This is a genomic window from Pseudomonas sp. NPDC089428, assembly GCF_044749325.1.
Classification (GTDB): domain Bacteria; phylum Pseudomonadota; class Gammaproteobacteria; order Pseudomonadales; family Pseudomonadaceae; genus Aquipseudomonas.
Map to the genome: position 1 here is coordinate 1 of NZ_JBIVHT010000009.1, position 56,107 is coordinate 56,107.

Below are 56,107 nucleotides of genomic sequence, written 5' to 3' on the forward strand. Positions count from 1 at the left end.
AAACTGCCGGTCGACATGGACCCGGCCAAGGCCGCGCAACTGAAGGCCGACGAGAAGGAACTGGCCCAGCGCCTGCAGCGCGAGGGCACCTGGCGCCACCTGTGGCGCATTGCCGGGCACTACGCCAACTACAGCGTGTTCGACGTGCCCAGCGTCGAGGCGCTGCACGACACGCTGATGCAGCTGCCGCTGTTCCCGTACATGGACATCGAGGTCGACGGCCTGTGCCGCCACCCCTCGTCGATCCACAGCGATGACCGCTGACCCCAGCCTTTTGCACAAGAACAAGATGAGGTAACCATCATGACCGTGAAGATTTCCCATACTGCCGATATCCAGAAGTTCTTCGAAGAAGCCGCCGGCTTTGGCAATGACCAAGGCAGCCCGCGCCTGAAGCGCATCATCCAGCGTGTGCTGCAAGACACCGCGCGTCTGATCGAAGACCTGGAGGTCAGCGAAGACGAATTCTGGCATGCCGTTGACTACCTGAACCGTCTCGGCGGGCGCGGTGAAGCCGGGCTGCTGGTGGCGGGCCTGGGCATCGAGCATTTCCTCGACCTGCTGCAGGATGCCAAGGATGCCGAAGTCGGTTTGACCGGCGGCACCCCGCGCACCATCGAAGGCCCGCTGTACGTGGCGGGCGCGCCGCTCGCCCACGGTGAAGTGCGCATGGACGACGGCAGCGAGGACGGCGTGGCTACTGTCATGTTCCTCGAGGGCCAGGTGCTCGACCCACAGGGGCAGCCGCTGGCCGGCGCCATCGTTGACCTGTGGCATGCCAACACGCGTGGCACTTACTCGTTCTTCGATCAAAGCCAGTCCGATTACAACCTGCGTCGGCGCATCGTCACCGATGCCGAAGGCCGCTACCGTGCGCGATCCATCGTGCCGTCAGGCTATGGCTGTGATCCCCAGGGCCCGACCCAGGAATGCCTGGACCTGCTCGGCCGCCATGGTCAGCGCCCGGCCCATGTGCACTTCTTCATTTCGGCGCCGGGGCACCGCCACCTGACCACGCAGATCAACCTGGCCGGGGACAAGTACCTGTGGGATGACTTTGCCTATGCCACCCGTGACGGGCTGGTGGGTGAAGTGGTGTTCCATGAAGGGGCTGATGGCCGCCATGCCGAGTTGAAGTTCGACTTCCAGTTGCAGAAGGCCAAGGCCAATGCCGATGAGCAGCGCAGCGGGCGGCCGCGAGCACTGCAGGAGGCCTGATACACCGCGCTGGTTTCTTCGCGGGACAAGCCCGCTCCCACAGGGACCGCGTCAATTTCGGACCTGGGGTGATCCTGTGGGAGCGGGTTTACCCGCGAAGAAGGCAACACAGAACAAGAGCCAGCCACCAAGGCCGGCCGCTGCCTTGCGAGAAATCACATGAAAACCCTTATCAAGGACTGCTCCCTGTCAGCCCTGGTCGCCGGCTGCATCGCGACCCTGATCTCCTACGCCGGCCCGCTGGTGATCATCTTCCACGCCGCCGAAGCTGCCGGCCTGTCCCACGGCATGCTGTCGTCCTGGGTCTGGGCTGTTTCCATGGGCAGTGCCGTGCTCGGCGCCTTGCTCAGCCTGCATTACCGGGTTCCGGTGGTCATCGCCTGGTCGATACCCGGGTCGGCACTGCTGGTCACTGCGTTGCCCCAACTCGGCCTGGAGCAGGCCGTGGGTGCGTATCTGGTCGCCAACCTGGTCCTGCTGCTGATCGGCATCAGCGGGGCCTTTGACCGTATCATCGCGCGTTTGCCAGGCTCCATCGCCGCCGGCATGCAGGCTGGCATTCTGTTCAGCTTCGGCACCGAGGTTTTCCGGGCACTCCCGGCGCAGCCCGTGCTGGTCTTGGCCATGTTCACCACCTACGTACTGATGCGCAGGCTGCAACCACGCTACGCCGTGGCCGCGGTACTGTGCGCAGGTGCGGTGGTGACCCTGGCCAGCGGTGCCTTGCGCAGCGAGGCGCTGGTGCTGGAGCTGGCTTCGCCACAGTGGATCACCCCGCAATTCAGCCTGGCGGCGACCTTCAGCCTGGCATTGCCGATGGTGCTGGTGGCGCTGACCGGGCAGTTCATGCCGGGCATGGCAGTGCTGCGCAACGCCGGTTACGACACCCCGGCCAGCCCGCTGATCAGCGCCAGTGCGCTGGCCGGTACGCTGCTTGCGCCGTTCGGTTGCCATGGGCTGAACCTCGCGGCCGTCACCGCCAGCCTGTGTACCGGCCATGAAGCCCATGAGAACCCGCGCCGGCGCTATGTCGCGGCCGTCGCTGGCAGCGTGTTGTACCTGCTGCTGGGCATTGCCGGGGCCACCTTGATGTCGCTGTTTGCCGCGTTCCCGGCGGCATTGATCGCGGCACTGGCCGGCCTTGCCTTGTACGGCGCCATCAGTGAGGCCCTGGCGCGCAGCCTGGCCGAACCCAGCGAACGTGATGCCGGGCTGTTCACTTTCATGGTTACCGCTTCGGGGGTGTCCTTCCTTGGCCTGTCGGCGGCGTTCTGGGGGCTGCTGTTCGGCCTGCTGGCCCATGCACTGCTGCGCCTGCGCCGCCCGCAACCTCAGGAGGTGCTGCGCCGCAACCCCTGAATATCCGTGTTCCCCGCGCTTAATCCATAACAACAAGATCAAGAGAGCTTCGGAATGAACCACACCCCTTGTGTCGCCATCGGGCTGACCTTGCTCAGCCCCACCTTGCTCGCCGCCGAAGGTGGCTTCTTCGCGGATGCCAAAGCCAGCCTCAGCGCCCGCAATTACTACTTCAGCCGTGATTTCTCCGACATCGTCGGGGCCAACCGGCAGTCCAAGGCCGAGGAGTGGGCCCAAGGCTTCATCCTCGACTTCAAGTCCGGCTACACGCCGGGCCCGGTCGGCTTTGGCGTCGATGCCCTGGGCCTGCTCGGCATCAAGCTCGACAGCAGCCCCGACCGGGTCAACACCGGCCTGCTGCCAGTGCACGGCGATGGCCGCGCAGCCAACGAGTACAGCCGCATCGCGCCCACCTTCAAGGCCAGGCTGTCGAAGACCGAGCTGCGCGTGGGCGAACTGCAGCCGAACCTGCCAGTGCTGACCTTCAGCGATATCCGCCTGCTGCCGCCGACCTACCAGGGCACCAGCATCAGCTCGGCGGAAATCGACGGGCTGACTGTGCAGGCCGGGCACCTGACCAGCACGCACCTGCGCAACGAGGGCGGCGACGGCAAGATGAACGCCATGCTCGGCCATGTGCCTCAGCGCCAGGCCGAAAGCGATGCCTTCAACTACATGGGCGGTGACTATGCGTTCAATGCCAACCAGAGCAGCGTCAGCCTCTGGTACGGGCAGCTTGAGGATATCTACCACCAAGGTTTCCTCGGCCTGAAGCACAGCAAGCCGGTGGGGGATTGGGTGCTGAGCGCCAACCTTGGCTACTTCACTGCACATGAGGATGGCGATGCGTTGCTGGGCAAGATCGACAACCAGGCGTTCTTCTCGATGTTCACCGCCCGGCATGGCGGCCACAGCTTCCACGTTGGCTACCAGGGCATCTACGGCGACAGCCCGTTTCCCCGGGTGTTCGCCAATATCTCGCCGCTGGGCAACGAAGTGCCGACCTATGAGTTCGCCTACACCGACGAGCGCTCGTACCAGGTGCGTTACGACTACAACTTTGCCGCGATGGGGATCCCTGGATTGACCACCACGGTGCGCTACATCACCGGCAACAATGTCGACACGGGCCGGGGATACGAAGGCAAGGACCGCGAGCGCGATCTGGACATCGGCTATGCCGTACAGAGCGGGATGCTCAAGGGGCTGGGCATCAGGGTCCGCAATGCCATGGCGCGGTCGAACTACCGCAGTGACATCGATGAGAATCGGCTGACCCTGGTGTACACCTGGCAGCTGTTCTGAGGCATTACCGGCCATTTGTTGTCACACAGCAGCGATTGCGCCACCCAGGTATCAGGGGTTAGGTTTCCTCGATTGCCATTGAGGAAGCCTGACTTTGGACTCCATCACCCAAGCCGTGCTCGGTGCTGCGCTGCAAGGTACGGTGCTCGGCCGCATCCAGGGCCGCCGCTCGCTCATCTACGGCGCGGCACTGGGCACCGTGCCGGACCTCGACGTGGTCATCCGCTACGCCGACCCGGTGTCGCAGATGACCTATCATCGCGGCTTCTCCCATTCGATCTTCGTCCTCACCGGGCTGGCCTTGCTGCTGGCGTGGCTAGTCAACCGGCTCGCCCGAAGGCGATGGCCCGACAAGGGCTACACGCTGCCCCGGCTGTTCCTGGCGTTCTGGCTGGTGCTGGTGACCCACCCCATCCTCGATGCATTCACGGTTTACGGCACCCAGCTGTTCTGGCCGCTGCCGTTCACCCCGCTGAGTTGGGCGGCGGTGTTCATCATCGATCCCGTCTATACCTTGCCGCTGTTGCTGGCGGTTCTATATGCCGGCTTCAAAGGGCTGAAGGGCAGGGCTGTGCGGGTGTTGAGCCTGGCACTGGTATTCAGCACGGCCTACCTGGGCTTGGGGCTGGCCGGGCGCATCGCCGCCGAGCAGCGTTTTCAGCTGGCGCTCGAGCAGCAAGGCATCCAGGCAAGCGAGCTGCGCGCCGTGCCCATCGCGTTCAATAGCCTGGTCTGGCGGGTACTGGCCAAGACCCCGGAGGGTTTCTACTACGAAGGCATCAGCAGCACGTTTGACCGCGAACCACCCGAAATGCAGCGTCTGCCTCTGAACCTGGAGGCAGGCAATGCCCTGCACGGTGCGCCTTTGCTCGAACGTCTGCGCTGGTTTACCGGGGGCTGGCTGCGCTATGACGTGGTCGGCGATCAACTGGTGGTCACCGACCTGCGCATGGGCATCCCCGGTAACTACACCTTCCGTTTCAACATGGGCCATCGCGACAGCCAGGGGCAGTGGGTGGCCGATACGCCAAGCCGCTGGGCCGGTTCCGGGGTCGGTGCGATGTTCAGCAACGGTGACCTGGCATTGATCTGGCGGCGCATACTCGACCAGCAACCGCCATTGCCGTTGGCCTCGTGGAGCGAGCGCTGAGCGCATGCCTTTGCAATACTGCAAAGTGATCCCATTTAAGCCGGCCTTCAGTATGCCCAGGAACCTGCCATGGAACCCAACCGCTTCGGCGACATCGCTGCCTTCGTCAGTGCCGTCAAGGCCGGCAGCTTCACCGCTGCGGCCGCCAGCCTGGGATTGACCCGTTCGGCGGTGGGCAAGAGCATCGCCCGGCTGGAGGCGCGCATGGCGGTGCGCCTGCTCAACCGCACCACGCGCAAGCTGAGCCTGACCGACGAAGGCCTGGTGGCCTTCGAGCGCTGGCGACAGATCCTCGATGACCTGGACGAGGTGGAAAGCACCATGGCCCAGCGCCGTGGCAAGCCCACCGGCACCCTGCGCCTGACGGCGCCGCTTTCGTTGGGCCAACGCCATGTACTGCCGATCCTGGATGACTATCTCAAGCAGTGGCCGCAGCTGCGTGCCGACATCCGTTTCACCGACCGTTTTGTCGACCTGGTGGAAGAGGGCGTCGACGTCGCCGTGCGTATCGGTGCGCCCAAGGAAGACTCGCAACTGCTGACCCGCACCGTCGCCTGGCAGCAGTTCGTCACCTGCGCCTCACCTGAATACCTGAGCCAGCACGGCGTGCCGCAGGTTCCGGCGGACTTGTACGGCCATGACAAGATCGCCTTCCTGGCCGGGGAAAAGTCGATGCCCTGGCGCTTCCACACCGCCGAGGGGCTGCACCTGTGCGAAGAGCCCGGGCGGCTCAACATCGACAGCTCCGAAGCGATGCTCGATGGCGCGCGGGCCGGTTTCGGCCTGATTCATCTGCCGACCTACATCACTGGCGACGACTTGCGGGCCGGTACCCTGGTGGAGGTGCTACGCGATTATCGGCCGCCAGCAGACCCTATCCGTGTGGTCTACCCGAGCAAGCGGCACCTGTCGCCACGGGTACGTGGGTTCATCGACCTGCTGGTGGCGACCTGGGCGCAAGGCGTGCCCTGGGAACGCTGATTGGGGACTGCCAGGCCCGTATATGGGGCCTGACTTCGGGTTTATCCCAAGCGTGGCAGCGCAGACACTGGTGTGACTGATAATCCCTGTGGAGACCCCATGACTGCCTTGTCCGTACTGGATCTGGTCATGATCGGCGAAGGCAAGACTTTCGCCGACGCGATCGAAGAATCCCGCCAGCTGGCTCGCCACGTCGAGCAGCATGATTACCGCCGCTACTGGATTGCCGAGCATCACGACATGCCCGGCATCGGTTCGGCTGCCACCTCGCTGGTGATCAACGAGATCGCCAATGCCACGCAGCACATTCGCGTCGGTGCCGGCGGCATCATGCTGCCCAACCATGCACCGCTGGTAGTCGCCGAGCAGTTCGGCACCCTCGACACCCTGCACCCGGGGCGTATCGACCTCGGCCTGGGGCGTGCACCCGGCACCTCCGGGCCGACCGTGCGGGCCCTGCGTGGTGCCGCGCCTGAGCGCGACTTCAACCAGGACATCGCCGAACTGCGCGACTATCTGGCCGACAATGGCAAGCGCCAGGTCCGCGGTGTGCCGGGCGCGCACGCGGTGCCGGTGTGGATCCTCGGCTCCAGCCTGTTTGGCGCCGACCTGGCCGCGAAGCTGGGGCTGCCGTATGCCTTCGCCTCGCACTTTGCACCGCGTTACCTGCTGCAGGCGATTGCGCATTATCGGGCGAACTTCCAGCCTTCCGCGCAACTGGCCAAGCCGTATGTGATGGTGGGCGTGAACCTGTTTGCTGCTGACAGCGATGCCGAAGCGGATTACCAGGCCAGCTCGCACCGCAAGTGGATGCTCGACCTGCACGTCGGGCGCTTCGGCTTGCTGCCCAAGCCGCAGGAAGGGTATGTGCAGAGCCTGCCCGGGCATGAGCGGGCGGTATTGGAGCAGGTGATGGCCTGCTCTATTGCCGGTGGGCCTGAGCGGGTGCGGGAAGGGCTGCGCTCGCTGATCGAGCAGACCGGGGCGGATGAGCTGATGATCGATTGTCGGATCCATGACCCGTTGGCGCGGCTGCGCTCGCATGCCTATGCGGCGCGGGCTTTGGCTGAATTGAGTTAAACCTCACCGGCCTCTTCGCCGGCAAGTCGGGGCGCCGAACCGCCGCTCCGACTTGCCGGCGAAGAGGCCGGTGCAGGAGAACGCTCAGCGACGAGCCAACCGCCCGCTGACAAAATGCGCCACATCGTTGAACCCCGGCGTCGACGCATGCCCTGGCGTCACCAGCGAATCGACGAATGCTTCATCTTCCGCCGTGATCTTCACGTCCAGCGCCCCGCCATAGGTATCCCACTGCGCCTCGGTGCGCGGCCCGACGATGGCCGAACTGACCAGCTGGCTGTTGAGCACCCAGGCAATCGCGAACTCGACCAGCCCCACGCCCTTGGCCTGCACGTAGTCCTGCAGTTGCCGGGCAATGGCCAGCGATTCCTGGCGCCATTCCACCTCCATGATGCGCTTGTCCTGGCGCGCTGCGCGGCTACCGGCTTCAGGCTCTGCGCCCGGCGCATACTTGCCGCTGAGCACGCCGCGGGCCAGCGGGCTGAACGGCACCACGCCCAGGCCGTGATACGCGGCGGCGGTCATCTGCTCCGGCTCGGCCTGGCGATTGACGATGTTGTACAACGGCTGGCTCACCACCGGCTTGGCCACACCCAGGCGCTCGGCAATGTTGCAGATCTCGGCAATGCGCCAGCCGCGGTAGTTGGACACGCCCCAGTAACGGATCTTGCCCTGCTGCAGCAGGTCGCCGATGGCCCGCACGGTTTCTTCCAGCGGCACCTTGTGGTCTTCACGGTGCAGGTAGTAGATGTCCAGGTAATCCAGGTGCATGCGTGTCAGCGTGGCATCGATGCCATTGAAGATGTGCTTGCGCGACAGCCCGCTGCGGTTGGGCAGGCCATCGGTGGGCCCCATGCCGACCTTGGACGCGACCACCCAGTCCTGGCGATGGCGCGCCACCGCTTCACCGACGATCTCTTCGGAGCGGCCGGCGTTGTACACGTCGGCGGTGTCGATGAAGTTGATGCCCTGGTCCCAGGCCTTGTCGATGATCCGCAACGCGTCCTCGGTGCTGGTCTGCTCGCCGAACATCATGCTGCCCAGGGTCAGGGCGGAGACTTGCAGGCCGGAGTGGCCAAGGGGACGGTAGAGCATGCCGGGTGTCCTTTGCGGGGAATGATCCGCTTGTTTTACACATAACCGGCCGGGTTTTAAAGGGCGCACGGGCGGCGAGATCAGCCAATCACCTCGAGGGCCTGATCCAGGCTCAAAGGTCGTTTCATGCGTTGTGACAGCGTTGCCATGGCATCCGAATAGCCCTTGGCTACCACTGCCTCCACCTGATCCCCGACACACTGCAAGGCAATGAAATCGCCTTTCTCCGGTTCCCCGACAAACTCGATGCGGTTCCAGTCCTGGGCATGCCCCAGCACCTCGTAGGTGCGCCCGTGCTGGTAGGTCCAGAAGAACGGCACATCGTTGTAGCGGCGTTGTTCACCCAACATGTTGGCCGCTGCGATCACCCCATGCTGCTGGGCCAGCCGCCAGTGCTCGATGCGTACCGGCCGGCCTGCATGGGGGAAGGTGGCGATGTCGCCGGCAGCCCATAGACCCTCAGCGGCATGCAGTTCGGCATCGACCGGCAACGACTGATCCTTGGCCAACGGCACGCCCTGCAGGAAGGCAGTGGCGGGCTTGACCCCGGTGCCCAGCAGCACCAGCCCTGCGAGCAGTTTTTCGCCATTGGCCAGTTGCACGGCCTCGACCTTGCCTTCGCCCAGGAAGCGTTCGACCTCGGTCGGGCCATGAAAGACCACGCCCTTGCGTTCATGCAGTTCGCGAATGCAGCGACCGATACGCTCACCGAGCTGTTTGGCCAACGGTACTTCGTGACGGGTGACCACATGCACCTGTGCGCCGTACTTGCGCAGAGCCGAGGCGGCTTCCAGGCCGATGAAACCGTCGCCGACGATCACCACCGGCTGGCCAGGTTCGGCGGCATCGAGCAGGCGAGCGGCATCCTCGCGTGAGCGCAAGGTCATGATGCCAGGCAGGTCGACCCCAGGCAGTGCCGGGCGCAGCGGTTTGCCGCCGGTGGCCAGCAGGGCGGCGTCATAGTCGATGTGCTGGCCGTCGGCGAGAGTTATCTGGCGCTTTTTCGCATCCAGTACGCGTACCTTGCCCAAGCGCCGATCCAGATGACCTTTGCGCAGTTGATCGGGCTCCAGCAATGCTGATACTTCGTCAGGCGCCATCTCCCCGGCGATGACGAATTTGCTCAAGGCGGTGCGGTCGTATGCCGGCTGCCGCTCCTGGTCGAGCCAGATCAGGTGCCCGCCAAAGCCGTGGTCAAGCAGCGTGGCAACCGCTGCCGAGCCGGCGGCACCGGCACCGATCACCACGAAGGTGCGGGCGTCGCTGTGTCGAGGTGGCTCGTTCTTCGGCAACGGCTGGTCATCGACCCACACTTCACCATCCTTGACCCAAGCGCGGTACCGGCGCAGGTCGGTCAGCGCTGGCGGTTCACACACCGCACCTTCATCGACGGCAAACGCGGCCTTGTGCCAGGGGCAGACCAGCAGGCCGCCGCAGATCATGCCTTCTTCCAGCGGCGCGCCTTCGTGCGGGCAGTTGCCCTGGTAGGCATGGACCTGATCGCCCTGGCGGATGAGGATCATTTCTTCGTTGCCGGCCTGGACGCGCAAGGGGCGCTTGGGATCGAGCTGTTCGAGGCGGGCCACGGCGTGCTGGGTCATGGGGCATCTCCAAAGGAGCCATCTGCAAAGAGCTTTGCACCATTTGACGCCGGTGGTGGGAGGGGGATGCGTTGATCTGACGATCGGTGTTCTTGTGTTCGCCTTGGGATTTTCGGCGCCTGAGAGATCGAGCGCCGCACGCGCGGCGCTCGATCTCATGGGCGCTGCAAACCTTCCGGCGAACCTACCAACAACCTCAGTGGCTGCGCGCTGCCGTCAGCGCACCGGCCCGGGTAACCCGCAGGGCCACGAGGCTACCCAGCACGATCAACGCCGCCAGCGAATACAGCGCAGCATCGGTCGAGCCGGTCTGGTCCTTGATGAAACCGACCAGGTACGGGCTGAGGAAACCGGCCATCTGGCCCACCGAGTTGATGATCGCCAGGCCCGCCACCGCCGCACTGGCGCTGAGCAGCGCGGTCGGCATCGGCCAGAACATCGGCAGGCCGGTGAGGGCGCCCATGGTGGCGATCGACAGGCCGAGGATGGCGATGCTCGGGTTGCCGGCGAAGTTGACCGCGATGAGCAGGCCGATGGCGCCCATCAGCATCGGCACTACAAGGTGCCAGCGGCGCTCGTTGCGCAGGTCTGCCGAGCGGCCGCAGAGGATCATGAACACGCCGGCCAGCAGGTACGGAATGGCGCTCAGCCAGCCGATCAGCAACGGGTTGTCGAAGCCCATGTTCTTGATGATCGATGGCAGCCAGAAGTTGATCGCGTACACGCCGCTCTGGATGCAGAAGTAGACGAAGCCGAAGGTCCAGATCAGCGGGTTGGTCAGCACGGCCAGCACGCTGTCGCCGGTGGTGTTCGGCTTGCTGGCGGCGTCGGCTTCGAGGTCGGCGGCAATCAGCTGGCGTTCGGCCGGGCTCAGCCAGGCGGCTTTCTGGTAGCCATCGCTGAGCAGCTTGATGGCCAGCACGCCGAGGGCCACGGTCGGCAGGCCCTGGATCAGGAACATCCACTGCCAGCCGGCCAAGCCATGCTGGCCAGCGGCGAAGTGTTCGAGGATCCAGCCGGAGAACGGCCCGCCGAGCAGGCCCGACACCGGGATTGCCGACATGAACAGGGCCATGATGCGGCCACGGCGGTCAGCCGGGAACCAGCGTGAGAGGTACAGCACCACGCCCGGGAAGAAGCCAGCCTCGGCGGCGCCGGTCAGCAGGCGCAGGCCGTAGAACTCGGCGGGGGTGGTGACGAACAGCAAGCAGGTAGGTCGGATTATACCCCTACGGGAATCCTCCCTTGGCTGCCCCATGCTAACATCGCCTCTCAGTAAGGAATCTCCATGCCGCAAGCCATTAGCTACGTTCGATTCTCCAGCCTACGCCAGAGCAAAGGCACCTCAGTTGAGCGACAGGAACAGATGATTGGCCAGTGGCTCAGCCATCACCCTGATTACGATCTTTCGGCACTCCAATTTAAAGACCTTGGCAAATCTGGCTACAAGGGTGAGCACGTAAAGGGGGGCGGGTTTGGGAAGCTGCTCCTGGCCATTGAGGCAGGAGCCATCAAACCTGAGGACGTTGTGCTGGTTGAGGCTATCGACCGTACAGGCCGCCTTGATGCCGTAGACATGCTGGGCATCCTGCACCCTATCCTCAGTGCTGGGGTTTCCATTGTCACCCTGGACGATGGCCAGACGTACAACCGAGAAAGCTTGAACGGGGCTGGGCTGTTCATCTTGTCTGCCAAGATTCAGAGTGCACACCAATACTCTGCTGCTCTGTCTCGCCGTATCAAGGCATCGTATGAAAGTCGTAGGAAGGCAGCGAAAGAAAAGGGGATCACACCAGAGCGGTACACCCCGGTATGGCTCACTTCAAAAGGTGAGCTGATTGAGCCTGTTGCTGAGCAAGTCCGTGTGGCTTTCGACCTGTACATATCGGGTGTGGGCACATCGGCCATTGCCAAGCGTCTGCGTGAGTCTGGTGTATCTGAGCTGGCTAAGGTGGCTGGTGCCTCTGTTCGCCGTTGGATCAACAACCGTGCAGCGATAGGGGAGTGGGATGGTGTGGAGGTGTACCCGCCTGTGGTGAGCCTGAGCACGTTCCAGAAAGCTCAACTGCACAAGGAGAAGGTGAAGACTGTTCCAGTCAAGAAGACAGCGAAGCATTTCCTTGTTGGCCTGATGAAATGTGGTGTGTGCGGTAAGAACTACATTGTTCAACATCGCAAAGGCAAAACGTCCTCTGTCCGTTGCCGCTTGAATCAGATGGCAGGGGATTGCACCAACACTGCTCAGCTTCCATTGCCGATCATTCAAGCCTTGATGGCTTACTGTGCAGATGATTGGAAGCATAAGGCTGTTGCCAGTCTGAACACTGGGGTGAATGAGGCTGAGATAGCTTCTCTCCGTGTAGAGGTGGAGCAGGCAACAACCAAGATAAAAGGGCTTACTGACTCTGTGATGGCCCTTGGGGCGCTCCCTGAGCTTGTAGCAGCGATGAAAGAGAACAATCAGGCCAGGGAGAAGGCTATAGCTTCAATCGCCATCCTAGAGCGTACTGTGATTGGTGGTGAATATTGGGCGGCTACCACTGATGTGTGGAAACTGGAACAGGAAGACCCCCAGCGGCTATCGAGTTTGCTTGAGCAGGTTGGATTTTCTATCACCATCAATCCTGATAAGACGTTGGCAATTGCTAACGGGCCAGCAGTGTGGAAGTACAAGGGCAAGGATCGGTCTTCTAATCGGTTTGTGCTTGATAACGGGCACAAGCTTTTCATGATCGCCCGTTATGACTACTGTGATACTGGGATTGTCCGTAACGATGAGTTTGAAGAGTTCGAGAACGACCTAGCTAACGGATGCAGGCCAGAAGACGAAGAGTAACTTACGCAAGGCTATGGAAGGCCCTGTAATCTTAATAAGAAGTTGAAGAAAAAGTTGTGCTGACTATGGCGTTATTACAGTTTTCGTGGTACAATAGAGTACGAATTAATAAGTGTGCTGGCTTGGGTATTAATTCATTTGATTCCTTGTGTTGAGTCATCGTTGTTGTTCATTTGAGGCTGCCACGAAATTGGTGGCCTTTCTCTTGTCTGTGATTTGATATCGTCAAGACAACTATCGGAAACCCCGCACCAAGCTCCCCGCATTAGCCACTCACCAATACCGAATAAACAAAAAGGAAACCAAACATGGCAACGACTATCCGTGCGTGTAAACATTGTGGCTCGCCAATGGTGTGCGTCACCTCCCGTAAGACCTTCTGTGATGGTAATTGCAGAAATAATCACTTCAATCAGAATGCTCTCATGAACACAGTGCAGGGCATTGCACCAAAACTAGAACAAACACTAAAAGGAAAACATCCGTATGGCGACAACAAAGAACCCAGCACTCAGTAACAACCAGAAGTATGATAGGTGCTACATCCTCACCGTAGGAAACTACAGCACTGGTCGTGGCCTAAGATTGGCCAGCAATGAAACTCCAGACCCGCTACAGCTGACATTCTCCGTAGATAAGAATAGCGACCATAAGCACAATAGAGGCAACTCTGCCAGTATTGAAGTCTACAACCTCTCTGCTGACCAACAGCTGCTCCTTGATGATGACTTCCTTGAGCTTGAGCTTTACGTTGGTTACAACAACGGTGAAGGTGCAAAGCTTCTGGTCAAGGGCAATGTAACCGACCGCTCCACAATCAAGCGTGGAACTGACTCCATCACTCAACTGATTGTAGGGGAGGGGTACACCAACCTTACTACATCGCGTATCAGTCAAATCGTAGCTCCAGGGCAAACCGTAGCCGATGTGTTCAACACTATCGTTGATAACATGCCGGGTGTTGCCCGTGGTTCGATTGTAGGGACGAATCTGAACAGTCCTATCATTCATGGTTGGCGTTTGTCTGGAACTCCAAAAGAAGAGTTGGATAAGCTTGCCCGTGCGTACAACCTTGAATACCACATCACGAACGACACACTCACTGTAACTGACCTCAATCAGCCAAATTCCAAGAGTACAGTTAACGTCCCCATCATTTCACAAGACACAGGAATGATTGAACAGCCATTCCGTATTACAGACAAAGCCCGTATCTCGAAAAAGGACAAGCGTCGTCGTCCAGGGGTGCAGGTTAAGTGGTTGCTGGATGCGGCTGTTCTTCCAAGCTCCTTGGTACGGATTGAGCATGGAACATACTCGGGTTTCTACCGTGTAAGCAGTGTTCGCTTCAGTGGTGAGTTCCGTGGTGGACGTTGGGACTGTGAACTTCAATGCCACATTATGCAGGATGAAGATTTGGTCGTACTAAATTAAGAGGAACCACAATGGCAATTCAGTCTAAGAAAATTAACGTTGAGGGTAAGACGTACAAGATTACCCAACATCCAGCAACAGAAGGTTGCTCCCTGCTTGAGAAGTATGGCAATGCTATTGTAGCGTTCAGTGTGTCTCAGGAAACAATCGTTGCTCATAACAAGCATCTGATCCCATTCACTGTAGCCATTGATGGTAGGGTGCTGGGGCTGCTCCAGTTCATTGACAAGATTGCTGCTCCTGATACCACTTACGAAATGTTTGAACAGCCCAAGACACAGCAAGCTAAATTGACAGTGCGTGAAGTGTTGGCAGGGGCAAAGCTTGAAGACAGGGAAGAGCCTGAACGTGTTCCAACGCCCCTGAGCTACCCAATCACCTACAAGGCCAGTAATAAGCAACTCGCAGAAGTTGACATTGAGTCTGTATTTAACGAGTTTCTGCGGTACATTACACTTGATGGTGAGCAGGTAGATTACGACACTGTCAGTCATGCTGAGCTGTCCCAGCTGCTCGCTCACGTGATTGAGTTCAATTTCCTAAATATCTGGACTAAGAAGCGTTGGCAGCTACCAGAGAATTACAGTAGTGGTGTTGGTGTTCCACGATCTTTGGAAAGGGTGAATGAACAGTACAGCCAACCTAACGTCATTTACAACATTCTCAAATGTGCACAACCCTTGGCAACCCTTACCGACCTTTCTCTACATTTGAGCGTGAGTGATGCTTACGATGCCAACGAGACAGCACTACGGATTTATTACGAGCAAGTTGAAATGCAGCGAGAAGCTGAACGACAAGCCAAAAACAACGGAGGGCATTAATGGCAAGACCCAACAAATTTGCTGTATCCCGATTTGAAAGACACATTGAAGTGCTCCAGGCCACCGGCCTGCACTGTGCAATCTACACTCTCAGAGGTTACCAAGGTCGGGGCAAGCGTAAGCCCAACGATGTTAACCTCGCCAAATTTACGTCCTACTTCAATGATGTGGTAAGGCGTACTCATCCAGAGGTGTACAACAACTACCATTTCTTCTGGTTTCGTACTGGTGATGAAATCACGGTGTGTTTCTCTGGCAACATGTTCTTGCTCGATGCTGTAGAACGGTTTATGTCCAACACTGTGGTTAATGTCAGCATTGCCCATCGTGTGACTGAGCTTTGTTCTGGCAGAGACAAGAGCAGATTCAACGGCGTATTGGCACAACGTCTTACACTCTACAGCCCAACTCCCCGAAAACGTTCCTACGGGGGATGCCACCTGCTGGGCTAACAGCACAAGGAACATTCTAATGTCCGAACAACAACGGCTGATGTGGAACAAGTACGTGACTTACCTGCAAGGGTTTGTTGCGTGCGTTCTACTATCACTGGCCATACTCGCAACACCGATCTACATCAACTGGAAGGTTGATGAGTATCAGTACAACAATCTACAGGCACAGAAGAATCTTGTTGATAAGCAGATGAACTCTATTGATGCCAGAGTGCGAAAGATTGAAGATCGCGTTACTGACTCTGAAACAAAAATTAACACCCAGCTCCACGACACTGAACGGATGACGAACAAGCTTGAAGACCTCCTGTTTGCTGTTGATCCTAAGGTGTTGCAGAAACTACAAAAGCAAGAGAGATCGAATGACAAGCCATCTGGTGTACATCAGGATGCCTCTCCGACAATCACCGTGTCCCCAATCATCAACAATGGAGAGTGAATGCTACAGACAACAATCAAAACAAAACTCGACATGAGAGGATTAGACAATCTTGCAAAACGACTTGTGACACTGGCACGTACCAAAACTGAAATTGGTTTCTTTGATGGTGCGTATGATGATGGAATGCCAGTAGCTCAGGTAGCAGCCATGAACGAATTTGGTACAAGGTTTCACCCTGACCGACCTTTCATGCAAGAGACCCTTCAAGAGAAACGCCATGCCATCGTGGCGATGCTGATTCAAGCTGCAAGGGCAACGGTCCTCAATAGAGGTGGTGCGCGTTCCATCATGCAGCTACTTGGTAAGATGCTGACTGATGAAATCAAGATCACCATCAGTAACTACCCAGGGCACAACAGCCCGTCCACCATCGCACGGAAAGGCTTTGATCGGCCATTGTACGATACTGGCAAGATGCTTGAATCTGTCAAATTCCGCCTCTCTGGCTCCCTCGTTTAAACACGCTCTGTAACTTCCAAGGAAGCCCGTACAGGCGTTATCTCAATCACCACACCTAAACGTGCAGCCTACATCGTAGGACGCTGTAATGCGCTCCTGTGGGCTGCTATGTACACTTACTATAAGGAATCAAATTATGTCCCAAGGTTTCGCCATCCTAAGAGCGAGCGGTGATGTGCTGTTCTTCGACACCATCACCCAACTGACTGAAAAATACGCTGCCGCTGTCAGTAAACATCCATTGGCCAATGGCGCCTATGTCGTTGACCACAGCACGAAGCAAAATCCAAGGTTTAGCATTAGCGGTGTTCTGTCTGATGCTGACTTCAATGTCACACGGCCTACTATCCAAGTTGCTGATATCAGCACAACCAAGCAGTACATCAACAGCACTCAAACTGTATACCCCGTTCAGATTGCTGAAACATCCAGCATCAACAAGTTTTTTCCAGAGGTGGTTGCACAGTTTACCAAGGACAACATTCCTGACGTCTATGTCACCCCGCAGGCCAAGGCCAAGACAGCCCAGGCTGTAAAGCAGAACCTCATTGAAATGTGGGACGCACGAGAGGTGTTCAAGTTCTTTGAGTATGATGATGGAACAATCCCCAATGTGTACGCCAACTGCGTTATCACTAACCTTGACTTCAAGGAAGATGTGAACACGGGTGAGGGGGTTTTCCCTGTCCTTGAGTTTGAACAAGTGAAGTTTGCTGTTGTTCAAGATGTTCAGGTTGTACTCAAGAACAAAGGGCGACAAAACCCAACGAGTTCAGGCACCAAGAGTGGTACTGACAGCGTGGCCAACGCACCATCCAGCTACTCTGGCCAGAGTGTTACCGACTTCCGTGGGGCTGGTAGTAACACGGAGTGAACGTTGTGAACGATCCCCAAGCCCGGCCCTTGCAGCTGGGCTTTCTCCGCCTGAACCAATTGTGTCGCACCTCTATAAGAAGCATCTGCACCATGAGGAATGGCCAGAGCGGCAAGCTCTGAATGGGATTGCACCAATAGCGTAGCTATGAGCTGATTCTACTTGGAGGTTTGGTAATGTTGGTTGTTGGTTTGATTGTGTAGCAATCAAGGTGATCGGCTCCCAAGAGTACGCACAGACCGTAGGTCTAGAGGTTATGCACCATCAATGCGAGAGCATTGGATCAGTTCTCACGGTAAAGTTACTCAACTGAAAAAGGCGAAGCGTTAGCGTAGCCAAGTTACAAACACAACACCACAAAGATCAGTAACCATTTAGAGCTACGGGCTAAAGCCCCGCTCTTGATTCGATCGTGCGAAAAGAAAAGCGTAGCTTTTAGTGTGGGTATTGTTGGTTTTGTTTTTGTTGGTGTAACTCAACGTTAGTGTAACCCTGACAGTGGGCAACCACTGATGGTAAGGATAATGTCCCAGTGTCCTACTTAATATTATGGTTCTCGCGGCTGGGACAGCCAGTGCTGGTTAACTTGGAGGGTGACGATGTTGGGGCTTGTCCCAACGTCCTACCTATAAGAATGGTTCGCGTGAGTGGGACATTATGTCATGACTGTGAGAATGTGTGAGAAATGTCCTAAAAATGTGTCCTGATTGTGAGAAATGACTTGACAGAGGACACAATAATGGTACAATTACATACAGAACAGGGAAATGTACACACAACAATTTTACAGGAGAAATCGCACGATGACAACACAGATCACAACAGAAGAAAAAGTAGCCAAGGTGAAGGAGCTACGTAAGCAGGGACTGAGCCGTAACAAGATTGTAGCGGCTACCGGATTTCCTGAAAGGTTCGTCCGCACCCACATGGAAGGCGTAGAGGTTGAGAAAGCCCCAGCTACCTCATTTGAACTGGCGGTGAGCCGAGCTTACCCGCTGGCTGTACGACCACAAGGCATCAAAGACTACGAGCTTCGCAACATCTGCTTTGAGGTGTACGGGAGCAAGTGGGACGAAGAGAAAGGCGTCTACACCGTCGCCTACAACAAGGACACGCTCTACAGAATCAAGCAACGCTGTGCAGAGCTGGCCAAGGACACAGACAGCACCCCGGTTTTCGTGATGGACTGGGTTTGTGACGAAGCCCCAGCAGCAAGCCGTGTGGCTCTGGAACAGGCGGCACTAATCCTTGAGGCAAAGCTAGTAGAGCTGGTGGAAGGGTTCATGTGCGAATTCGCCACAGGTGTTGATGCCGATCAGCTGGAATCCACAGAAGCCCAGCAGAAGCAACAGTATGCAGCCCGTCGCCACATCCTCAAGCTGGCCATTAAGGAGTACACACCTGAGAACACAGAAGGGTTGCTGGCACGCTCGCTGAGCCTCACAGACGCGCTTGACGACACAAGTGATATGGCAGCACCAACAGTTGTAGAACGTCGCACAGGACGCACTACAGAAGCCCCTGTGAAGGACAACGGCAGTATCGATGCCTTCTACGACGCTTGGGCAACAGACGTTGTAATCGCTGAGCAAGCTGTAGCTAAACCAGCTGCTCCAATCGTTGTAGCTATGCCAGTAGCACAAATTGAACAGCTTGCCGATGATGATGGCGATTTGTTCGATAGAGTAGCTAAGTACATTCCACAATACGAAGGAGGACGAATTGCAGAACATCACCAATTCCAATGAAGTACAGACGTTCAAGCCGTATGCCATCCAAGCCGATGTTATACGAGTTGAACGACAAAGATACGACCTCACAACAGCTGTAAACCAACGTGCAAAACACGTAGTAGGGCAGATTGTGCATAGCACTCAGATTGGAGCCATAATGCGGCTCCATCGCTCCAAGAATGAGTTGAGGACTCTAGTAGGCCAGTATGGGAAAAACATTCTGTCTGAGCCATGCCGAGCCTACGGGGTTGAAGTGAACAACATTATGAGTTGATGGGTAATATTGGAGAAATTAAAACAGAGGTTGAAAAATAATTACAAAAACTTGAACTTTTTTGACGCTAAGGGGTTGTAATCTACAGTTTTAATGGTACAATTAGATACCAAGAAAGGAAATCTCTTTTCCTTGAGCCTCTTTTGACTTCTCCTGTCAAATGCCCCAAAGCTTAAAGCATGTCTCGTTGTCATGCTGCCTCTGTAACACCTCCTTACTTGAACCTCCAGCCAGTTGAGTTAAGCATTCTGGCACGATTTATTTTGTCCGGTTGGTCATGATCGGCTTGGGCTGAATCGTAAGGGAAGGGTTCCCTTATTGCTAATCCTTCGTCGTCCTGCCTGTACGATGCCCAATACAGGCTACCTCTTTCGATGTTCCAAGCGTTCCACTTGGACTCCTGCCCGCAAGGCTACTGGCCTGATTCAATGTCTAGCAGTACATTGGCGGAAATACTGTGAAGCGCAGGGACTTGTTATCCCAATAGCAGCTTTGCCTGTAGCTGGCGTGTACAGGCTCTAATTCAAATCTTCCATATCACTGGCCCTCCATTCTCTTGGGTTGATGATGTGTAAGCAACGTTGATCGGTGATCACGCGAAGGGGCCGATGCAACTACCCACAGGGACAATAATGTCCTGTTTGCTCAGTGGCAGCTGAGGTGGGGAGCCTGCCAACAAATTCCAAGTTCCTTATGCACCATCAGAGGCTTCGGCCTCTTTTGTTGTGTCTGGATTTAATCATGTAACTAAATCTGGTGACGCAATGTCGCCTTTGCAACATTCACACCTACAACATAAGGAAAACAAATGACAACGCTAGTACAAAGGGCGTGTGAGTGCTGCAATAGCCAGTTCACAGCCGGTCGCTCTGACCATAAATACTGTTCCGGTAAGTGCCGTATGCGAGTTCTGAGAGCTAAGCGAAAAGAAGAGCAGATGATTGCTCAGACAGTCGATTACATGGCTAATGCCATCAAGAGTTTGAAAATGAATGAGATCGTTGGTGCTCTAGCCCACCTGCTCACTGAAACCAAAGAAGAAAGAGCAGGGCGTAAAGAGTCGCTGCTGTACGCACTACTCAAGAGCAAGGAGGTGGTATGACAGCAATCATCGCCCTGGGCATTGCAACAATCTACTTTGGGGCTACAGCAATTTACCAACTGATTCAGAGGCACAATGCATGACGTACATTGAGACTCAATTTGAGATTGGAACACTAACAACACTATCTGATGAGGCTTGGAGAAAAGGATTCCTAGCCACTCTTGATGATGGTTCTATGACTCATGACTCTTACTGTTTCATTCGTGATAACAGATATCCCAACGATTGTGAAGACGCCATGCTTGAAAAGTATGAGCAGCTTTGCTTTGAAAATAACATTGATTTTTAAGTAATAAGGAGCCCGTAACATGGCCTATACCCAAGAAGAAGTACAAGCGATTAAAGACGCTGCTACAGCGAAGTACAACACACAAGACAAATTCACCATCATTCAAACCAACTACTTTGTAGACATGTGGGCACAGTATGACGCTCTGTTGGCCCAAGGCTACAAGCGTGCACCTGACAGCTATTTGATCGCTGTGAACAGCAATCTCAGTGCTACACAAATCATCTACATGGAGCCTTCTGATGAAGCCCAAGCCGCAGCATTGCAAGCAATCTACGATGCCATTGATGCAGAGTACCCAGTAGAAGATTCTGGCGAATAATAAGGAAAAATTAAAATGACACAGTACACAAAAGTAGACGTAAAAGACGCACAAGGTAATATTATCTGCACAGAAGTTGTAGACAGCCGTGGTGCTGTTGTTGAGCGTATTTTCAAGAAAATGACAAGCGTTAAAGGCGGTGATGATGTAGCCATTGCAGAAGCCAAGAAAGAAGGGCGAGTAGAACTACACAAAGTTGAGACGGTGAGCACAGTGCGTAAGGTTGATAAGACTGAGCTGCAATCTAAGGTTGATGCTGAAGTCGCATTGTACAAAGCTCGCACTACAGGATTTCATGATGATCTTAATGCAGCATGGCTACCACACCTGAACTCTCAACCACGTAAACACTATGTTGGTGCTATTGAAGAAGTGCTAGAGCAGTCTACATCTGTTGCTGTTGCTAAAGTGGCAGCGATGTTGGATCAGGGCTACAAGTTCTGTACATCTGGTTACCTGCCGTCTATCGAAAAAGCCATGACAAAGTTTTATGTTGTCAAGCCAGAGAGCCTACAGGCGGAAGATATCAAGCTGATTGCCGCTCAAGTAGAGGCTGATTACAAAGCTGAAATTGATGCCTACAACGAGAAAGTTTTTGAACAGGAAGCACAAGCTCTACGTGAAGAAGAAGCCCGCGTAGCAGCTCAACTCAAAGCAGAAGACGAAGCAAAGTCCGAAGCAGAATTTGAGAAGCGTGTACGTGCTCGCATGAAAGGAGCTAAGTGATGATTGATCAATCAATTAATCCAGTAACGGGGAAGAAAGCTAAGCGCCAACTAACAGACATTACTTTTGAGCATGACGGGGCACACGTTGCCCTTGTTCATGTAGATCAAGGTGGCCCGGCCAATGGTGTTCCTACACTGATTACTAAAGCCAAGTACTCACCAGAGATTGATGAGAAACTAGCTCGCCTGAAACAGCTTGAGCTTTCCCAGGATGCTGAGCATACAGCTGTAAGTAATCTAATTGATATCAATGATTTGGTTATGGCAATTCTAGAAAAGCAATACGGAAAACCAGCAACGCCTGTTGTTGAAAAAGTGTATGCCAACACGCTTAACAAGAGTTTTGATAATGGCTCTCACCTTGATCGTGCAGCAATTCTAGCCTCTGTTGGTGTTCCTCAAGACTTGATTGCTCAGGGTGTCTCAGCTCTGGCAACCCTAGATGATAGTGCATTTGCATCCTATGCAAGCACCCTAGACGTTATGGGTAAAAATGGTAGAGCACAACGAGACATTGATGCCACAACACGTATCTTGCAGGTGAAATACCAGAAGAAATGAAACGAAGATACGACGATTGGGAGCCTGTAGAGAAGAGTAAGCCCAAGCACAAGAATAAACATCGTCATGGCCGTGATGCCAAACGACAACATACGGAGGATGATTGATGGCGTACATGCGTACTGCAAAACAAGAACTGAATTATGCCTCAAAGGTGTACAAGAAACTCGTTGCTCCACTTGAAGATGCTCTTGCTGTTGCCAATGTCTGTGGGTTTCCAGATGAGCACATTCACATGCTTGAGTACATGATTGAACTGGCTAGGAGTGTCGAGGCTTTCAAAGAGCTGAACATCCCGCCAAGAAAGGTTGGCAGACGTTCGATTGAAGAGGGCACATTGCAAGATCAGTGTAGAGAAATCTTTCGTGCACTCACTCCAAGATACATCCAAGCAAGAAAGCGTGCCAAAGATGGGACAGACGTTCACGGTAATGTGCTGCCACAGCAAGGACTGATCTTCAACTTTGACAAATGAATGAGGATGCATAGGGAGGCTACCATAGTCGGTGCTCTGCCTATGTCTCTTCCAATAACATTGAAGGGGCTCACTCAATCAGGTGCAGTCCCTTTTCCATTTATGGGAGAACAAAAACTATGACAATGACAAGAACACACGTAGCCTACTTTGCAGACTATGTAGAAAATCTGTTTCGACAAGCTTTGACAGAAGTGGCCGGCAATGATGTTGATGTGAATGCAACCCTGGCATTCATCGACTTCAAAGAATACGGCAAGCGTTTTGGTGAGGAAGTTTTCAAGCACTGTTCTTACGCTGACCTCAAGTATGCTGACAAGGTGCTGAGTGATGAGCGTGTTCTACGTGCAATGTTCGCACTGGATCAAGCAATCATCAATGTCACTCCATCCATTGAGGATGCCAAGAACGTTGAAGTGAATGCCCGCCTGCTTACATCTGGTGCTTTCAACACAACTGCAATGGTTGATGCCCTGGCTGATGCTTCTGATGATGTACAACGCCGTGCTGCTGAGCTGATTGTAGAAAAGGCTCAGGGGTGATGTTCTATGAATGAACACATGATTGCTGAGCTGTTCGCCAGTATCGGCTTCAAGGTTGATCCTGCTGGACTTCTACAGGCAAAAGCGCTGTTTAAGGGATTGGAGAAGCAAGCCACCGCCACCGGCAAGGCAATGCAGGACGCTTTTAAGGGTATTGGGGTTGGTGCTGGTAAGAACATTGCCCAAGCCCAGCAAGCCCTGAGCAAAGCTGAGGCTAACGCACACATGCAGGGCGCCAAGCTCGCGAAGGTGCAACATCAGGGGCAGCATGCTGGTGTCAGGACACAACGGGAAATGGTGAGACTACAGCAGGAGCAGGCCAAGCTTGCTGGTATCCAAGCTGCTACCCAAGGTCGGATCAACAGAGACAGTCTACATGCCGCTGGTCAGGCCCTGGGCAACCAACTCAAGCAACTGAACATTGCCGATCGTATAGCCGCCAGCCAACGTAAGGCACAGGCTGATGCCATCAGACACCATCTCCTACAACACAAACTCAACCGTGCCCAGTCTGGCAACACTGGACGACATATCACAGGCCGTCATGGCTCTGGACTGCTGGGGCATGGTGTAGGCGCTGTCCATCGCTTTGGGGGTGTAGGCAACCTCGCTGGTAGGGTTGCTGCTGGTGGTGCTGTAGATGGCCTGGGGGCGCTATCTGGTGGCCTTGCTGGGGCTGCTGGCGGGTTGGGTGCCGTTGCTGGCTCTGCTGTTCTGGTGGTTGCTGCATTCGCTGCTGTAACAGCCGCTGCTGCTGGGTTTGCCCGAGAAGCTGAGCGAGCTGCCAACACACGTAATGAACGTCTCGCACAATTCAAGACTGTTGGTGATAAGACTGACGCCAACTCTCAGAGAATGAATGATCGGTTTGAAAACTTCGCTCAACAAGAAGGGTTCAGTACAAAGGCACTTGGTGGTGACTACTCCAAAGTTGTTGGCGCCCTTGCTGGTAAAGTAGGGGTAGATCAAGCAGCTGATACCGCAGAAGGTATTTTCCGTTATGGCCGTGCTCAACACTTGTCTAACGAAAACCTGGCCAAGATTTCTCTTGGTATGCGGCAAGCCTTGGGTAAAGGACAGCTGTACAGTGAAGAATGGACGGGCCAGATTTCCGAGCACCTTGGAGCGCACGCCAATGAACTTGGTGCTGAAGCTTGGCAACGTGCAATTGGCGGAAAACTAACTGGTGATGCAGCCCTTCAAGCTTTCGTGAAAGATCGAGGCGATAAGAAGATTAGGGGTAGTGATCTTACTCAGTTCTTCGTTGAGCTTGGTAAGGTGATGAACAAGCATGCCAACGATGGAGGATTGCTGACAACAGCCCGCAACACTCAAGCTGCATGGGATAACCGAATCTCCAACCAGTATCAAGCCAACATGGCCCGCACTTACGATGAGTCTGGCCTGAAAGAGACGATGCCAGATTTCTACCAGAGCTTGGTTAAAGCCCTTAATGAACTACAACCTGAATTCGTTGCCTTGGGCAGTGCTGCTAATGCCGTGATGCAGGGCTTCACTGGACTGATTCAAAGCTTCACCAAAATGATGGCTTGGTTTAACGATGGCAGCAGCTATCTTGATCCTAAATTCATGAAAGATTTTGGAGCTGCATTCAGTGAACTTGGAGTAAGTTTCAAAGCTCTGTTCCATACGTTGTTTGACAATGGCGGTATCACTGGTGGTTTCGATATCCTCAAGGCAACTCTTGAAACTGTCGTTGGTGTTGTGTCTACAGCAGCAAGAGTACTGGCCACCCTGGTTGATGTGTTTACGGCCATCTTCCGTACCATCCAAGATGGGGAACATGCTATCGGCATCATCAGTGATAGTAAGTATGAAAAGATTCTTGAGCAGCGTGCAGCTGATGACAAGCAGCGTGCTGACATTCAAGGGCAAGATCAAGAGAAGGCAAACACACCACCTGTCATGCCAGCAGTGGGGCCGGATGATAAAGATCATCGTCAACCAGACGCACCATGGAGACTGACTGACAACAGTGATATCCCGACTGTTCCAGCAGCGGTAAATAAACTGGCACCAATGGCAAGTCCTCCAATCACGGCGCCACAACAACCAGCGGTGAATGGTCAGGCTGTAAACAATGTCTCCAACAACGTCACTATCACTATTGGCGAGACCCACATTACTGCCACTGGCACTGATGACTTGCAGGCACAGCTTGATGCTCACCTAAACGATGCATTGAACAAGATGCAACAGGTGATCGCTCCATTGTCTCCAGCAAAAGCACTGGCGACACAAACCAGAGCCAGAGGGAATTGATGAATAAGCCAACGTCTCTTTGGTGTTGGCTGTTCGGTTTTTGTCTCATTGTTCTGATTGGGTGTTCCATTCTTGCAGTGGACGCCCATTCCACTTTGAATGAGTACAAGATGATGCGTGCTGCTGATATTTCCATGATGAGAAGGGAGATTGCCACAGCGACACTCAATCAGTCTGAACAATGCCGAGCACTCATCACGTCCGATATCCAGCAACTCAAACAATACGTTGATGTGCAGATTCCAAGGGAAGTGCTGTACAACATCAGCAGCATCAACCCAATGATAATTAATCAGACAGCAAACCCAGCTGTTGAGGTAAACCCAACAATGAACAACAGGAGATAACATGTTCCCAGTAGAAATCGACGGTATCGTCTATCCATGCTTTTTTAAAACTCAAGGGCAAGCTATGGTAGCCGCTCAAGAGTATTTTGATTCCATCAATCGTGGCAGCTACGGCTTCAACATTGTACGAGCCAAAACCAACCATGGAAATGTGTACTACGTGGTCAAAGGTAAGGACGGCCAGGCACTGCCATTGACCCTAGAAGCTGAGGTGTTCTGATGCAAGAACTTGGCGGATGGGAAGACTACATTTCAGGAGAACTCCACAACCACAACGAAGCCACACGTACAGCATTCCCGGCAAAGGTGATCGGTACTACAGGGCGCTTCACAGCTACCATTGAGGTGAGCGTATGGCGTAAGGATGACGAAGGGGAGAGCATGGATGATACGTACATCATTAATGTTCCCATTGCTCCACATCGTACAGCCAACAGCCTCATCTACATGCCAGTTAAGGTGGGAGATACTGGATACTGCGTCGTCATGGATAACAACATTGACAACTACAAGATCATGAACAACACCCAATCAATCAACACGGCGAATAACCGTATGAAAGATGCTATGGACAGTGTGTTTGTTCCCGGCCTTGCTCCATTCGCTGTCCTCAATGAACAGATGAATAATCTGGTGCTGGGTAACGATGCCAATGATTTGTTGATCGTGCATAACGCTGGTAGTGCCCAGGAAGCACAGCTTGTCCTGAAGGCTGATGGCAACGTTGAGGTGCATTCTCAATTTACGGTAAAGGTGATTGGCAAGGACATTGAGTTGTCTGCTACTGATAGCATCACCATCAGCGCCCAACAGATGAATGTTAACGTTGCTCAGACAAACTGGACCGGCCAAGGCTACGTCACTGGTGAATGGACGGTTAACGGTATTCCAATGAGTACGCACGTTCATACCGGCGTTACTCCAGGCACAGGTTCCACTGGCATCCCTACGGCTTAGCACAAGCCCGTTACAGACGCTTTCAGAATGATTGTACACCAACGCATGCAGTCATCCTCAAAGCGTCTCCTACGGCTTGCTACAGCCTTTAAGCAACGTACAATAGGAGACTTCAAACAATGTCTAGCAACACGGAGGCAGATGAACAAGCTGCCTACTACCAGAAAGAACAAATCAGGATTCTCAGGGTAAAGCTCCAGGCATTCCATGATTGTCTTGCTGTCTGCACAATCCCCAAAAGACGTAAATGGCTAGAAGCTCAGATTGAAAACTTGGCTACAGCCTTGTACGAAAGGACAGGGATGAGATTTTGATATAGCCCGCCATGAGCGGGCTTTTATGTGCCTAGTAATCACCAGTGATAGCAGCAGAAGGGCTATAACCGCCCGGATATCTGCTGTAATCGTAATTGCCGTAGTAATCCTTTGGCACTCTTGGGCCGAATTTCAACTCGAATTCTCGTAGAGTACCCTGTACCTCTGGCTTGTGATGTACATGGTGAATGTACTTTCTTAGCCTGTGTTCTGTATTTAGAATTACCGCTGTATAGCCTTGGTCGATACTAGGCATGAAAACAGGGGATTGATCGGGCAAGAAGTCTTCACGTTTTAAGGGTGTGTGCGTGGTGTAGCCGTGAAGGTTGTACTCAGCCCAGCAAAACCCAAATCTTACAACAAGACTAGTATAGCAACCCTCTTTCAAATACCCGGAGAGTTCTGCAATCCGAGCTTTGGCTTTGATCGAATCGCTGTCTAGAAATTCGTAGCTAATGGTGCCTTCGAATAGTTCATACTCAGCATATCTGATTTTGTAATTTTCAGACGTTTCCGTATAGAGAATCTTAATCGTCATAACTAGCTGCCCGAGCATCGTCTAGGAATGCGGGCGATGGCCTTATGCCAAGCTCAAGATTGACCCAATCTCTAACGTGTTTAGCCACGCCATGAAAACCTGGGAACATAGTGGAGCCATCAACACCCAGCTTGGAGCACATCACAAGTAGTTCAGGTGCTTCTTGTACGGGCAGGGTGATTTTCAGTAGTGACCTTGCTGTAGCACCCTCACCATAAATTTCCTGTACGTCTTCCAATGCTTCTGGCACATAAGGCTCAAAGCCGTAGTCTTTCACTTTGTGCGTGGTGAACAGGCCAGACTGGGCAGCTTGATTCTGGCTTGTACCGCCCGGTGTTCTGATGATGGATACCGTTTCCCAGTCATCAGAATTGCTTGTGTCCAGTGCCCATATGGCTAAACGCTCGTTACCATCCTCCAACTCAAAATTGGCTGATGAAGCTGCAAAGTAGCAGGCAACAAAGCTTCGAGTTGTCCAATCAAGCAGCCGTGTTGGCACGTCGTAATGTTGAGCTACAGCCAAGATTTCATACATGTTCTGCTGGGGCCAAGGATCACCAGCACTGAGGAACATGCCGCGTTCTCGACTGTCAAGCTTCCTCTTGATCTGCTGTGTGTATCCGGGGACGGTGAGGCCAGACCGATCACAGCCATTCAAGAATCTGCTGAGAACGTCAAGCTCGTACTGAACCTGATTCCATGCCGTGTAAGCGAATGCCTTTCTCGCAGACCCATGAGCGAAGGACCCGGGGCCACGCCTACAGATGGACGGAGTGAGCTTGTACTGGTCGCTAGCCTGGCCCCTGAAAATGAATGTGCCAGCTTCCCACATCTCATCATTGAGAGGACTCACCAGCTCGATCAGCTCCCGTGCTGTCTCGCACTGAATCTCGTAAGGGCTTCCCATCACATCCTCCGCGTCCCAGTTGGCAATGTGCCAGTGTACCGCGAGCAGTGTACTTTGCTTCTCAAGGGCCAGCAATCGAGGGGAAGCCCAACGCTCGGATAGAGAAAAGGGCAGCTGTCCCAGCCGCGAGAACCATTCTTATAGGTAGGACGTTGGGACAAGCCCAACTGAATAACGACGGATGTGAGGGGAAGCCTTTTCAGGTTGTCCTATTAACGACGGATAATAGTAAGGGATTACCCTCTATGGCTTTGCCATAGGCTCGTACATCACTGAGGCGTTGCCTCAAGTCTTCACGCACTCATGATGCAATCTCAATGTTGAGTGTACAGGGAACCAAACCAATAACAAATTGGTTCCCAAAGAAAGCTCGTTAGCTACTCCTTGCGGAGTAATCAGGATTACCACTAAAAAGCTACGCTTTGTGTCTTGCACGATCAAGTCAAGAGCGGTAGCTCTGGTTGTTATGTAATGTTGGTTTGTTTTGTTTGGAGTAACTGACTCCGTTTACACTCCGTCTAGCTAAGTGTGTTAGCTTTCTCCTGCGGAGTAGGGGTGTACCTATCGTTAGCTGTGTACTCTCCATAGCGTCCGCTATGAGAATCATCCTGTGTCGTCTACGACACAATAACATCACCTTCAAAACTCTGAATAACAAGCCCTGGAGTGCTCATAAACTCTTTGGTGAAATACTCAAGATTCTGAAATTGTTGTGCCTCTGCTAGCTCAAGTTGTCCTCTTACACTGGGGTAATCACCACTGAAATCATGGAGCACCGTAGAAGGGTAAACCGCTTGGAAGGGTTATCCCTGTTGATGTTCTGGCTCTTGCAAATGTTCAGTTTTGGGTGAAATGCGATTAATGTACCAGTTTGGACATTTGGTGTTTGGTTAAGCAGGACAATTTCTCTCTGTCAAACTATTTCAAGGATGAACTTTTTCTTAGCAGAATCAACTTCAAGCTCGCAATCCGAAGCGAATGTCAACCAACTTCACGCTGACTCTTGGAATAATTAACTAGCGCTGTTGATGCGTGTTCTCATCACCGAATTTCAAGTGTTTCGGCCAAAGTGTTGAAATTGCACCCGCCAGCAGAACACTCCCAACATTTCATTTGACCTTGCACCTAGATCGTAGTAAGCGATTCTGTGTGCTCACAGTTTACATTTGGAAGACGTCCGTCATTGTGAGTTGTTATGGTGTTTTCTGTGATGTAAAATGACTTCACACACAGATTGTGAGGTGGTGAATGAACGTTGTTGCTTACATCCGAGTATCGACCAAAGGGCAGGGCGACTCTGGTTTGGGGCTTGAAGCTCAACAGGAGTACATCACCCGTGCTGCCCAACAGAATGGATGGAACATCCTCAGCACCTATGTAGATGTAGCGTCAGGCAAGCTAGCCCCCTCAGATCGTCCTGAGTGCTCCAAGGCTTTGGCTGAATGCAAGGCGAGGGGTGCCGTACTAGTAGTGGCTAAGCTCGACCGTCTGAGCCGCTCTGTGCTTCACATCGCACAGTTGATGGAAGTGATGGATTTCAAGGTGGCCACAATGCCCCAGGCCAACACATTCCAACTCCATCTGTTTGCTGCCTTGGCTCAACAGGAACGTGAGTTCATCAGCCAACGCACCAAGGAAGCTCTGGCAGCCTTACAGAAGCGTGCTGATGATGGAGACGTTGTAGCCATGCAGAAGGTGGCCAATCGTGCTCAGGCTCAACGTAAGGGCCGTACAGAAGTACCATCCGATAATCTGAGTCAAGCTAACGTTGTTCGTGTGTCCAGAGCAAAGATGTTCAATGAATCCATCCGTATCCACATCGAGTCCTGCCTGTACAACGGTGTTACCAAGCTGGTTGACATTGCCGGTAGTCTCAATGCCAAGGGTGTTACCACAAGTCGTGGTGGTGTATGGCAACCCACACAAGTAAAACGTGTTGTAGACGCTCTGTGTATGACGCTGTAGGAGGCGCTCTGAGAGGGGCAGACTCCTGAACGTAGTTCAGGCATCAACTGAAAGAGAACGTGCTTGTGTAAGCTTCGTTGGAGCTTCAATAGGTGAGGGTACGGCACCCGCTGACGGATGATGGGCTAACTTATTATGGAATTACGAAGAATTCTCATTAGCGGGCTTGCGTGTGGCTCAATCGCTCTAGCTTAAATTCCAGATTTGAAAACCCAAACACTCAAACATGAGGCCATTATTTTCGGCGGGAAATTGGTAGCTCCATGACCTTTTGTCTACTTGCTCCAGCGGGCGGGGGATTCTCCACCAGAACTCAACACACAAATCACATCACACTATTGCTGACTTTATGAAGTAATGGCACAATGCCGCTTTCTTTATCAGGGATGTGACATGGCACTCATCGCGTGCAACGAATGCTCCAGAGAAATCAGCAATACGGCCCATTCGTGTCCTGGCTGTGGCGCTCCCGTGACCCCAAGTAGTCGAGCAAGTAGCAAGAGCCAGTATAAGGAGCTAAGCCGACTGGTTAGTCTACCTCTCTTCCTAGGGATTGTTGTTTTCCCAATCGTCTTTGTTTGGTTCCTGCTTAGGAAAGGATACTCTGTTCAATCCCGAGTAATGGCCTTCGTGTGGATGGTTGTTCACTTCTTCTTTATCCCTATTCCAGATGCTGTTGTGCCCAGCTCTACTACTCACACGGCATCACCGGCAAGCACCTACTCAGCTGCACCTGCTGTGAAGCAGTATCCTGACAGCACTGCTAGCTATGCTCAGGTTAATGCAGAGGTGGGTTGCAAGAGTACGTACAGCGATCAGAAGAAAGACGACATTTTCAACGCCAAGTATAAAGATCACTGGATGACCTGGAGCGGTGAGGTTGTGTTGCTTGATTCTGATGAGGCTTCTCTGAACGTAGACGGCATCGGTACTCAAGACTTGAGAGTCACTTTCGCTGATAAGAAAGCTGGGTACGATCTATCCAAAGGCAGCCCACTCAAGGTCCGCTTCCTGATGAAGAGTGCAGGGGGATGTTTCCTGCCGTTCGGCGGGAAAGAGGCTACCATCGTTCGTTAATCTACCTGCGTCACTAAGAAGCCCGCTCTAGGCGGGCTTTGTCTTTTTAGAAGATTGTCCAGCCTCTGACATTGTGAAAGCTAAGGTACCTTTTTAACTGTTCTTCTAAAGCTAAGAGATCGTCCGTCAAGTTAGTGTAGGCATCAAAAGCTGAACCCTGAAACTTCTCAAGCATGGCATCTGCGGACTTAGGATCAGTTTTCGCATTATGGTGAACTAAGATTGCCCAGCCCGCTTTTTGAATCTTTTCCATAGTTTCACGAATCCCATCCTTGGCATCAAACAGGAAAAGTGATTCTCGGTACGCTTGTACCAGCTTTTCAAACTTCTCCTGAATACCATCCCGCGTCATAGTTCCTGCACACCGTTTGAATTCGAGTGCTGCCAGGTACACACTGAATCTCTTGTTGTACAAGTCAAGCTTTGTCTTAGCGCTGGCAATCCTCATCTGTGCATATGCAACAGACAGAGCAATAATGCCAACAACACCACCAACCAGACTCACGATGGTTGTAACCTGCACGCCGTCCATGTCTAAGTCCTTTAGTACGATTCACGTCCTACCAGAATTTCGCGGTAGAACATTTCCCCAAACGATGTTGTGTCAACGGCAAAAGGCATAGTAGAAGTGTCGCCGCTTCTGTTTAGTTGGTAGCCAAACTTAAGCAGGCCGTAGTTTGCCAGCAGCTGGCCTGCTGGAGCATCAACACCTATCATTCCTTTTGCTTGATAGCATTGCCGTAGCTGCTGCTGTAGGTATGGATTCATAGCCTTGATTACGTGTGCATAAATATCAAAAGTGTATTTGGTGATTGTCCCAAGGGTAAGAAGGGCAAATGCACGGCCAAGCATAGTGGCCTGCTTAGGATGATCAAGTTTGTCCAAGATCATCAAGGCCACTTCGCCCACATTCTCTACACTCGCTTCATCAGCACAGTTCTCATCCAGGAACTCAATGCGCTTTTTACTAGGTACCTTGTCTACTTCCACTAGGAATGCAAGAATTTTCTTAGCGAAGAAGTAAGCTGAAACCTTGTTGCCCATTTTGTACAGGCTGACAGCGATGCTGAGAATCGGAATGTCTTTCAATACCCCATCAACTCCAAAGTCTTTTTCCAAGACACTATCAATGGCCACCTCTCCACCGTCTTTGAAGAGGTCTAGTGCTTGGTCGCTGTTCTTAACTGACTTAATGAAATTACTGATAGTGCCCATGCCGTCCTCAAGGTGTGCAATCTATGATTTTGCTCGTAGGTTATCGAATGCTTTTATGGTAGTCCACAAACTTTTTCATTTCTTCATAGGGTACTTGAATCTGTCCATGGAAGAATGATCGACATAAGTCGTTATAAAAATTCTGCGGATTGGCCAGGTGCTTCTTCGCTCTTGCTCTACTGGCTCTTACTAACTGACGATTGTGGTATCCTGCATTCCTTACCTCATTGTCTACCATTTCCTCAACCATTGATGCTCTGGCTTTGGCACCGTAGTTATTGGTAAAGAATGAGGCCACCATTGTGTAAAACCATTCTCCGGCGATGAATCTCTTAAACTTGCTGTCCAGGTGGCCTAGTGCAGTGTTCAACTCGCCGGTAGAGATTACCTCTTTGTAAAAGGGTAGTACTGAATCATAGATTAGCCCTGCACTGATCTCTTCATTAGGTGCTATCATGAAGTGGAAAGGGCAAGGGGTTTTCACGTTTACGCCTTTGGCCAGTTTGTAACCATGGCAGGTTGCGAGCATTACAGAAAGGTTGTTTCTAGAGGCTGCATTGAGTGGGGCTATGAGTGATGCTAGCTCAGGCCAAGGGATGAATTCACCGCTGCCTGCAAGCCATAGTCCTTTATCCTCATCACCATGACACTCGAAGTGGAGGGCGGGCATTAGAACACCTGCCTTGCACTCAGTCTCCATTGCTTTCAAATAAGCTACAAGAGCAGTCTTGCTTTTTATCTTGAAGTGGGAGCAGTGGTTAAGCCTGCCGATAGTCCTGCCATAATCGACAATATCTTCATGCAGCTTACGTCCTGTTTGATACTCATCTGTCGATAAACCATCCAGTATGAATATCTGGTTGTTTCTGCAAATGGCTACATAATTCAACTCAACTGCCATCTGCAATTTCATCCAAGCGTGTGCGGGCATTGGCCTCAACCATGACGTACAGACGTTCTAGCGCGTCATTGGGTATAGCCTTTAGAATCTCTAGGGTTTCGATGATGCTTTCTGCCCTAGCTTGAGCAATCCGGCAGTTGACCACCGTATCACTCACCTGGATTTCAGTAAGCCGCTTCCTTAGCATCCCATGGATGGCTGGGGGCAAGGTGATGCCCGGTAGGAATTCGCCTGTACTCATTTGCTGCCGTTCCTTGAGTGTTCCTAGTGTCGAGAGGGCGAGTATAGCCTCTAGCTATGTCAGATTTCTTCTGTGCCTCAAATGTTTCTACATTCAGTGAGAATCTGGCTCACGCTGCCACATGGTGTGCTGTGGTACACTGTGTCCATTAGATAAAGGAGGGCACACAATGAGCCGTGCTAGCTACACAGAAAACCAGAAGAAAGCCTTTGTGCTGGAGTGGATGCAATCCAACAAGCCTAAGAGCCGTTGGTTTCAGGATGCTAAGGACGCTGGTCACATCCAAGGTCACTACAACTCCTTTGATGCTTGGATCAAGCTTTATCAACATGAATTAGAAATCAACCCCAACTTCGCTAACACTCTTGGCGATATTTACGCTACTGAGCGGCAACGCGAAGCCCTGGCCGCTACTCTGCAATCTGTGAAGGTGAAGCCTGCAAATATCCATAGCATTGGCACGAGCAAGAATCTGCTGGATGAATTCCAACAAACGTTGCTGCCAGATGACGTGCAGAAGAAGTACATTGAGTTTCTGGAAACCAAAGTAAATTTATTGGTTATTGATATTAATGCTATTCGCTCGGAAAATGAGCAATTGAAAGCTGAGCTTGAAGGACTCAAGAAATCAAACAGTGAGTGAATGGCGGTGATCATGATGACCTTGCCATAAACTTGAAGCCTGTAGCTGTTGAGTTGGTGAGAAGTCTTTAGACTTTTACGAGAGTACCATTAAGGAGGATGAGAAATGAGCAAGCAAGACCAACAGAACAACCAAGAGAGGCTGGCCAAGGCATACGTAGATTCGGTAGACCTGATGCGTGAGCAGGGTTACAACAAAGGCAAGTGGGTGGTGATGAGCATCGAAACTTGGCCGGCATTCATCGGTGCTCGTTACGTAAATCAGCAGCTAGAGCATGTTCCCTGCGACCTTACCGGCGCCATCATCTGTGACAGTGAAGAGTCTGCTAGGGCGCTCGCCAATGCGTTCGTGAGTGAGGCTAAATACGAAGGCAATTGCTACCCGATGCCTTGGTCTGATGCATCGATGATCGTCGCCCCAATCGGCTAAACGGCCAGCACACCAAACAGCCCAGCTTAGACGCTGGGCTTATCAGCTTTTAGATAAATTTCTTGTAGAAGAACACACCCAGGGCACCAACGGCTGCCAAGTATGGGGTAACTATGTCCAGTGTTTCCCTGTGTGAAATCCAAGCGTCGATTCGAAACTTCATTTCAAACCACAGTAAAAGCAGGAAATCTTTACGCGTCCATTTGTCGCTAAAACTCATAAGGTCTACATATTTTGTGTAGTAGACTTCTCCGATTTCCGGGTGCTGATCCTTCGCTGGGTAGGCGATTACTCTCTTGAATAATCCTGCCATTGTGTACTCCGGCTCAGCTAGTCCCGGTTCATCGCCACCCCAAACTAGCACAGCCTTGCCTAGCAAGCCTTCAACTTCCTCATCATGGTAGTTGTAGTAGTAAATTTTGTAGTCGTTAATCAGCTTGCTTGCCCATTGTTTGTAGAGCTGTACGCGGTACACCTCCGAATACGCGTAATAACGCAACATTCCGTAGACAATGCCCGCAATGAGAAACCATTGCAGACGCTCATGGTTTGTAAACTCAATTTTGAAGATAAGGCCGCTGGCTTCTGTGACTTTAGCCCCGGTAACTTCAATCACTAGAAGGACCAAGGAGAGGAAAAGCAAATTTCTCCTTTTCTTCTTGAAGCCTTCGTCATCGTCCATCGCCTTTCTGAATTCTTCTACTTTCATTGCATCCTTCGCCCAGTGTCCGTGTCGACAGGCACAAAGCCATCAGTATCTCACATGGCAGCACAGGTGTAGCTGGGATGATTTACGCAGGTGATGGGAGACGCGAGAGGGGGAGACAGTCTTTCGTGCAGATGCCCAAAGCGCAGTGTTACGAGCCTTTTCTTGGTGGTATTCTGGTAACGAACAGCAAGCAGGTCGACAGGCTGCCCCAGGCGATCATCATCGCCGCAATCCAGCGCCGCGGGCCGAAGCGGTTGAGGGCCAGGTTGCTCGGCAGGCCGCAGAGCACGTAGCCGATGAAGAAGATGCCGGCGCCGAGGCCATACACGGTTTCGCTGAACTTCAGTGCATCGAGCATCTGCAGCTTGGCGAAGCCGACGTTGACGCGGTCCAGGTAGTTGAACAGGTAGCAGATGAAAATGAACGGAATCAGCCGCAGGGTGATGCGCCGGTACAGCGCGTTGCGGGTGATATCGGTGCCTTGGTCAGGGGCAGGGCTGTGTGCCATGATCGTGGTCTCTGTTGTTATGGTTGTCGCCGCGTCGCCTGTGCCGGCGCTCGCCCTGACGAGTCTCGGGGAGTGCGACGCGCCTGTCTTTGTGCTTTTGCACAGTGTATCGTGCAGGGCGCTGTGCCGCTGTACAAAAGCTGACACGATTAAGGACCGCTGAATGTTCGAACTGGACCATGATCTGGCGCAGGATATCGTCGATCGGGCAATGGCCATTCTGCCCTGCAACGTCAACGTCATGGACAGCCAGGGGCTGATCCTCGGCAGTGGCGAACCGGAGCGCATCAACACCCGCCATGAGGGTGCGCAGCTGGTTCTGGCCAACGGACGGGTGGTCGAACTGGATGTCGACGCGGCCAAGTGCCTCAAGGGCGTGCAGCCTGGGGTCAACCTGCCGTTGATGCTCGATGGGCGCCTGATCGGGGTGCTCGGCCTGACCGGCGACCCGCAGCAACTGCGCACCTACGGCGAACTGGTGCGCATGACTGCCGAGATGCTCCTGGCGCAACGGCACCTGCAAGTCGAGCAGCAGTGGCGGCGCCAGCGGTGCGACGACTTGCTGGCGTTGTTGCTCGGCGGCAGCGGTGATTCGCCACGGCTGTTGGACGAGGCGCAGCAATTGGGCCTGAAACCTCAGCTGCCACGGGTGCCATGCCTGTTCGAGCTGCAATCCGGGCCGCCTGCCGAAACGCTGTCGTCCTGGTTGATGAGCCGCTACCCGGAGAGCTGGTGCGTGAGCCCATCGCGCGAGTCGCTGCTGTGGTGCCGGCCGGCGGGGCTGGTGCTGGATGAAGCCCGCCTGATCGAACGCCTGCAGCGCCACGGCTGGGAGGTCGAACGCCTGGCGCTGGGCAACCCGGCGCAGAGCGTGGAGCAATTGCGCCGGGGTTACCGACGGGTGCGTGACTTGCTGGCCTACGGCCGTGAGGTACTGCCGAAAGAACAACTGCTGAGCCTTGGCCGCTACCGCTTGCCGGCCTTGCTCTGGCGCCATCGCAACGAAGATGCGCTGGACGAACTGCTGGAGCCGCTGCAGCGCATTCGCGCCCGGGATGCCAGCGGCCAGCTGCTGGCCACGCTACGCGCCTGGTGCGCGCACGATGGCCAGAGCCAGGCCTGTGCCGATGCCCTGGGCATCCACCGCAACAGCCTGCGCTACCGCCTGGAGCGCATCGCCGAACTGGGCGAAGTAGACCCGCTGCGCCTGGAGGGCATGCTGAGCCTTTACCTGGGGCTGCAACTGCTGCCGGCCGATTGAACGCTGGCAAAGGCATTTGCCCAAACAACGGCGCTGGCCTTTTGTGCATCCGACCGAGGCCGCCGCGCCAGTCAGCTGTCAGCATGCCAGTCATCAGGACAGGAGAATCCCCATGAAAATCGTCATCGCCCCCGACTCGTTCAAGGACAGCCTCGACGCTGCCGGTGTCGCCCGCGCCATCGCCCTTGGCCTGAGCGAGGCGTTGCCCGCTGCCGAACTGGTCGAGTGCCCGATGGCCGATGGTGGCGAAGGCACCATGCAAGCGATCGTGGCGGCCAGCCATGGCGAACTGCGCCGGCTGGCCGTACGCGGGCCGCTGGGGCAGCAGGTGGAAGCCGGTTGGGGCTGGCTGGCAGAGAGCCGCACCGCGGTCATCGAGATGGCCCAGGCCAGCGGTATCCAGCTAGTACCCAGCTGCCAGCGCGATGCCTGCCGCAGCAGCACCTGGGGCACCGGTGAGCTGATTGCTGCTGCGCTGGCGGCTGGGGCGCAGCGTATTGTCCTGGCCATTGGCGGCAGTGCCACCAACGACGGCGGCAGCGGCATGCTGCGCGCCTTGGGCCTGCGCTTGCTGGACGCCGATGGGCAAGCGCTGGAGGAGGGTGGCCTGGCCCTGGCCCGGCTGGCCCGCATCGACGCCAGTGACCTGGACCCGCGCCTGGCCGAGGTGCAGGTCGAAGTGGCGGCCGATGTCGACAACCCGCTGTGTGGCGCCAATGGCGCCTCGGCGATCTTCGGCCCGCAGAAGGGCGCCAACCCCGAGCAAGTGCAGGCGCTGGACCATGCCCTTGGCCATTTTGCCGACCATTGTGCGCAATTGCTGGGTGAAGACGTGCGCGACTTCCCGGGTTGTGGTGCTGCGGGGGGCATGGGCTTTGCCGCCAAGGCCTTCATGGGCGCGCGCTTCCGCCCAGGCGTGGAGGTGGTCGCCGAGCTGGCCGGCCTGGACGCGCTGGTGCAAGGCGCCGACCTGGTGATTACCGGTGAAGGGCGCTTCGACGCCCAGACCCTGCGCGGCAAGACCCCCATGGGTGTCGCCCGGGTGGCCAAGCGTCACGGGGTGCCGGTGGTGGTACTGGCCGGGACCTTGGGCGAAGGCTACCAACAGCTGTATGCCCACGGTATCGACGCAGCCTTTGCCCTGGCCAACGGGCCGATGACGCTGGAACAGGCGTGCGCGGATGCCGCGCAGCTTTTGCAGGCCCGTGCCGGCGATATCGCCCGTGTCTGGCACAGCGCCAGGCAGCATCGCTGAGAGGCTGCAACCCTTCTGCATCAGGCGTCTGCTGTCCGCCGTGACGCCAGCGGAACTGGGGCAACCGGTCGGCATTGCAGTGGATCTGCCAGTTCAATGTCAGCTGTCTTCTGTATCACGACCGTCATGGCCACCTGACCGATCAGGTGGTGATGACGGTACCGTGCATGACCCGTTCATCAGTGCCCGGTAGCACGGCCAGTTCGCCAAAGCGTTGGGTGGCATCGATGTAGCGCAGTGCTGACTTGGCGTCCTTCCAGCCCACGTAGCTCATCATCGCCTTCAGTTCCCAGCCATTGGCCGTTGCCCAGGTGGCGAAGCCGCGGCGCAGGGAATGACCGGTGTAGAGGGCGGCAGGTATGCCGGCACGTGCCAGCATGCGCCGCAGCAGGCCGATCAGGCTGTTGCTGTTGAGCGGCGTGTCGCTGAGGTTGCCCCAACGGTCGAGCTTGCGGAAAACCGGGCCGTGGGCGATGCCCGCCACCTCGATCCATTGCAGATAGGCATTGACCGGGCACAGCGTTTTCAGCGCCGGGGTGCGGTGCTGCACGCCAAGTGCTTCGCGGTCGCCCTTGCTGCGCGGCAGGAACAGGGTGATGCCGACGCCGGCTTCGGCCTGGATGTGCTCCACCCGCAGGCGCGCCAGTTCATCACCGCGAAAGCCGCGCCAGAAGCCCAGCAACAGCAGGGCGGTGTCGCGACGAGCGCGACGCAGGCTCTGCAGGTCATGGCATTGCTGGGCCTGGGTGGCTTCTGCTTCGAAATGTTCGACGGCCGTTTGCAGGTGTTGCAGCAACAAGGGTGCGGCCTGCCTGGGAGGCGTCGGGTGCAGGGTGCGGATGCCGCGCAGCACCTGGCGCACCAGCGGCGCCTTGGTCGGGTCGGGGAAGCCCTGGCTGATGTGCCACTGGCTAAGTGCTGCCAGGCGCTGGCGCAAGGTGCTGACCGCGTGCTGTTCGGCGTGGTCGGCCAGGTAACGGGCGATGCTGTCGGCGGTGGCCGGCAGGAATCCGCCCCAATGGGTCTCGAAGTGTTCGATCGCGGCCTGGTAGCTGCGCCGGGTGTTGTCACGGGTGGCGGCGCGGACGTAGCGCTCGATGTCGGTCATGGTGGTGGTGCCAGTTGCTGATGCCGACACCATACCCCTAAGTGGCTTTGCCTGTCCCGGCCTCTTCGCGGCTGAAGCCGCTCCAACAGGGATGGACTGCCCCCAAGAAGTTGCACAGCAATCCAACCCTTGGGGGCAGTCCACGATGTGGGAGCCGCGCTTGCCGGCGATGGGCCGCGAAGCGGCCCCGGTATATAAGTGATCGCTATCGACCCATGTCAAACGCAAGAATGTTGGGGCCGCTTCGCGGCCCATCGCCGGCAAGCGCGGCTCCCACAAGTACGGCGCACGCCTGGAAGCTGGCGACAATCGTGTGCGGCTTCAGCCGCGAAGAGGCCGGGGCAGGATGCCCCGGGATAAGTTGGGCAATGAGGCATCCATCAATTGTGCGGCCAGGCGCTTCACAGCACGCATGGCTTTTCCTCGATACCGTTGAACGGCGGGTAGTCACGCAGCTGCGCCGATGACAGCGGCCGGCTGAAGTGATAGCCCTGGGCGATATCGCAGCCGGCGAGCTTCAGGCACACCACCTGCTCGCGGGTCTCGACGCCTTCGGCCACCACTTCCAGGCCCAGGCGCTTGGCCAGGATGATGGTCGAAGAGACAATCGGGCTGTCATCATGGCTGTTCGACAGCGGTGCGATCAACGAGCGGTCGATCTTCAGCTTGCTCAGCGGCAGTGACTGCAGGTGGGCGAAGCCTGCGTAGCCGCGGCCGAAGTCGTCCAGGCTGATGCCCAGGCCAGCTGCACGCAAGCACTGCAGGTGGTCGACGGCGGTGCCTTCCGGGTCGAGGATGGTGGTTTCGGTGATCTCCAGTTCCAGGCGCTGCGGGTTGATGCCGTACCGCTGCAGTTTGGCCAGCAGGCGGCTGCTGAAGTCGGCCTGGCGCAACTGCATGGCCGAAACGTTCACGGCCAGGCGTGCGTCACGGCCCTGAGCGCCCCAGCGGGCCAATTCTTCGCAGGCCAGGCGCAATACCTCCCAACCCAGCTCGATGATGAAACCGCTGCGTTCGGCCAGACCGATGAAACGGTCCGGGTACAGCAGACCGAATTCAGGGTGGGCCCACCGTACCAAGGCTTCATAGCCCATTACACGGTGGCTATCCAGGCGGATCTGCGGCTGGTAGTGCAGCACGAACTGGCGCTCGGTCAGGGCCGTGCCAAAGGCTTGTTCGAGGGTGAAGGCCTGGATATCAGAAAGGTTGAGCGAAGGGTCGAAGAAACGGTACTGGGCCCGACCGGCCTGCTTTGCCGAGTACATGGCGGCATCGGCGCAGCGGATCAGGCTGTCGATGTCCTGGCCATCGCGCGGGCAGATGCTGACCCCGACACTGGGGCTGGTGTTGACCTCCTGGCCGTCGAGGGCATAGGTGGCTGACAGTTTCTGTACCAGCATACGCACCCAGCTGTTGATCTGTTGTTCGCTGCGCTCGCCCGCCAGCAGCACGACGAACTCGTCGCCGCCAAAGCGCGAAGCCTCGTCGCCAGGTTCGAGCAGGCGCTGGATGCGCCCGGCCACTGCCTGCAGCAGCAGGTCGCCGATCTTGTGCCCGAGCGAGTCGTTGATCGATTTGAAACGGTCCATGTCGATGAACAGGATTGCCATCAAGCGGCGCTTGCCGCGCTGCCGGGTCAGCGCCTGCCCGGCGACTGCGACGAACTGGCGGCGGTTGTGCAGGCCGCTGAGGTGGTCGGTAGCCGCGGCGTGGCTGCTGCGCCGGTGTTCGTCTTCCAGGCGGCCGATCAATTGCTGGTTGACCTGTTGCGCTTGCTCCAGAGCGCTGAACGCTTCTTGGCGCTTGCGTAGCAGGCGCAAGGTCCAGGCCAGGCTGGCGAGGATCATCAGGGTCATGCTCAGGTTCAGCCAGAACTGGCGCGAATAGGCCAGCGCGGAAGGGGCGAGAATCTCGTCATAGCGCTGGCTGACCACCACGCTGAAGCCACGCTCGGGCACCCGCCGGTACAGGCTCTGGTAAGGCACGCCGGCAGCGTACTGGGTCAATTGCCCGGCCGCATCGTCGGCATCTGCCAGGTCCGGTTCGAAGCGCTCGCCTGTCGCCACCACGCCGCGGGTATCGATGCGCAGGCGCTCCTGGCCATCGTCCTGGACCAGGCGCATCACGCCGCTGTCACCCAGGTCGATGTGCTGGAACAGCACCGCCAGGTAGCCGATGTCGAGCTGCACCACGAGCATGTTGTCGATCTGCCGGCCCGGCAGGTCGGTCAACGGCAGCAGAAATGGCAGGCGCCAGTTGGGCAGGGTTGGCGTTGAGGTGTCTGGGGGGATCTGCGCCAGGAAGGGTTTGAAACCGTAGTGGGCGACATGCACCTGCAATTGCTTCAGCCAGTCGCTCGGCAGTGCCGCGGCTTCATCGCTGTGGCTGGCGGAAAGCAGCCGACCCTGGCGGTCGTAAAGGCTCATGCGTTTGAACACCGGGTCCTCGGCCAGCAGCCTGGCCAGGCTCAGGTTGCCCTGGCGCAGCGTCTTCATGTCGTCCTGGGTTACCCGGCCCACGGCCTGGGCGCGGTCGACCAGCTGGCGCAGGTTCTCGGCAACGATACTGGCCAGGTTCAGATGCTCGGCCGCCTTGGCTGCCAGTGCAGCCTGGCGCGCGGCGGACTTTTGGCTGAAGTGCAGCCCCCAGAGGAAGGTCAGGGTGGCTGCGCAGAGCATCAGGATCAACAAGCGCAGGAGGCTTGCGGAGGAGAGAGAGCGGCGGATCACTGCTGGTATTCCCGACCCTGGGTGATGGTCGAAAAATACGACAGAAAGATGACAGCCTCATGACCAATGGCTAAATGCCTTTATGGTTTCCCCCGATCAGCCAAGGGCGCCTGTATGCGCGTGGTCTCTTCCTGCAGGTAGGTGATCAGCGCGGTGATCTCGGTATCGCCCAGGCGCATGTTGGGCATGGCCAGGCGGTTGTACTGTTCGTAGAGCAGGGTGGCCAGCGGTTCCTTCTCGGCCAGCATCTGGTCCGGTTCCTTCAGCCAGCGTATCAGCCAGCTGGGGTCGCGTTGCTGGGTGACACCGAGCAGGTCGGGGCCGATACCGGGTTGGCCGGGTTCGGTGTTACCCACGGTGTGGCAGGAAGAGCAGCGGGTGCGGAAGATCTGTTCGCCGCTGCTGGGCGGGCGGATTTGCGGGGCATTGGCGTAGTCGTTGGTCATGGCGCTGGCCTGTTTCCAGTTGTGCAGGCTGTTGCCCAGGCGGTCGGCGAGGATGTACGGGCTTTCGAAGGGCGAGGCCTTCATCCAGCGGCCCGTGGCCTGGTTACCGATGATCAGGCTCAGGTTGTGGTCCTTGGAGCGGCCGTTTTCCAGGCCTTCGATATACAGGCCCAGGCGCCGGCGCAGTTGTTCGATATCGTCGGGTTCGCCGGTGAGCAGGGTCCAGCCGGGGCCGATGCCGAACTTTTCGGCGTAGCGCTTGAGGGTGGCCGGGGTGTCGTTGTAGGGGTCGATGCTGATGGAGTAGAGGAAGATGTCCTTGCCTACCCGGTCACCGAGGATTTTCTGCACTTGGCGCAGGCGCGCGGTTTCCACCGGGCAGGAGTCGGTGCAGCCGGTGAAGATGAAGTTGATTGCCACCACCTTGTCCTTTATCAGGTCGTCGAAGAAACGCACCTTCTTGCCGTCCTGGGTCACCAGCGGGGTATTGGGGAAGTAGCTGGCGCCCCACGGTGTAGCCGCCACGGCCGAGGGGGCGGATTGGGCTGGTTTGATTGGCCAGTAGTGGGTACCGGCGGCGAACAGGGTGAGGGCAAGCAGAACACGCCATGACATGGCCATGATGCGATCCTCTGTTTTCTTGTGTGGTGGTTGACCGCCTTATCGTCGCCAAGCCGGGCTCCCACAGGCATTTCACATCACTGTGCTCGGGGAACCGGCTTGCCGGCGATGGGCCGCGTAGCGGCCCCGCTGTCACTTGATGCTGATGGGCGCCGTTACGCTCTGGCCCAGTGCTGACTTCACGGTGATCGTCGCCGGCGTCGCCGGGCCGCTGCCGGTGGTGGTCGCCGACAACCGCCAGCGCGCCCCGGTGGATGCCGTCGTCAGCGTTGCCGTGCCCAGGTTCAGCGGCCCACTGGTGGTGGCTGCGGTTACCGTGATGCTGTTGCCGCTGGCCACCGAGGTGGTGCCGGAGATGTCCCAGGTGTAGCGGTTGTTGCTGCGCACCTGCACCACGGCGCTGCTGACCTCGATCTTGTCCGCCACCACAGCAGGGCCCACCGCAACATTGACCGTCGCCTGGGTCAGCGAATCGGCACCCTTGGCGTCGCGCGCGGTGTAGGCGAAGCTGGCGGTGAACGGGGTGTCGACCGTGGCCGGCGGCGTGTAGGTGACGCTGGTGCCGTCGGTGCTGACCGTACCCTTGCCGGAATCAGGCTGGTTGAGGTCCTTGACAGTCAGTGGCAGGTTGCCTTCGGGGTCGGTGTCGTTGGCCAGCACGTTGATCACGATCGGCTTGCCGGCCGTGGTCGCGGCGTTGTCGTTGACTGCCACCGGGGGTTTGTTGGCCGTGTCGGTGTTGTTGTTGCTGGCGGTGCGGAAGGTCGGCAGGCCCACCGAAGCCATGTACTGCACGCCATCCCAGCCTGGCAGCGGCGTCGGCATCACCTGGAATTGCCCAGGGTGCTCGATGTCCCAGCGCAGCAGCATCGAGTTGTCTTCGTGCTGGGTGTTGTGGCAGTGCTCCATGTAGGTACCGGCGAACTCACGGAAGTGAATGGCCATTTCCACTTCGCTCGAGGAGTCGGCGTCCGGGCCGATGCGGTAGACGTCTTTACGTGCCCATTTTTCCCATTCCGGTGGCGCCTTGCCGTCACGGCTGAGGATCACGCCTTCCTCGAAGTGCACATGCACCGGGTGGCTCCAGCCGCTGCCGCCGTTCTTGATCTTCCACACTTCCAGGGTGCCGTCGCCGCTGAAGCCGGCCTGGGTCGCTTCGCTGGCCAATTGCGGTGCGGCGGAGATGCGCCGTGGGTCCATGCTGTAGCCAAAGCCACCGTCGGTCTTGATGGTCCAGGGGGTGGTGTCGGTACCGTCGGAGCGACCGAAGGTGAACTCGCGGTGGCGCGCGGCCTTGATCTTGGCCTGGTCGGCGACGGCCGTGCGGTCGATGGTCAGCGGGATCATCTTCAGGCCTTCGGCCTTGCCCGGCTTGGCCGGTTCATAGGCGCTTGGGTCCATGCTGACGTCGGTGCCGCTGTAGGGTTGCACGACCAACTGCATGACCTTGCCGACTACTGGGTCGCCTCTGTCCCACTCGGGTCCATTATTGGTCTGCTTGATCACCGCCTTGTACTTCTCGGACAGTACGTCGGCCAGTGAAATGGCCTGTTTCGGGCCCTTGCCGGTTTCGTGCTCCATGATGTTGACGATGTACAGCTTGTCGCCAACCTTGATCCCGTTCTTGGCGAAGTTGATGATGATGTCGTAACGCTCGGCGATGCCTTGCAGCGGCAGGATGCCGTTGTTGTCGTCGGTCTTGCCGTCGCCATTGAGGTCCATGGTGCCGTCGAACGGCACAGCGTGTTCCATGATGTTGCCGTCGTTGGCGATCATGTGGAATGGCACCCGGGCGTACGACACGTTGGAGCCGGACGGCCCCTTGAACTCGCCACTGTTGCCGGCGATTTCACGCACCACGGCAAACTTGAAATAGCGCGACACCGAGCCGTTGAGGATACGGAAGCGGTAGCTGCGGGCGCGCACCTTGAGTTTGGGCTGGTACTGCCAGTTGACCAGCACCTGGTCGCCGAGGAAGCCGTCGGTGTTGAACGGGTTGAACCACAGCTGGCCGTTCTGATCCCAGGCCTTGTCGGCGATCACCAGGTTGACGTCATAGTCGCGGTTGCCCCACGGCATGGCCGAGCCGCTGGGGAAGCGCAGGTTGACGCCGTCCTGCAGCGCTTCGTTGCCGCGGTCGATGGCGCTGTAGTAGTTCATCATCACGGCGTTGCCTTTGTAGACGTTCTGCGCCGTGAAATCCATCATGTGGTCGTGGAACCAGTGGGTACTCATGGTTTCGTGCCAGTCGCCACGAATCTTGATGCTGCCGTTCTGGCAGGTCTTCAGCCCGGGGTTGGCGTCGTTGACGAACAGCGTTTCACCCGGCGAGCAGGGGAACGCGGCGCGCGGGTCTTCGGCACGGGTGTTGATGGTGTCGTAGCCGGCCAGCTGGATCGGCCAGCGGTAGTCATAGTACTGGCCAGGGAAGAAGTAGGCGTTGGCAAAGCCATCGCTCTCGGCTGGCGAGTGGCCGTTGTGCTCGTGGGTGGAAATGGTGTGCAAGCCAAAGCCTGCGTTGGCTGCCGGGTCGATCGGCAGCGCGTTGTAGTGGCGCATCAGCACCGGCTGGCCATAGCGAACCATCAGCAGCTTCGGCGGGAAGGTGCCGTCGAAGGTCCACAGCGATTTGTGGTTCTGCTGCGGGAAGTTCGGGTGGAAGCGGGGGTCGATACCCTTGGTGGTGCCGAGGGTGGTCGGGATGTCCGAGGTCTGGTAATACAGCCCGCCCGGCGCGAACTCGCCAACGGCATAGTTGTGCAACTGCTTGCGGTCACGCAGCCCCTGGTTGATGCGCGCACCCGCCTGTGCGGTCTTGAACGCTGCCTGGGGGTAGAACTCGTTCCAGCGCTGGTGCGACCAGCCTTTTCCTGGTGGCCGGCCTTCCGCCGGCGAGCCGACCGAGTTGCGGTTGAGGAACATCTCGATCTGCGCCTTCCACGGGTTGCGGTCGAGGGTGTTGGCGTACTGGGTGGGGAACGGGTACAGGCCCGGCTGCTTGAGGAAGGCTTCCAGGGCGTTGCCGTTGGGGCTGCTGCGGGCCACCACGTCAGGGTCCTGCGCAGGGGCGGCGCCCAGCGTGGGAACCGGGAAGGTCAGGGACGGTGGCGGCAGGTTAGGGTCGAGTTTCTCCGGGCCGAATTCCTCGAACAGCAGCAGTTGCTGGGTGAACGGCTGCGCCCCGAACAGCGGGCTCGGCTTGCCATTGGTAGGGTAATTGCGTGACGTCTGCAGGGCAGGCGGCAGTACGTTGTCGACGCGGTTGGAGGCACGATCGCCATATACCCCGTTTTGCAGTTCCAGCGAACCTTGATTGGCTTCGGGCAGGTTGAAGAGGTTGAGCAATGCCGGGGCCGGGTCGGCCGGCTGGTCATCGTAATGCGACGGGTCTGTCGGCGGTGGCTGGCTGACATCATCCATTGTGCTGGCCATGGCCGAGATCAGCCCAAGGCTGAACATCAGCGCGGTCACGGCGGACAATTTGAAGGCGTGGCTGTTGGGGTGGATCACGGCAGGGGTTTTCATTGCCTGGTGCCTCGCTCACGGCTAAATGGCTATGGGCCATCAATGGCGTATTGCCGGGTTTTTATGGCCTGAGCAACGGCTGTGCCAACACATCTTTTGGTAAAGCTTTGTTAAACAATTCCTTGTGGCGCCTGAGGCGCGCTAAATAACGGGGTGTCAAAGACCGGGTGTAGGCCCCCAAAACTGGGCAGGGCTGGGCCCAACTCCGGTGATGGGAGTGGTGACAATTGGTGATCGGCGCTGTATACCTGTTGCCCACCAAGGGGAGCCCGGCAACGGGCTGAGAAACCGCTGGCAGCTGCAGCGCGGTGACCCTTCGAACCTGATCCGGATAATGCCGGCGAAGGGATGGGACTGCCGACCTGCCTTTTTGCCGGCCTCACTGCGAGGCCACATCATGCCCAGCCGCAACGGTCTCGCTGTCATGCCCAAGGGGGACAGCACCATGACCGAACGCTTCAGCGAAACCCTGCAACGCCAGAACCAACCGACCTGGTCGGCTGCCGTCGGCCACCGTTTCGTCAGTGAACTCTGCGCGGGCAGCGTGGCCGACCCGATCATGGTCCGCTACCTGGTCCAGGACCACCGCTTTCTCGACAGCTTCCTGACCTTGCTCGGCGCCGCCATCGCCACCGCCGACACCTTCGAGGCCCGCCTGCGCTTCGGCCGCTTCGCGGGGATGATCTCCAGCGACGAGAACACCTATTTCCTGCGCGCGTTCGAGGCGCTGGACGTCAGCCCCGCGCAACGCACAGAGCCTGCAGACACTGCACCTACCGCCGGTTTCAAGGCCATCATGCGTGAGGCTGCTGCCACCCGTTCCTACGCCGCCGCGCTGGCAGTGCTGAACGTTGCCGAAGGCCTGTATCTGGACTGGGCCCTCAAGGCACCCAAGCCGTTGCCGGCCAACTTCGTCCATGCCGAATGGATCACTCTGCACGACAACCCGGCATTTTGCGATTTCGTCGCTTTCCTGAAGTCCGAGCTGGACCGAGTCGGCCCCCAGGAAGCCGCATTGGCCAGTGACTTCTACAAACGCACCGTTGAGCTGGAGCTTGCCTTCTTCGACGCCATTTACACCGAGGAGGCGTGAGCATGGATATTTTCGAGCGTTTGAAGGCTGCGACTGCCGGGCAGTGGAACAGCTATGTCGACCACGACTTCGTGCGGCAGATGGGCGAGGGCACCCTCCCGGAAGAAGCCTTCCGCACGTACCTGATCCAGGACTACCTGTTCCTCATCCAGTTCGCCCGTGCCTGGGCCCTGGCCGCCTACAAGAGCCGCCTGCCAGCGGATATCCGCGCCGCCCAGGCGGGCCTTGCGGCGATTCTTGACGAAACCGAGCTGCACCTGCGGTTGTGCGCGCGTTGGGGCTTGTCCCAGGCCGATATCCAGGCTGCGCCGGAGCACCAGGCGACCGTGGCTTATACCCGTTACGTGCTCGACTGCGGCGCAGCCGGTGACCTGCTCGAACTGCACGTGGCGTTGGCACCGTGCGTGATTGGCTACGCCGAGATCGGCCGCACGCTGGCGCAGCGCATTGGCGACTTGAGCGATCACCCGTACCGGGAGTGGATTGGCGAGTATGCCGGGGAGGCTTACCAGGGCGTGGCCGCGGCGGCGCGCAAGCACCTGGATGAACTGGCGGCGCGGTGCATGACCGAGCAGCGGTTTGTCGAGCTGGCACAGATCTTTGGCCAGGCTTCGCGGCTGGAGGCTGATTTCTGGCAGATGGGGTTGGATGGCGTGGCATGAGGCCGGGCTGAGTCTTCAATCACGCGTTGTGGGGGAGGTTTTGTGAATCGCCGTGCACATGAACCGCACGGCGATCCGGTCACGGGGCTGGTCCAGGTGCGATTCATCCCTCGTCTTCATCCTCGGCCTCGATAGCACCCTGGCTGATCAGCCCGAATGATTGCAGCCGATCAGTGATAATCAGCTTGTGCAGTTTTTCACTGTGCGCGAAGCGGTAGACGAAGCCTTCCCCAGCTGCCAAGCGAGTAATGAATTCCAGGTCCGTCTCACCGGCCTGCATGCAGAACTCGCGGACCTGATGGTCCATGCTGGCGGGTAGCTCATATTGGTTGATGCCCTGGCGCTGGAGCATCAGTTCAAGAATTTGCGGGACGGTCTTGTGCTGGAAGATGCGCCAGTTCGAGCGAAGATTGGCGCGGGCCAGTTGTGGCTCGACCAGCGCGTGATAGTAGGTACGGTGGAAGCCACTTTCAGCCTGGCTGAAACGGCTGACCAGACCGTGCACGTAGCGTACAGGGCGTTCGCCATCTCTAATGGTGAAGAGCACGGGCTTGTCGAGCAGGTGGCCGAAGTCGATATCGTGTTTGAAACTGATCAATTTCAGCTCCAACGCGAAGGGCATGCTGACGCCCTCGCGGAGTTCGAACGACACCACTTCGAATTCGGCTTTTCCAACTAAGGGCTGGAAGCTGTAACGCAAGTCAGATTAGCTATACATTACCGTCTCTTCTCACGTGCATGGAATGGTAGCAATGGCGGACCACAACGGCGTAGCGCTGCAATCCTCGAGTTGCCCGATTTCGAACCGCATGCAGGACGAAAAATGAGGGCTGTCAGGAGAATAAGCAGAGATGGTTTTTCCTTAAACAAACCATATGAGTAGTAACTGCGTCCAAGGAGTAGGGCGTTACTTGCAGTCAGACTAGCTTGAAACTTGTAGTGCCTGTGGAGTCCAGGTGTTGGGCCCCAGGGGAAACTAAACTTTACCCGGCCCAATTGGTCAGGAAATTGATCTCTCTCCCTTTGGTTGACGGGAGCTTCAGTTTGGCGAGTCACCAGAGGAGAGTCCGTCGCGAGCGTCAATACATTTTTGGGTGTTATGAGCGTGGGCTGTCGAGTCTTAATCGCGCAAGTCATCTCTATAGCCTGCGCGTAATAGACGAATCGACTCAATAAAGTTATCTATGTTGTCAAAGTTTATCCAGACCAGTAATTCAGGGAGGAACCAGCGAGCGACACCGAAGGTCTTGCTATCATTCCAATGATTTGCTTTTCGGTTGAGGCATTCCTCTAGAATAGACGGTGTATCATCAAATTTCAGGCCAAATGGGAGTGAGCCTCTCCACGGAGCGCATGTTCCCATGCGATCACGGCACATGTTTATACCTGCGAATGAAGGGAGCCCATCTGGTGCTCGTCGTACCTTGTCGAAATATAGGGAGAATCCGTATTCGTGCTTTCTTTCGACTACCTCGAATTCTGACTCCGCCATGAGCGCGAAAGGATCGAAGTCACGGAACACATCCTGAAACGCATGGTTAGCGGGAGATGACCCAAAGAGGTTGCATACCTGTTCCGGCGTGGGATAGCGGCGTGGCGGAAATGAATCAGCGGATGGAGGCATTGGAATACCCAGGCTGATGTCGAAGATACCAGGCTCCTCAGGTTGATAGATATTTCCAGGCTGATAAGTCAGACGGATATGGTAATCGGGTAGCCACCAAGCATCTCGTTTGTATGCATGCAATTGATTTCCCCAACCCGCCGCTACCAGCCTTTGGCGGGCCATGGCTCGATCATCGTCCCATTGCAGACCGAATGGCAGTTCACTGCCAGTATATCGACGCATGATATTAGGGACGCCCGCAGTGACAGCGACGTTGGTGAAGATAAGTGTGTCACTCTTGCCGTGCGATGCTGGCAGCAGGCCTTCCCAATAATTGCGCTCAGTGAAAGAAAATAGCATGCCTAATGCGTTAGCGCGCAAAATTGCTTCATAAGGGCTTTTAATGGGGTGCGCTAATTCTGGCCTGCGCTTAATGTTCAGCGACTGAAACATGGCCTCGACGCTTGGGTCTGTGGCGCTTTTTCCAAAAAGTCTAGTTATGTCTTGAATGTTCATCTGTTTTGAACGTTTCCTAAGCTTATTTGGCAGGTGCTAGATGCTGCTGGTTAATCAGTCTGGGGGAAGCCCAAGGCTAATGCAGCGTATTCCCTTTTCTCCATCGTAATCGATAGCCATCTCGATTGTTTCCAGTGCCCATACATCTACGTTGTCTGAGATCCCGTATACGCTAGGTTTCCCCAGCTTCTTGAGCAGCTTGGCTCTGATTGAATCACGATTTAATTGGAAGTTTAGTTCGTATGGTAGGGGGCCTGCGTAGTAGGAGTTTGTCTCTCTTTGCCAACCCCAAAAGATAACATCGGTTAGCACCCAAGGACCTTCATCAATATCATGATAGGGGATTTCACTCAGTATTCCGACGTCCTTGAATTCTAGTTGAAGACCCGCAGCATCGTCTGACCATAAACGCTGTCCTGGGACATCAAGTTTGTAATCGTGAAGGTTTTGGACTGTAATGCCGATCTTTGAAAATACAAGGTTGAGCTCGGCGGATTCCGAATTTTTATTTATTGCGCAAGCAAATTCTTCAAATGTGGGATGGTTCATTTTTTTTGCTCCTAAAGTATGCCTTTCCATGGGTTGGTTGTTCTTGAGCCTCTCGCTGAGTCTTTGATTAGTTTTTCAAGAAAATCATCATACTGCTTGTTCGTGATTTTGCCTATTTCACCAGTTGCTTTTTGGAGGGCGCCAAGGCAGCGATGATTTTTATCGCTTCGTCTCATGTTTTCTCGATGGTTTCTGCTCTCGTCATTCGCAATGCGTTGTAAATCCCCAGAGTATTTTTTATTTTCAGGATTGCTGTTCGTTATGCCTTCACGGTGGATCTCTACTGGTACGCTGACTGCTTGTGCGTGGTGTTCAATTTTTCCTTTTAATGCATCAATCTGACTTTTGGTCAGACGTTGGCGAGATTTTTTGGCTAGCTCCAACGCACGGGCAACTAAAGCTGCCTTCGGAGGAATGTGGTCTCGCTCCATTCTGACACCAGCAGCATCAAAGCTACTCAGTTGCCCATAGGTTCCCTTCTGACCGCAATCTAGGGGCTTTTTAGCCTTGCTTTGACCTCCAGGGGCTCTTTCTTTCTTACCTCCGCCGGCTACCTCAGCCTGGGACTTTCGCTCAGCTTTTTCCGAGACTTCTTTTCTAGCTCTCTTCTCTACGACTTCCTTGGTGGCTTTATCTGAGACTTCCGCTGTTGCCTTCGCTGCATGCCGCCCGACCTTACCTGCAGTCCCCACATACCCAGCAAAGGGCATAGCCGAAACCAAAGACAGCGCCGCGCCCGCATAATCCCCCCGAGCAAGGCTGATACCCGCGTTAGCGATGTCGGCGATTTCGCCCACCACCGGAATCAGGCCAACGATATCCAGTCCCAGCTGAACACCATCGAGTATCTCATCACCCGTAACGCCTTCCGCCGGTGTTTCGCTTGCAACCTCCGTGTTGGCGTCATTGGCGGCTTTACCAGAAGCAGGTGTTTCACCGCTCACCCGACCCAGCGTATTGCCATTGGGCGTGGTAGCAGCGCCACCGCTGCGCGACGAAGGATAGAGCTCAGTGTAGGTCGGAATGTTATCCAGGTCTGCCAGCTCCATACGGAAGGCTTCCTGGCGTACGGCTTCGTACTCGGCTTCGTTAAGCTCAAGGGCTTTGCCCCAAACGTTCACACCGTCAGCAAAGTCGACCAAGACTTTGCCGGTGCCATCGGTTTGCACGAACATCCTGTCCGGTCCGCCTCTAATCTTACGCAGTGGTATTTCGCGAACCCGAACGACAAGTGTGTCCAGTTGAATGGGCTGTTCACTCACGGCATCAGCTCCCATTCATCCAGAACAGGTCGCCGTGGCGAACAAGATGACGCCCCTCCGCTCGCACGGAACTGCTGTGCTCCAACGGGTGGCATTTGCCTTCGACGGTACCGCTCTTGACGCCTTTGGCTTGGCCGGCGGCGTCACCGATGGTCTTGGGTGTGAAACTGCGCTTGTATACGACTACCGGATGCCCATTGGCGCGAACGCTCTTTGCTACACCGGTGCTGGTATCCAGCTCGGCTGTGACGGGATAGGGCACCGGTGGAACGCTGCTGCCCATCGGTGTTTTGCATACGTCTGGCGCGATGCTGATGACCGTCCATTTCGTCTGTTGTCGAGCCATTACGTTATCGGCCATATCAGACGTGCTCCCTGCTGCGGTGTGGAGCGCGCCGAATGATGGGAGCGTCGGGATTGGTTTCGAAACGCGCTTCGAGCAGCAGGGGCAGTCATTGATCCGTAGCGACGTGCTCGAACAGCTGGCACTGGCAGATCACATCCGTGAAACCTTCTTCGATCAGCGTGGCAACCTGAGCGTGCAGTTCAGCATCGAGCCATTAGGGCTCAGTGCCAATCAACGCACCAGTGTCCTGAACCTGGATGGCCAGTTGATTTCCTACACCCATGGTCCGAGCCAGATCACCGGCATCGTCTGGCCCAATACCTTGGGGCCGCAGGTTCGCAGCAACCTGACCTTGCTCAGGCGCAATGGCAACAGCAGCAGCCTGGAGTACCGCGGCCCGTGGTCGATGTTCCGCCTGCTCAGCCGCGGCGCGCTGAATGGCCGCACGCCGACCAGCGTCGACCTGAGTTTTGCGACTGGCGATGGCTTGATGCGCTACCGGCTGAATGCCGAAAAAGCGTTCAACCCCATAACTCAGCAACCCTTCAAAGGCTTCAAGCTGCCGCGTGATCTGTTGCAGGACCCAGGTTGATGTCGCAATGCCAGCGCCTATGAGATCGAGCTCCGCCCGCGCTGCGCAAGGCGGCCTGTTTCGGGCAGAGGTCCGCACTGTGAAAGATAGGCTGCCCACCCTTCACCAAGCGCACAGCTACGCACGCCTGCCCGCCTAACCGCAGGCAGGCTGCGCGTACCATCGGTGAGCTTAAAGCACGGCTTTTCATCCTTCACATGCGATAAGCCGTGATTATTAAGCCTTAGATATCACTTGAAATTTTACCTGGCAAGGAACAAAATCCCTGCGTAATTACATAGTACGTATCATGTTACGAAATCGTAGGAGCAAACATGGCCCGGGGCGGTATCAACAAGGCGGTAGTGCAGCAGGCGCGGCAGGTGCTGATCGCCCGGGGCGAGTACCCCAGCATCGATGCAGTACGTATCGAGTTGGGCAACACCGGTTCAAAGACCACCATTCACCGTTACCTGAAAGAGCTTGAAGGGGCCAAACCTGTGGCGCTGCAAGGCCAGGCCGCGCTCAGCGATTCGCTGACCCGACTGGTATCGCAATTGGCCGCTCAGGTGCAGGAGGAGGGGGATGCCCGCGTCGAGCAAGCCGAAGCCGCGTTCAACGAGCAGCGTGAGCAGCTAGCGGCGCAGTTGCAGGTGGCGCAGCAGGCACTGGCGGCCGCGCACCAGCAACAGCAAATTCAGGCCGCTGCACTGGCTGCCGAGTCGGAACGCCTGGTGACCGCGCAGAACTCGCTTCAGGCCGAGCAGTTGCGCAGTGCCAGCCTCAATCAATCATTGGGCGAATTGCAGGTGCGCCTGGCCGATAAGGAAGAACAAGTCCGCTCGTTGGAAGACAAGCACCGCCATGCCCGTGAAGCGCTTGAGCATTACCGCAGCGCCAGCCGCGAACAACGCGAGCAGGAACAGCGCCGCCACGAAGCGCAAACCCAGCAGCTGCAAGTGGAGCTGCGCCAGTTGCAACAGAGCATGATCGTCAAGCAGGACGAGTTGACTCGTCTGCACCGTGACAATGAGCGGATGCTCGGCGAGCACCGTCAGGCCAGCGGCGAATGTAAGGCATTGAGCGAGCTGGTCGAGCAGCGCGACGCACAGATCCAGGGTTTGCGCACGATTCTCGCGCAAGCCCAGGGCGCCAGTGATGAGATGCGTCGGCAATTGCAGGCGCAAACGCAAAGCCTGGAAGACAAACGTGGCCTGTGTGCCGAGCAGGGCAGGCAGTTGCAGCACCTGCAGAGCGAACTGCTGAAACGCGACGAGGCACTTCAGGCATGTCGGGCACAGCTGGCGGCAAGCAATTGAATCAAACTTCCCGCGGTGTCTGCGTTCTTCCGTAGACATCCCAGGGAGCGCGCAACATGAAAAAGCCAGAGCAACATCGACAGGGGCCACATTCTTCAGAACAGGCAAACCGCAAGAATGACCTCGGTTTCGACCCTGACTCACCGGACCTTGACGATCCGCAAGTCGACCCGCAGGGGCCGGCGAAGCCGCCGAGGGACGATGAAAAAGCCAACACAAAGCACTGACGCGGGTAGCCCCATCGCCGGTGGAACGGCGATGGGGTGGTGCGCCTCAGCCCTCCAGCTGCTTGGCTGCCTCGACTCCCGCCGATGACAGTTTGATCGGGTAACTCACGCTGATCTGGTGGTCTTCATCGACCGCCACAGCGCCATCCTGGATCAGGCCATGCTCCTGCAGGGTCTGGAGCATGCCGGCCACGGCTTTCTCACCGCGATAATTGTCCAGCAGTTCCTTGCCCAACCCGTGCGGGTGGGCGTGCAGCAGGCGGGTCAGGATTTCGCTGCGCAATGCATCGTTAGTCATGTGTGGCCTCTTGTCGGGGTTCGCTCATTTGCCGTGGGTGGCCTGGAGTGCCTTGGCCTGCTCCAGGTGGTGCTCCAGGGTCGGCAGTGTTTCGCTGGCGAAGGCTTTCAGTTCAGGTTTGTCCGAGGACGTCGCTTCTTTCTTGAACAACTCCACGGCTTTTTCGTGGGCGTCGACCTGGTTGTTGACATACGATTTGTCGAACGACTCGTCGCGCCATTCAAGGATCATCTTCTTCACTTTATCGGTCAGCGCTGCTTCGTCCGGCACGCTGATATCGAGTTTGCGGGCGATGTCGCCGAGCTTCTGGTTGGCCTTGGTGTGGTCGGTGACCATCTGCTGGGCGAAGGTCTTGATCTCGGTGTTCTGGCTCTTTTCCATGGCCAGCTTGCCGGTGACCGTCTCGGCGATCCCTGCCTCAGTGGCAGCTTCGACGAAATCATCGGATGTGGCGGCCAGTGCCTGCAGCGATGCCATGCCCAGTACCAGCGACAAACCGGCGCGTTTGATGAACAGATTGCTCATGCCTGACTCCTT

At 56.1% G+C, this 56,107-nt stretch carries 55 protein-coding genes, 4 pseudogenes and 1 riboswitch; of the genes and pseudogenes, 37 read left to right on the forward strand and 22 right to left on the reverse strand.

The genetic code is table 11. The features are described from left to right. From catC to ACIPZ5_RS17675, 7 genes are all read left to right on the forward strand, one after another. Nucleotides 1-264 (forward strand): muconolactone Delta-isomerase (catC, locus tag ACIPZ5_RS17645; RefSeq protein WP_400809835.1); only part of this gene is annotated, 264 nt, incomplete at its 5' end. 39 nt (nt 265-303) lie between these two features. Then, nucleotides 304-1,218 (forward strand): catechol 1,2-dioxygenase, encoded by a 915-nt coding sequence (gene catA / locus ACIPZ5_RS17650; protein ID WP_400809836.1) that lies wholly within the window; start codon nt 304-306, stop codon nt 1,216-1,218. Nucleotides 1,219-1,377: 159 nt separating this feature from the next. After that, complete coding sequence (locus ACIPZ5_RS17655; RefSeq protein ID WP_400809838.1) at nt 1,378-2,577, forward strand: benzoate/H(+) symporter BenE family transporter; 1,200 nt, start codon at nt 1,378-1,380, stop codon at nt 2,575-2,577. 54 nt (nt 2,578-2,631) lie between these two features. After that, complete coding sequence (locus ACIPZ5_RS17660; protein ID WP_400809839.1) at nt 2,632-3,882, forward strand: OprD family porin; 1,251 nt, start codon at nt 2,632-2,634, stop codon at nt 3,880-3,882. Between the two features lie 94 nt (nt 3,883-3,976). Beyond that, entirely contained in the window at nt 3,977-5,032 is a 1,056-nt protein-coding gene (locus tag ACIPZ5_RS17665) for a metal-dependent hydrolase (RefSeq protein WP_400809840.1), read from the forward strand. A gap of 69 nt (nt 5,033-5,101) precedes the next feature. Continuing rightward, on the forward strand, nt 5,102-6,013 hold the full coding sequence (locus ACIPZ5_RS17670) for a LysR substrate-binding domain-containing protein (RefSeq protein ID WP_400809841.1): 912 nt from the start codon (nt 5,102-5,104) through the stop codon (nt 6,011-6,013). Between the two features lie 99 nt (nt 6,014-6,112). Then, nucleotides 6,113-7,093: an LLM class flavin-dependent oxidoreductase gene (locus tag ACIPZ5_RS17675; protein ID WP_400809843.1), complete on the forward strand. Its 981-nt coding sequence runs from the start codon at nt 6,113-6,115 to the stop codon at nt 7,091-7,093. Between the two features lie 84 nt (nt 7,094-7,177). Here the strand turns inward: ACIPZ5_RS17675 and ACIPZ5_RS17680 are convergent, their stop codons facing one another. The 3 genes and pseudogenes from ACIPZ5_RS17680 to ACIPZ5_RS17690 all read right to left on the reverse strand — a co-directional run. Continuing rightward, nucleotides 7,178-8,188, reverse strand: a complete 1,011-nt coding sequence (locus ACIPZ5_RS17680; RefSeq protein WP_261940008.1) for an aldo/keto reductase — start codon at nt 8,186-8,188, stop codon at nt 7,178-7,180. An 80-nt stretch (nt 8,189-8,268) separates the two neighbouring features. After that, nucleotides 8,269-9,789 (reverse strand): FAD-dependent oxidoreductase, encoded by a 1,521-nt coding sequence (locus ACIPZ5_RS17685; protein ID WP_400809844.1) that lies wholly within the window; start codon nt 9,787-9,789, stop codon nt 8,269-8,271. A gap of 196 nt (nt 9,790-9,985) precedes the next feature. After that, nucleotides 9,986-11,002, reverse strand: a pseudogene (locus ACIPZ5_RS17690) (MFS transporter); the annotation flags it as partial. A 75-nt stretch (nt 11,003-11,077) separates the two neighbouring features. Here ACIPZ5_RS17690 and ACIPZ5_RS17695 point away from each other — a divergent pair. The 19 genes from ACIPZ5_RS17695 (at nt 11,078) to ACIPZ5_RS17785 (ending at nt 26,729) form a co-directional block, all read left to right on the forward strand. Continuing rightward, complete coding sequence (locus ACIPZ5_RS17695; RefSeq protein ID WP_400809846.1) at nt 11,078-12,625, forward strand: recombinase family protein; 1,548 nt, start codon at nt 11,078-11,080, stop codon at nt 12,623-12,625. A 486-nt stretch (nt 12,626-13,111) separates the two neighbouring features. Continuing rightward, a complete protein-coding gene (locus tag ACIPZ5_RS17700) occupies nt 13,112-14,059 on the forward strand; it encodes a hypothetical protein (RefSeq protein ID WP_400809847.1) in 948 nt (315 codons plus the stop codon). 11 nt (nt 14,060-14,070) lie between these two features. Beyond that, a complete protein-coding gene (locus ACIPZ5_RS17705) occupies nt 14,071-14,883 on the forward strand; it encodes a hypothetical protein (protein WP_400809848.1) in 813 nt (270 codons plus the stop codon). Beyond that, a complete protein-coding gene (locus ACIPZ5_RS17710) occupies nt 14,883-15,335 on the forward strand; it encodes a hypothetical protein (protein WP_400809849.1) in 453 nt (150 codons plus the stop codon). Before ACIPZ5_RS17705 ends, ACIPZ5_RS17710 begins: the two co-directional genes overlap by 1 nt. 19 nt (nt 15,336-15,354) lie before the next feature. Then, complete coding sequence (locus ACIPZ5_RS17715) at nt 15,355-15,777, forward strand: hypothetical protein (RefSeq protein ID WP_400809850.1); 423 nt, start codon at nt 15,355-15,357, stop codon at nt 15,775-15,777. Further along, entirely contained in the window at nt 15,778-16,239 is a 462-nt protein-coding gene (locus tag ACIPZ5_RS17720) for a hypothetical protein (RefSeq protein ID WP_400809851.1), read from the forward strand. It begins immediately after the preceding gene. A gap of 136 nt (nt 16,240-16,375) precedes the next feature. After that, the gene (locus tag ACIPZ5_RS17725; RefSeq protein WP_400809853.1) at nt 16,376-17,113 is read left to right on the forward strand and encodes a phage baseplate protein; all 738 of its coding nucleotides are present in this window, start codon (nt 16,376-16,378) and stop codon (nt 17,111-17,113) included. 803 nt (nt 17,114-17,916) lie between these two features. Next, entirely contained in the window at nt 17,917-18,861 is a 945-nt protein-coding gene (locus tag ACIPZ5_RS17730) for a hypothetical protein (protein ID WP_400809855.1), read from the forward strand. Nucleotides 18,862-20,057: 1,196 nt separating this feature from the next. Then, nucleotides 20,058-20,222: a hypothetical protein gene (locus tag ACIPZ5_RS17735; RefSeq protein WP_400809856.1), complete on the forward strand. Its 165-nt coding sequence runs from the start codon at nt 20,058-20,060 to the stop codon at nt 20,220-20,222. Between the two features lie 79 nt (nt 20,223-20,301). After that, nucleotides 20,302-20,514 (forward strand): hypothetical protein, encoded by a 213-nt coding sequence (locus ACIPZ5_RS17740; RefSeq protein WP_400809858.1) that lies wholly within the window; start codon nt 20,302-20,304, stop codon nt 20,512-20,514. A gap of 19 nt (nt 20,515-20,533) precedes the next feature. Beyond that, the gene (locus tag ACIPZ5_RS17745) at nt 20,534-20,836 is read left to right on the forward strand and encodes a hypothetical protein (protein WP_400809859.1); all 303 of its coding nucleotides are present in this window, start codon (nt 20,534-20,536) and stop codon (nt 20,834-20,836) included. A 15-nt stretch (nt 20,837-20,851) separates the two neighbouring features. Next, nucleotides 20,852-21,562, forward strand: a complete 711-nt coding sequence (locus tag ACIPZ5_RS17750; RefSeq protein WP_400809860.1) for a hypothetical protein — start codon at nt 20,852-20,854, stop codon at nt 21,560-21,562. Beyond that, nucleotides 21,562-22,125, forward strand: coding sequence for a hypothetical protein (locus ACIPZ5_RS17755; RefSeq protein ID WP_400809862.1), 564 nt, complete (start codon nt 21,562-21,564; stop codon nt 22,123-22,125). Before ACIPZ5_RS17750 ends, ACIPZ5_RS17755 begins: the two co-directional genes overlap by 1 nt. Nucleotides 22,126-22,231: 106 nt before the next feature. Continuing rightward, nucleotides 22,232-22,600 carry a hypothetical protein gene (locus tag ACIPZ5_RS17760; protein WP_400809863.1) on the forward strand — a complete coding sequence of 123 codons (369 nt, stop codon included), beginning with the start codon at nt 22,232-22,234 and terminating at the stop codon, nt 22,598-22,600. A gap of 119 nt (nt 22,601-22,719) precedes the next feature. After that, nucleotides 22,720-23,142 carry a hypothetical protein gene (locus ACIPZ5_RS17765; protein ID WP_400809864.1) on the forward strand — a complete coding sequence of 141 codons (423 nt, stop codon included), beginning with the start codon at nt 22,720-22,722 and terminating at the stop codon, nt 23,140-23,142. Nucleotides 23,143-23,148: 6 nt separating this feature from the next. Further along, a complete protein-coding gene (locus ACIPZ5_RS17770; protein ID WP_400809866.1) occupies nt 23,149-25,425 on the forward strand; it encodes a hypothetical protein in 2,277 nt (758 codons plus the stop codon). Then, complete coding sequence (locus tag ACIPZ5_RS17775) at nt 25,425-25,772, forward strand: hypothetical protein (protein ID WP_400809867.1); 348 nt, start codon at nt 25,425-25,427, stop codon at nt 25,770-25,772. Before ACIPZ5_RS17770 ends, ACIPZ5_RS17775 begins: the two co-directional genes overlap by 1 nt. Before the next feature lies 1 nt (nt 25,773). After that, nucleotides 25,774-25,992 carry a hypothetical protein gene (locus ACIPZ5_RS17780; RefSeq protein WP_400809868.1) on the forward strand — a complete coding sequence of 73 codons (219 nt, stop codon included), beginning with the start codon at nt 25,774-25,776 and terminating at the stop codon, nt 25,990-25,992. Beyond that, nucleotides 25,992-26,729, forward strand: coding sequence for a Gp138 family membrane-puncturing spike protein (locus tag ACIPZ5_RS17785; RefSeq protein ID WP_400809869.1), 738 nt, complete (start codon nt 25,992-25,994; stop codon nt 26,727-26,729). Before ACIPZ5_RS17780 ends, ACIPZ5_RS17785 begins: the two co-directional genes overlap by 1 nt. A gap of 345 nt (nt 26,730-27,074) precedes the next feature. On the opposite strand, the gene ACIPZ5_RS17790 is transcribed toward ACIPZ5_RS17785, so the two are convergent. Beyond that, nucleotides 27,075-27,581 carry a hypothetical protein gene (locus ACIPZ5_RS17790; RefSeq protein WP_400809871.1) on the reverse strand — a complete coding sequence of 169 codons (507 nt, stop codon included), beginning with the start codon at nt 27,579-27,581 and terminating at the stop codon, nt 27,075-27,077. After that, nucleotides 27,571-28,488, reverse strand: a complete 918-nt coding sequence (locus tag ACIPZ5_RS17795; protein ID WP_400809872.1) for an FRG domain-containing protein — start codon at nt 28,486-28,488, stop codon at nt 27,571-27,573. The genes ACIPZ5_RS17790 and ACIPZ5_RS17795 overlap by 11 nt, the downstream gene beginning before the upstream one ends. Nucleotides 28,489-29,736: 1,248 nt before the next feature. On the opposite strand from ACIPZ5_RS17795, the gene ACIPZ5_RS17800 reads away from it, so the two are divergent. Both ACIPZ5_RS17800 and ACIPZ5_RS17805 read left to right on the forward strand, forming a co-directional pair. Further along, nucleotides 29,737-30,453, forward strand: coding sequence for a recombinase family protein (locus tag ACIPZ5_RS17800; RefSeq protein WP_400809873.1), 717 nt, complete (start codon nt 29,737-29,739; stop codon nt 30,451-30,453). A 393-nt stretch (nt 30,454-30,846) separates the two neighbouring features. Next, a complete protein-coding gene (locus ACIPZ5_RS17805; protein WP_400809875.1) occupies nt 30,847-31,530 on the forward strand; it encodes a zinc ribbon domain-containing protein in 684 nt (227 codons plus the stop codon). Between the two features lie 46 nt (nt 31,531-31,576). On the opposite strand, the gene ACIPZ5_RS17810 is transcribed toward ACIPZ5_RS17805, so the two are convergent. From ACIPZ5_RS17810 to ACIPZ5_RS17825, 4 genes are read right to left on the reverse strand one after another with little or no spacing between them, the layout of a single operon-like run. Next, nucleotides 31,577-32,062 (reverse strand): hypothetical protein, encoded by a 486-nt coding sequence (locus tag ACIPZ5_RS17810; protein ID WP_400809877.1) that lies wholly within the window; start codon nt 32,060-32,062, stop codon nt 31,577-31,579. Between the two features lie 11 nt (nt 32,063-32,073). Continuing rightward, on the reverse strand, nt 32,074-32,745 hold the full coding sequence (locus tag ACIPZ5_RS17815; RefSeq protein ID WP_400809878.1) for a hypothetical protein: 672 nt from the start codon (nt 32,743-32,745) through the stop codon (nt 32,074-32,076). A gap of 40 nt (nt 32,746-32,785) precedes the next feature. Beyond that, entirely contained in the window at nt 32,786-33,646 is an 861-nt protein-coding gene (locus ACIPZ5_RS17820; protein ID WP_400809879.1) for a hypothetical protein, read from the reverse strand. Next, the gene (locus tag ACIPZ5_RS17825) at nt 33,636-33,887 is read right to left on the reverse strand and encodes a hypothetical protein (protein ID WP_400809881.1); all 252 of its coding nucleotides are present in this window, start codon (nt 33,885-33,887) and stop codon (nt 33,636-33,638) included. Before ACIPZ5_RS17825 ends, ACIPZ5_RS17820 begins: the two co-directional genes overlap by 11 nt. A gap of 169 nt (nt 33,888-34,056) precedes the next feature. Between ACIPZ5_RS17825 and ACIPZ5_RS17830 the strand changes: the two genes are divergently transcribed. Both ACIPZ5_RS17830 and ACIPZ5_RS17835 read left to right on the forward strand, forming a co-directional pair. Then, nucleotides 34,057-34,530 carry a hypothetical protein gene (locus ACIPZ5_RS17830; protein WP_400809882.1) on the forward strand — a complete coding sequence of 158 codons (474 nt, stop codon included), beginning with the start codon at nt 34,057-34,059 and terminating at the stop codon, nt 34,528-34,530. 105 nt (nt 34,531-34,635) lie between these two features. After that, a complete protein-coding gene (locus ACIPZ5_RS17835) occupies nt 34,636-34,959 on the forward strand; it encodes a hypothetical protein (RefSeq protein ID WP_400809884.1) in 324 nt (107 codons plus the stop codon). A gap of 49 nt (nt 34,960-35,008) precedes the next feature. Here ACIPZ5_RS17835 and ACIPZ5_RS17840 read toward each other — a convergent pair whose 3' ends face one another. Together ACIPZ5_RS17840 and ACIPZ5_RS17845 are read right to left on the reverse strand one after the other, a co-directional pair. After that, the gene (locus ACIPZ5_RS17840) at nt 35,009-35,668 is read right to left on the reverse strand and encodes a hypothetical protein (protein ID WP_400809886.1); all 660 of its coding nucleotides are present in this window, start codon (nt 35,666-35,668) and stop codon (nt 35,009-35,011) included. Nucleotides 35,669-35,843: 175 nt separating this feature from the next. After that, a pseudogene (locus ACIPZ5_RS17845) lies at nt 35,844-36,176 on the reverse strand (MFS transporter); the annotation flags it as partial. 163 nt (nt 36,177-36,339) lie between these two features. Here ACIPZ5_RS17845 and ACIPZ5_RS17850 point away from each other — a divergent pair. Continuing rightward, a complete protein-coding gene (locus tag ACIPZ5_RS17850) occupies nt 36,340-37,437 on the forward strand; it encodes a sugar diacid recognition domain-containing protein (protein WP_400809887.1) in 1,098 nt (365 codons plus the stop codon). Between the two features lie 112 nt (nt 37,438-37,549). Continuing rightward, nucleotides 37,550-38,692, forward strand: a complete 1,143-nt coding sequence (locus ACIPZ5_RS17855; RefSeq protein WP_400809889.1) for a glycerate kinase — start codon at nt 37,550-37,552, stop codon at nt 38,690-38,692. A 142-nt stretch (nt 38,693-38,834) separates the two neighbouring features. Here ACIPZ5_RS17855 and ACIPZ5_RS17860 read toward each other — a convergent pair whose 3' ends face one another. The 4 genes from ACIPZ5_RS17860 to ACIPZ5_RS17875 all read right to left on the reverse strand — a co-directional run bounded on the left by ACIPZ5_RS17860 (nt 38,835) and on the right by ACIPZ5_RS17875 (nt 47,121). Continuing rightward, complete coding sequence (locus tag ACIPZ5_RS17860; protein WP_400809890.1) at nt 38,835-39,800, reverse strand: site-specific integrase; 966 nt, start codon at nt 39,798-39,800, stop codon at nt 38,835-38,837. Nucleotides 39,801-40,201: 401 nt separating this feature from the next. Next, nucleotides 40,202-42,529, reverse strand: a complete 2,328-nt coding sequence (locus ACIPZ5_RS17865; protein ID WP_400809892.1) for a putative bifunctional diguanylate cyclase/phosphodiesterase — start codon at nt 42,527-42,529, stop codon at nt 40,202-40,204. A gap of 80 nt (nt 42,530-42,609) precedes the next feature. After that, the gene (locus ACIPZ5_RS17870) at nt 42,610-43,596 is read right to left on the reverse strand and encodes an SCO family protein (protein ID WP_400809893.1); all 987 of its coding nucleotides are present in this window, start codon (nt 43,594-43,596) and stop codon (nt 42,610-42,612) included. Nucleotides 43,597-43,728: 132 nt separating this feature from the next. Further along, nucleotides 43,729-47,121 carry an Ig-like domain-containing protein gene (locus ACIPZ5_RS17875; RefSeq protein WP_400809894.1) on the reverse strand — a complete coding sequence of 1,131 codons (3,393 nt, stop codon included), beginning with the start codon at nt 47,119-47,121 and terminating at the stop codon, nt 43,729-43,731. Nucleotides 47,122-47,372: 251 nt separating this feature from the next. Beyond that, nucleotides 47,373-47,487: riboswitch (TPP riboswitch) on the forward strand. A 79-nt stretch (nt 47,488-47,566) separates the two neighbouring features. Between ACIPZ5_RS17875 and ACIPZ5_RS17880 the strand changes: the two genes are divergently transcribed. Together ACIPZ5_RS17880 and tenA are read left to right on the forward strand one after the other, a co-directional pair. Beyond that, complete coding sequence (locus ACIPZ5_RS17880; protein WP_400809895.1) at nt 47,567-48,214, forward strand: TenA family protein; 648 nt, start codon at nt 47,567-47,569, stop codon at nt 48,212-48,214. After that, complete coding sequence (gene tenA / locus ACIPZ5_RS17885; protein ID WP_400809896.1) at nt 48,211-48,876, forward strand: thiaminase II; 666 nt, start codon at nt 48,211-48,213, stop codon at nt 48,874-48,876. Before ACIPZ5_RS17880 ends, tenA begins: the two co-directional genes overlap by 4 nt. 106 nt (nt 48,877-48,982) lie before the next feature. On the opposite strand, the pseudogene ACIPZ5_RS17890 reads toward tenA, so the two are convergent. The 5 genes and pseudogenes from ACIPZ5_RS17890 to ACIPZ5_RS17910 form a co-directional block, all read right to left on the reverse strand. Continuing rightward, nucleotides 48,983-49,576, reverse strand: a pseudogene (locus ACIPZ5_RS17890) (type VI secretion system Vgr family protein); the annotation flags it as partial. Nucleotides 49,577-49,996: 420 nt separating this feature from the next. Continuing rightward, a complete protein-coding gene (locus ACIPZ5_RS17895; RefSeq protein ID WP_400809898.1) occupies nt 49,997-50,998 on the reverse strand; it encodes a hypothetical protein in 1,002 nt (333 codons plus the stop codon). Between the two features lie 54 nt (nt 50,999-51,052). Then, nucleotides 51,053-51,547, reverse strand: a complete 495-nt coding sequence (locus ACIPZ5_RS17900) for a hypothetical protein (RefSeq protein ID WP_400809900.1) — start codon at nt 51,545-51,547, stop codon at nt 51,053-51,055. Between the two features lie 11 nt (nt 51,548-51,558). Then, nucleotides 51,559-52,809, reverse strand: coding sequence for a hypothetical protein (locus tag ACIPZ5_RS17905; RefSeq protein ID WP_400809902.1), 1,251 nt, complete (start codon nt 52,807-52,809; stop codon nt 51,559-51,561). A 4-nt stretch (nt 52,810-52,813) separates the two neighbouring features. Further along, nucleotides 52,814-53,170, reverse strand: coding sequence for a DUF4150 domain-containing protein (locus tag ACIPZ5_RS17910; protein ID WP_400809903.1), 357 nt, complete (start codon nt 53,168-53,170; stop codon nt 52,814-52,816). 79 nt (nt 53,171-53,249) lie between these two features. On the opposite strand from ACIPZ5_RS17910, the pseudogene ACIPZ5_RS17915 reads away from it, so the two are divergent. The 3 genes and pseudogenes from ACIPZ5_RS17915 to ACIPZ5_RS17925 form a co-directional block, all read left to right on the forward strand. After that, a pseudogene (locus ACIPZ5_RS17915) lies at nt 53,250-53,747 on the forward strand (type VI secretion IcmF C-terminal domain-containing protein); the annotation flags it as partial. A 314-nt stretch (nt 53,748-54,061) separates the two neighbouring features. Beyond that, on the forward strand, nt 54,062-55,045 hold the full coding sequence (locus ACIPZ5_RS17920; RefSeq protein WP_400809904.1) for a DNA-binding protein: 984 nt from the start codon (nt 54,062-54,064) through the stop codon (nt 55,043-55,045). Between the two features lie 56 nt (nt 55,046-55,101). After that, nucleotides 55,102-55,272 (forward strand): DUF6021 family protein, encoded by a 171-nt coding sequence (locus tag ACIPZ5_RS17925; RefSeq protein WP_261939979.1) that lies wholly within the window; start codon nt 55,102-55,104, stop codon nt 55,270-55,272. A gap of 46 nt (nt 55,273-55,318) precedes the next feature. Here ACIPZ5_RS17925 and ACIPZ5_RS17930 read toward each other — a convergent pair whose 3' ends face one another. Continuing rightward, on the reverse strand, nt 55,319-55,570 hold the full coding sequence (locus tag ACIPZ5_RS17930) for a hypothetical protein (protein ID WP_261939978.1): 252 nt from the start codon (nt 55,568-55,570) through the stop codon (nt 55,319-55,321). 24 nt (nt 55,571-55,594) lie between these two features. Next, on the reverse strand, nt 55,595-56,095 hold the full coding sequence (locus ACIPZ5_RS17935; protein ID WP_400809906.1) for a DUF4142 domain-containing protein: 501 nt from the start codon (nt 56,093-56,095) through the stop codon (nt 55,595-55,597). Nucleotides 56,096-56,107 lie beyond the last annotated feature (12 nt).

Coding starts and splice junctions, on each gene's coding strand:
- catA (WP_400809836.1), top strand. CDS start 304: ATGACCGTGAAGATTTCCCATACTGCCGATATCCAGAAGTTCTTCGAA.
- ACIPZ5_RS17655 (WP_400809838.1), top strand. CDS start 1,378: ATGAAAACCCTTATCAAGGACTGCTCCCTGTCAGCCCTGGTCGCCGGC.
- ACIPZ5_RS17660 (WP_400809839.1), top strand. CDS start 2,632: ATGAACCACACCCCTTGTGTCGCCATCGGGCTGACCTTGCTCAGCCCC.
- ACIPZ5_RS17670 (WP_400809841.1), top strand. CDS start 5,102: ATGGAACCCAACCGCTTCGGCGACATCGCTGCCTTCGTCAGTGCCGTC.
- ACIPZ5_RS17675 (WP_400809843.1), top strand. CDS start 6,113: ATGACTGCCTTGTCCGTACTGGATCTGGTCATGATCGGCGAAGGCAAG.
- ACIPZ5_RS17680 (WP_261940008.1), bottom strand. CDS start 8,188: ATGCTCTACCGTCCCCTTGGCCACTCCGGCCTGCAAGTCTCCGCCCTG.
- ACIPZ5_RS17685 (WP_400809844.1), bottom strand. CDS start 9,789: ATGACCCAGCACGCCGTGGCCCGCCTCGAACAGCTCGATCCCAAGCGC.
- ACIPZ5_RS17695 (WP_400809846.1), top strand. CDS start 11,078: ATGCCGCAAGCCATTAGCTACGTTCGATTCTCCAGCCTACGCCAGAGC.
- ACIPZ5_RS17700 (WP_400809847.1), top strand. CDS start 13,112: ATGGCGACAACAAAGAACCCAGCACTCAGTAACAACCAGAAGTATGAT.
- ACIPZ5_RS17705 (WP_400809848.1), top strand. CDS start 14,071: ATGGCAATTCAGTCTAAGAAAATTAACGTTGAGGGTAAGACGTACAAG.
- ACIPZ5_RS17710 (WP_400809849.1), top strand. CDS start 14,883: ATGGCAAGACCCAACAAATTTGCTGTATCCCGATTTGAAAGACACATT.
- ACIPZ5_RS17715 (WP_400809850.1), top strand. CDS start 15,355: ATGTCCGAACAACAACGGCTGATGTGGAACAAGTACGTGACTTACCTG.
- ACIPZ5_RS17720 (WP_400809851.1), top strand. CDS start 15,778: ATGCTACAGACAACAATCAAAACAAAACTCGACATGAGAGGATTAGAC.
- ACIPZ5_RS17725 (WP_400809853.1), top strand. CDS start 16,376: ATGTCCCAAGGTTTCGCCATCCTAAGAGCGAGCGGTGATGTGCTGTTC.
- ACIPZ5_RS17730 (WP_400809855.1), top strand. CDS start 17,917: ATGACAACACAGATCACAACAGAAGAAAAAGTAGCCAAGGTGAAGGAG.
- ACIPZ5_RS17735 (WP_400809856.1), top strand. CDS start 20,058: ATGATTGCTCAGACAGTCGATTACATGGCTAATGCCATCAAGAGTTTG.
- ACIPZ5_RS17740 (WP_400809858.1), top strand. CDS start 20,302: ATGACGTACATTGAGACTCAATTTGAGATTGGAACACTAACAACACTA.
- ACIPZ5_RS17745 (WP_400809859.1), top strand. CDS start 20,534: ATGGCCTATACCCAAGAAGAAGTACAAGCGATTAAAGACGCTGCTACA.
- ACIPZ5_RS17750 (WP_400809860.1), top strand. CDS start 20,852: ATGACACAGTACACAAAAGTAGACGTAAAAGACGCACAAGGTAATATT.
- ACIPZ5_RS17755 (WP_400809862.1), top strand. CDS start 21,562: ATGATTGATCAATCAATTAATCCAGTAACGGGGAAGAAAGCTAAGCGC.
- ACIPZ5_RS17760 (WP_400809863.1), top strand. CDS start 22,232: ATGGCGTACATGCGTACTGCAAAACAAGAACTGAATTATGCCTCAAAG.
- ACIPZ5_RS17765 (WP_400809864.1), top strand. CDS start 22,720: ATGACAATGACAAGAACACACGTAGCCTACTTTGCAGACTATGTAGAA.
- ACIPZ5_RS17770 (WP_400809866.1), top strand. CDS start 23,149: ATGAATGAACACATGATTGCTGAGCTGTTCGCCAGTATCGGCTTCAAG.
- ACIPZ5_RS17775 (WP_400809867.1), top strand. CDS start 25,425: ATGAATAAGCCAACGTCTCTTTGGTGTTGGCTGTTCGGTTTTTGTCTC.
- ACIPZ5_RS17780 (WP_400809868.1), top strand. CDS start 25,774: ATGTTCCCAGTAGAAATCGACGGTATCGTCTATCCATGCTTTTTTAAA.
- ACIPZ5_RS17785 (WP_400809869.1), top strand. CDS start 25,992: ATGCAAGAACTTGGCGGATGGGAAGACTACATTTCAGGAGAACTCCAC.
- ACIPZ5_RS17790 (WP_400809871.1), bottom strand. CDS start 27,581: ATGACGATTAAGATTCTCTATACGGAAACGTCTGAAAATTACAAAATC.
- ACIPZ5_RS17795 (WP_400809872.1), bottom strand. CDS start 28,488: ATGGGAAGCCCTTACGAGATTCAGTGCGAGACAGCACGGGAGCTGATC.
- ACIPZ5_RS17800 (WP_400809873.1), top strand. CDS start 29,737: ATGAACGTTGTTGCTTACATCCGAGTATCGACCAAAGGGCAGGGCGAC.
- ACIPZ5_RS17805 (WP_400809875.1), top strand. CDS start 30,847: ATGGCACTCATCGCGTGCAACGAATGCTCCAGAGAAATCAGCAATACG.
- ACIPZ5_RS17810 (WP_400809877.1), bottom strand. CDS start 32,062: ATGGACGGCGTGCAGGTTACAACCATCGTGAGTCTGGTTGGTGGTGTT.
- ACIPZ5_RS17815 (WP_400809878.1), bottom strand. CDS start 32,745: ATGGGCACTATCAGTAATTTCATTAAGTCAGTTAAGAACAGCGACCAA.
- ACIPZ5_RS17820 (WP_400809879.1), bottom strand. CDS start 33,646: ATGGCAGTTGAGTTGAATTATGTAGCCATTTGCAGAAACAACCAGATA.
- ACIPZ5_RS17825 (WP_400809881.1), bottom strand. CDS start 33,887: ATGAGTACAGGCGAATTCCTACCGGGCATCACCTTGCCCCCAGCCATC.
- ACIPZ5_RS17830 (WP_400809882.1), top strand. CDS start 34,057: ATGAGCCGTGCTAGCTACACAGAAAACCAGAAGAAAGCCTTTGTGCTG.
- ACIPZ5_RS17835 (WP_400809884.1), top strand. CDS start 34,636: ATGAGCAAGCAAGACCAACAGAACAACCAAGAGAGGCTGGCCAAGGCA.
- ACIPZ5_RS17840 (WP_400809886.1), bottom strand. CDS start 35,668: ATGAAAGTAGAAGAATTCAGAAAGGCGATGGACGATGACGAAGGCTTC.
- ACIPZ5_RS17850 (WP_400809887.1), top strand. CDS start 36,340: ATGTTCGAACTGGACCATGATCTGGCGCAGGATATCGTCGATCGGGCA.
- ACIPZ5_RS17855 (WP_400809889.1), top strand. CDS start 37,550: ATGAAAATCGTCATCGCCCCCGACTCGTTCAAGGACAGCCTCGACGCT.
- ACIPZ5_RS17860 (WP_400809890.1), bottom strand. CDS start 39,800: ATGACCGACATCGAGCGCTACGTCCGCGCCGCCACCCGTGACAACACC.
- ACIPZ5_RS17870 (WP_400809893.1), bottom strand. CDS start 43,596: ATGGCCATGTCATGGCGTGTTCTGCTTGCCCTCACCCTGTTCGCCGCC.
- ACIPZ5_RS17875 (WP_400809894.1), bottom strand. CDS start 47,121: ATGAAAACCCCTGCCGTGATCCACCCCAACAGCCACGCCTTCAAATTG.
- ACIPZ5_RS17880 (WP_400809895.1), top strand. CDS start 47,567: ATGACCGAACGCTTCAGCGAAACCCTGCAACGCCAGAACCAACCGACC.
- ACIPZ5_RS17895 (WP_400809898.1), bottom strand. CDS start 50,998: ATGAACATTCAAGACATAACTAGACTTTTTGGAAAAAGCGCCACAGAC.
- ACIPZ5_RS17900 (WP_400809900.1), bottom strand. CDS start 51,547: ATGAACCATCCCACATTTGAAGAATTTGCTTGCGCAATAAATAAAAAT.
- ACIPZ5_RS17910 (WP_400809903.1), bottom strand. CDS start 53,170: ATGGCCGATAACGTAATGGCTCGACAACAGACGAAATGGACGGTCATC.
- ACIPZ5_RS17920 (WP_400809904.1), top strand. CDS start 54,062: ATGGCCCGGGGCGGTATCAACAAGGCGGTAGTGCAGCAGGCGCGGCAG.
- ACIPZ5_RS17925 (WP_261939979.1), top strand. CDS start 55,102: ATGAAAAAGCCAGAGCAACATCGACAGGGGCCACATTCTTCAGAACAG.
- ACIPZ5_RS17930 (WP_261939978.1), bottom strand. CDS start 55,570: ATGACTAACGATGCATTGCGCAGCGAAATCCTGACCCGCCTGCTGCAC.
- ACIPZ5_RS17935 (WP_400809906.1), bottom strand. CDS start 56,095: ATGAGCAATCTGTTCATCAAACGCGCCGGTTTGTCGCTGGTACTGGGC.